At 56.0% G+C, this 56,842-nt stretch carries 56 protein-coding genes, 5 tRNA genes, 2 other RNA genes and 1 pseudogene (2 of these 64 cut by a window edge); 54 read left to right on the top strand and 10 right to left on the bottom strand.

The genetic code is table 11. The features are described from left to right. From kdpC to FCL49_RS08630, 4 genes are all read right to left on the bottom strand, one after another. Window positions 1-219, bottom strand: the 5' portion of a protein-coding gene (kdpC, locus tag FCL49_RS08645; protein WP_174353199.1) for a potassium-transporting ATPase subunit KdpC. The gene continues 351 nt to the left of window position 1, outside the view; 219 of the gene's 570 nt are visible here — the first part of the coding sequence; its start codon is at window positions 217-219; its stop codon lies beyond the left edge, outside the window. Window positions 220-238: 19 nt separating this feature from the next. Next, on the bottom strand, window positions 239-2,308 hold the full coding sequence (kdpB, locus tag FCL49_RS08640) for a potassium-transporting ATPase subunit KdpB (RefSeq protein ID WP_174353198.1): 2,070 nt from the start codon (window positions 2,306-2,308) through the stop codon (window positions 239-241). Window positions 2,309-2,393: 85 nt separating this feature from the next. Then, the gene (gene kdpA / locus FCL49_RS08635) at window positions 2,394-4,082 is read right to left on the bottom strand and encodes a potassium-transporting ATPase subunit KdpA (RefSeq protein WP_174353197.1); all 1,689 of its coding nucleotides are present in this window, start codon (window positions 4,080-4,082) and stop codon (window positions 2,394-2,396) included. After that, window positions 4,082-4,171, bottom strand: coding sequence for a K(+)-transporting ATPase subunit F (locus FCL49_RS08630; RefSeq protein ID WP_004949718.1), 90 nt, complete (start codon window positions 4,169-4,171; stop codon window positions 4,082-4,084). The genes kdpA and FCL49_RS08630 overlap by 1 nt, the downstream gene beginning before the upstream one ends. A gap of 446 nt (window positions 4,172-4,617) precedes the next feature. On the opposite strand from FCL49_RS08630, the gene FCL49_RS08625 reads away from it, so the two are divergent. The 12 genes from FCL49_RS08625 (at window position 4,618) to nei (ending at window position 15,034) form a co-directional block, all read left to right on the top strand. Next, window positions 4,618-4,824 (top strand): YbfA family protein, encoded by a 207-nt coding sequence (locus FCL49_RS08625; RefSeq protein WP_012005686.1) that lies wholly within the window; start codon window positions 4,618-4,620, stop codon window positions 4,822-4,824. Between the two features lie 143 nt (window positions 4,825-4,967). Continuing rightward, the gene (locus FCL49_RS08620) at window positions 4,968-5,921 is read left to right on the top strand and encodes a YbgA family protein (protein ID WP_174353196.1); all 954 of its coding nucleotides are present in this window, start codon (window positions 4,968-4,970) and stop codon (window positions 5,919-5,921) included. 15 nt (window positions 5,922-5,936) lie between these two features. Then, complete coding sequence (gene phrB / locus FCL49_RS08615) at window positions 5,937-7,367, top strand: deoxyribodipyrimidine photo-lyase (RefSeq protein ID WP_174353195.1); 1,431 nt, start codon at window positions 5,937-5,939, stop codon at window positions 7,365-7,367. Window positions 7,368-7,390: 23 nt separating this feature from the next. Beyond that, window positions 7,391-8,371: an MBL fold metallo-hydrolase gene (locus FCL49_RS08610; RefSeq protein WP_174353194.1), complete on the top strand. Its 981-nt coding sequence runs from the start codon at window positions 7,391-7,393 to the stop codon at window positions 8,369-8,371. A gap of 17 nt (window positions 8,372-8,388) precedes the next feature. Further along, window positions 8,389-9,132 carry a type 2 GTP cyclohydrolase I gene (locus FCL49_RS08605; protein WP_174353193.1) on the top strand — a complete coding sequence of 248 codons (744 nt, stop codon included), beginning with the start codon at window positions 8,389-8,391 and terminating at the stop codon, window positions 9,130-9,132. A 152-nt stretch (window positions 9,133-9,284) separates the two neighbouring features. Beyond that, window positions 9,285-9,941 (top strand): 5-oxoprolinase subunit PxpB, encoded by a 657-nt coding sequence (gene pxpB / locus FCL49_RS08600; protein WP_174353192.1) that lies wholly within the window; start codon window positions 9,285-9,287, stop codon window positions 9,939-9,941. Continuing rightward, window positions 9,935-10,867 (top strand): 5-oxoprolinase subunit PxpC, encoded by a 933-nt coding sequence (gene pxpC / locus FCL49_RS08595; protein ID WP_174353191.1) that lies wholly within the window; start codon window positions 9,935-9,937, stop codon window positions 10,865-10,867. Before pxpB ends, pxpC begins: the two co-directional genes overlap by 7 nt. After that, window positions 10,857-11,594: a 5-oxoprolinase subunit PxpA gene (pxpA, locus tag FCL49_RS08590; RefSeq protein ID WP_174353190.1), complete on the top strand. Its 738-nt coding sequence runs from the start codon at window positions 10,857-10,859 to the stop codon at window positions 11,592-11,594. The genes pxpC and pxpA overlap by 11 nt, the downstream gene beginning before the upstream one ends. Window positions 11,595-11,784: 190 nt before the next feature. Next, window positions 11,785-12,516 (top strand): DUF969 domain-containing protein, encoded by a 732-nt coding sequence (locus FCL49_RS08585; protein WP_012005694.1) that lies wholly within the window; start codon window positions 11,785-11,787, stop codon window positions 12,514-12,516. Further along, entirely contained in the window at window positions 12,513-13,532 is a 1,020-nt protein-coding gene (locus tag FCL49_RS08580) for a DUF979 domain-containing protein (protein ID WP_174353189.1), read from the top strand. Before FCL49_RS08585 ends, FCL49_RS08580 begins: the two co-directional genes overlap by 4 nt. 9 nt (window positions 13,533-13,541) lie before the next feature. Continuing rightward, window positions 13,542-14,186 (top strand): pyroglutamyl-peptidase I, encoded by a 645-nt coding sequence (gene pcp / locus FCL49_RS08575; RefSeq protein ID WP_135315545.1) that lies wholly within the window; start codon window positions 13,542-13,544, stop codon window positions 14,184-14,186. Window positions 14,187-14,242: 56 nt separating this feature from the next. Then, window positions 14,243-15,034, top strand: coding sequence for an endonuclease VIII (nei, locus tag FCL49_RS08570; protein WP_174353188.1), 792 nt, complete (start codon window positions 14,243-14,245; stop codon window positions 15,032-15,034). A gap of 102 nt (window positions 15,035-15,136) precedes the next feature. Here the strand turns inward: nei and FCL49_RS08565 are convergent, their stop codons facing one another. Further along, window positions 15,137-16,429 (bottom strand): citrate synthase, encoded by a 1,293-nt coding sequence (locus FCL49_RS08565; protein ID WP_153857678.1) that lies wholly within the window; start codon window positions 16,427-16,429, stop codon window positions 15,137-15,139. A gap of 733 nt (window positions 16,430-17,162) precedes the next feature. Between FCL49_RS08565 and sdhC the strand changes: the two genes are divergently transcribed. The 40 genes from sdhC to pnuC all read left to right on the top strand — a co-directional run bounded on the left by sdhC (window position 17,163) and on the right by pnuC (window position 49,953). After that, complete coding sequence (gene sdhC, locus FCL49_RS08560) at window positions 17,163-17,552, top strand: succinate dehydrogenase cytochrome b556 subunit (protein ID WP_004949747.1); 390 nt, start codon at window positions 17,163-17,165, stop codon at window positions 17,550-17,552. After that, the gene (gene sdhD, locus FCL49_RS08555; protein WP_012005699.1) at window positions 17,546-17,893 is read left to right on the top strand and encodes a succinate dehydrogenase membrane anchor subunit; all 348 of its coding nucleotides are present in this window, start codon (window positions 17,546-17,548) and stop codon (window positions 17,891-17,893) included. Before sdhC ends, sdhD begins: the two co-directional genes overlap by 7 nt. A gap of 1 nt (window position 17,894) precedes the next feature. Beyond that, a complete protein-coding gene (sdhA, locus tag FCL49_RS08550; protein WP_135315548.1) occupies window positions 17,895-19,661 on the top strand; it encodes a succinate dehydrogenase flavoprotein subunit in 1,767 nt (588 codons plus the stop codon). Between the two features lie 16 nt (window positions 19,662-19,677). Beyond that, entirely contained in the window at window positions 19,678-20,394 is a 717-nt protein-coding gene (locus FCL49_RS08545) for a succinate dehydrogenase iron-sulfur subunit (RefSeq protein WP_012005701.1), read from the top strand. 267 nt (window positions 20,395-20,661) lie between these two features. Then, window positions 20,662-23,475 carry a 2-oxoglutarate dehydrogenase E1 component gene (gene sucA, locus FCL49_RS08540; protein ID WP_174353500.1) on the top strand — a complete coding sequence of 938 codons (2,814 nt, stop codon included), beginning with the start codon at window positions 20,662-20,664 and terminating at the stop codon, window positions 23,473-23,475. 11 nt (window positions 23,476-23,486) lie between these two features. After that, on the top strand, window positions 23,487-24,701 hold the full coding sequence (gene odhB / locus FCL49_RS08535; RefSeq protein ID WP_012005703.1) for a 2-oxoglutarate dehydrogenase complex dihydrolipoyllysine-residue succinyltransferase: 1,215 nt from the start codon (window positions 23,487-23,489) through the stop codon (window positions 24,699-24,701). Window positions 24,702-24,821: 120 nt separating this feature from the next. Next, window positions 24,822-25,988 (top strand): ADP-forming succinate--CoA ligase subunit beta, encoded by a 1,167-nt coding sequence (gene sucC, locus FCL49_RS08530; RefSeq protein WP_012005704.1) that lies wholly within the window; start codon window positions 24,822-24,824, stop codon window positions 25,986-25,988. Beyond that, a complete protein-coding gene (gene sucD, locus FCL49_RS08525; protein ID WP_012005705.1) occupies window positions 25,988-26,860 on the top strand; it encodes a succinate--CoA ligase subunit alpha in 873 nt (290 codons plus the stop codon). Before sucC ends, sucD begins: the two co-directional genes overlap by 1 nt. A 681-nt stretch (window positions 26,861-27,541) precedes the next feature. Beyond that, complete coding sequence (locus FCL49_RS08520) at window positions 27,542-28,090, top strand: fimbrial protein (RefSeq protein WP_174353187.1); 549 nt, start codon at window positions 27,542-27,544, stop codon at window positions 28,088-28,090. Window positions 28,091-28,179: 89 nt separating this feature from the next. Then, entirely contained in the window at window positions 28,180-28,719 is a 540-nt protein-coding gene (locus FCL49_RS08515; protein ID WP_174353186.1) for a fimbrial protein, read from the top strand. 94 nt (window positions 28,720-28,813) lie between these two features. Further along, entirely contained in the window at window positions 28,814-31,351 is a 2,538-nt protein-coding gene (locus FCL49_RS08510; RefSeq protein ID WP_254611001.1) for an outer membrane usher protein, read from the top strand. Between the two features lie 13 nt (window positions 31,352-31,364). Continuing rightward, window positions 31,365-32,123, top strand: a complete 759-nt coding sequence (locus FCL49_RS08505) for a fimbria/pilus periplasmic chaperone (protein WP_174353185.1) — start codon at window positions 31,365-31,367, stop codon at window positions 32,121-32,123. Between the two features lie 25 nt (window positions 32,124-32,148). After that, window positions 32,149-32,745, top strand: a complete 597-nt coding sequence (locus tag FCL49_RS08500) for a fimbrial protein (RefSeq protein ID WP_174353184.1) — start codon at window positions 32,149-32,151, stop codon at window positions 32,743-32,745. Between the two features lie 8 nt (window positions 32,746-32,753). Beyond that, window positions 32,754-33,227 (top strand): fimbrial protein, encoded by a 474-nt coding sequence (locus FCL49_RS08495; protein ID WP_174353183.1) that lies wholly within the window; start codon window positions 32,754-32,756, stop codon window positions 33,225-33,227. A gap of 12 nt (window positions 33,228-33,239) precedes the next feature. Further along, window positions 33,240-33,725, top strand: coding sequence for a fimbrial protein (locus FCL49_RS08490; RefSeq protein ID WP_254611002.1), 486 nt, complete (start codon window positions 33,240-33,242; stop codon window positions 33,723-33,725). 10 nt (window positions 33,726-33,735) lie between these two features. Then, window positions 33,736-34,263, top strand: coding sequence for a fimbrial protein (locus FCL49_RS08485; RefSeq protein ID WP_174353182.1), 528 nt, complete (start codon window positions 33,736-33,738; stop codon window positions 34,261-34,263). Between the two features lie 39 nt (window positions 34,264-34,302). Then, window positions 34,303-35,127, top strand: coding sequence for an MrpH family fimbial adhesin (locus FCL49_RS08480; protein ID WP_174353181.1), 825 nt, complete (start codon window positions 34,303-34,305; stop codon window positions 35,125-35,127). 19 nt (window positions 35,128-35,146) lie between these two features. Next, a complete protein-coding gene (locus FCL49_RS08475) occupies window positions 35,147-35,680 on the top strand; it encodes a helix-turn-helix transcriptional regulator (protein ID WP_174353180.1) in 534 nt (177 codons plus the stop codon). Next, window positions 35,680-36,117 carry a hypothetical protein gene (locus tag FCL49_RS08470; RefSeq protein ID WP_254611003.1) on the top strand — a complete coding sequence of 146 codons (438 nt, stop codon included), beginning with the start codon at window positions 35,680-35,682 and terminating at the stop codon, window positions 36,115-36,117. The genes FCL49_RS08475 and FCL49_RS08470 overlap by 1 nt, the downstream gene beginning before the upstream one ends. Beyond that, the gene (locus FCL49_RS08465; RefSeq protein ID WP_174353179.1) at window positions 36,114-37,271 is read left to right on the top strand and encodes an FKBP-type peptidyl-prolyl cis-trans isomerase N-terminal domain-containing protein; all 1,158 of its coding nucleotides are present in this window, start codon (window positions 36,114-36,116) and stop codon (window positions 37,269-37,271) included. Before FCL49_RS08470 ends, FCL49_RS08465 begins: the two co-directional genes overlap by 4 nt. 668 nt (window positions 37,272-37,939) lie before the next feature. Then, on the top strand, window positions 37,940-39,508 hold the full coding sequence (cydA, locus tag FCL49_RS08460) for a cytochrome ubiquinol oxidase subunit I (RefSeq protein WP_174353178.1): 1,569 nt from the start codon (window positions 37,940-37,942) through the stop codon (window positions 39,506-39,508). Between the two features lie 14 nt (window positions 39,509-39,522). Next, entirely contained in the window at window positions 39,523-40,662 is a 1,140-nt protein-coding gene (gene cydB, locus FCL49_RS08455) for a cytochrome d ubiquinol oxidase subunit II (RefSeq protein ID WP_174353177.1), read from the top strand. A 17-nt stretch (window positions 40,663-40,679) separates the two neighbouring features. Continuing rightward, on the top strand, window positions 40,680-40,793 hold the full coding sequence (gene cydX, locus FCL49_RS08450) for a cytochrome bd-I oxidase subunit CydX (protein ID WP_012005708.1): 114 nt from the start codon (window positions 40,680-40,682) through the stop codon (window positions 40,791-40,793). Beyond that, window positions 40,793-41,089 carry a cyd operon protein YbgE gene (gene ybgE / locus FCL49_RS08445; protein ID WP_012005709.1) on the top strand — a complete coding sequence of 99 codons (297 nt, stop codon included), beginning with the start codon at window positions 40,793-40,795 and terminating at the stop codon, window positions 41,087-41,089. Before cydX ends, ybgE begins: the two co-directional genes overlap by 1 nt. A gap of 130 nt (window positions 41,090-41,219) precedes the next feature. Next, window positions 41,220-41,624 carry a tol-pal system-associated acyl-CoA thioesterase gene (gene ybgC / locus FCL49_RS08440; protein ID WP_012005710.1) on the top strand — a complete coding sequence of 135 codons (405 nt, stop codon included), beginning with the start codon at window positions 41,220-41,222 and terminating at the stop codon, window positions 41,622-41,624. Then, window positions 41,621-42,304 (top strand): Tol-Pal system protein TolQ, encoded by a 684-nt coding sequence (gene tolQ, locus FCL49_RS08435; RefSeq protein WP_135315564.1) that lies wholly within the window; start codon window positions 41,621-41,623, stop codon window positions 42,302-42,304. The genes ybgC and tolQ overlap by 4 nt, the downstream gene beginning before the upstream one ends. Before the next feature lie 12 nt (window positions 42,305-42,316). Further along, window positions 42,317-42,745 (top strand): colicin uptake protein TolR, encoded by a 429-nt coding sequence (tolR, locus tag FCL49_RS08430; RefSeq protein ID WP_012005711.1) that lies wholly within the window; start codon window positions 42,317-42,319, stop codon window positions 42,743-42,745. A gap of 81 nt (window positions 42,746-42,826) precedes the next feature. Further along, window positions 42,827-44,086 carry a cell envelope integrity protein TolA gene (gene tolA / locus FCL49_RS08425; protein ID WP_174353176.1) on the top strand — a complete coding sequence of 420 codons (1,260 nt, stop codon included), beginning with the start codon at window positions 42,827-42,829 and terminating at the stop codon, window positions 44,084-44,086. A gap of 133 nt (window positions 44,087-44,219) precedes the next feature. After that, window positions 44,220-45,512: a Tol-Pal system beta propeller repeat protein TolB gene (gene tolB / locus FCL49_RS08420; RefSeq protein WP_174353175.1), complete on the top strand. Its 1,293-nt coding sequence runs from the start codon at window positions 44,220-44,222 to the stop codon at window positions 45,510-45,512. Between the two features lie 44 nt (window positions 45,513-45,556). Beyond that, the gene (gene pal, locus FCL49_RS08415) at window positions 45,557-46,072 is read left to right on the top strand and encodes a peptidoglycan-associated lipoprotein Pal (RefSeq protein ID WP_012005714.1); all 516 of its coding nucleotides are present in this window, start codon (window positions 45,557-45,559) and stop codon (window positions 46,070-46,072) included. Window positions 46,073-46,081: 9 nt separating this feature from the next. Further along, window positions 46,082-46,882: a cell division protein CpoB gene (gene cpoB / locus FCL49_RS08410; protein ID WP_174353174.1), complete on the top strand. Its 801-nt coding sequence runs from the start codon at window positions 46,082-46,084 to the stop codon at window positions 46,880-46,882. A gap of 178 nt (window positions 46,883-47,060) precedes the next feature. Then, window positions 47,061-47,136, top strand: a tRNA-Lys gene (locus FCL49_RS08405). A 15-nt stretch (window positions 47,137-47,151) separates the two neighbouring features. After that, a non-coding RNA gene (locus FCL49_RS08400) (RtT sRNA) lies at window positions 47,152-47,272 on the top strand. Window positions 47,273-47,304: 32 nt separating this feature from the next. After that, window positions 47,305-47,380: transfer RNA gene (locus tag FCL49_RS08395), tRNA-Val, on the top strand. Between the two features lie 7 nt (window positions 47,381-47,387). Next, window positions 47,388-47,463, top strand: a tRNA-Lys gene (locus tag FCL49_RS08390). Window positions 47,464-47,533: 70 nt separating this feature from the next. Then, window positions 47,534-47,609: transfer RNA gene (locus FCL49_RS08385), tRNA-Lys, on the top strand. A gap of 53 nt (window positions 47,610-47,662) precedes the next feature. Beyond that, window positions 47,663-47,738: transfer RNA gene (locus FCL49_RS08380), tRNA-Lys, on the top strand. A 44-nt stretch (window positions 47,739-47,782) separates the two neighbouring features. Continuing rightward, window positions 47,783-47,907: non-coding RNA, RtT sRNA (locus FCL49_RS08375), on the top strand. Window positions 47,908-48,144: 237 nt separating this feature from the next. Continuing rightward, on the top strand, window positions 48,145-49,206 hold the full coding sequence (gene nadA / locus FCL49_RS08370; protein WP_174353173.1) for a quinolinate synthase NadA: 1,062 nt from the start codon (window positions 48,145-48,147) through the stop codon (window positions 49,204-49,206). Window positions 49,207-49,227: 21 nt separating this feature from the next. Further along, window positions 49,228-49,953, top strand: a complete 726-nt coding sequence (pnuC, locus tag FCL49_RS08365) for a nicotinamide riboside transporter PnuC (protein ID WP_174353172.1) — start codon at window positions 49,228-49,230, stop codon at window positions 49,951-49,953. A 37-nt stretch (window positions 49,954-49,990) separates the two neighbouring features. Here the strand turns inward: pnuC and zitB are convergent, their stop codons facing one another. Next, window positions 49,991-50,941, bottom strand: coding sequence for a CDF family zinc transporter ZitB (gene zitB, locus FCL49_RS08360; RefSeq protein WP_174353171.1), 951 nt, complete (start codon window positions 50,939-50,941; stop codon window positions 49,991-49,993). Continuing rightward, window positions 50,941-52,548 (bottom strand): annotated as a pseudogene (locus FCL49_RS08355) (ATP-binding protein); the annotation flags it as partial. The pseudogene FCL49_RS08355 and the gene zitB, both read right to left, overlap by 1 nt. Window positions 52,549-52,621: 73 nt before the next feature. Between FCL49_RS08355 and FCL49_RS08350 the strand changes: the two are divergent. Beyond that, entirely contained in the window at window positions 52,622-53,782 is a 1,161-nt protein-coding gene (locus FCL49_RS08350; protein ID WP_174353170.1) for an RNA-guided endonuclease InsQ/TnpB family protein, read from the top strand. A 212-nt stretch (window positions 53,783-53,994) separates the two neighbouring features. Then, the gene (aroG, locus tag FCL49_RS08345; protein WP_135315574.1) at window positions 53,995-55,050 is read left to right on the top strand and encodes a 3-deoxy-7-phosphoheptulonate synthase AroG; all 1,056 of its coding nucleotides are present in this window, start codon (window positions 53,995-53,997) and stop codon (window positions 55,048-55,050) included. A 71-nt stretch (window positions 55,051-55,121) separates the two neighbouring features. Here aroG and gpmA read toward each other — a convergent pair whose 3' ends face one another. The 3 genes from gpmA to galM form a co-directional block, all read right to left on the bottom strand. Beyond that, window positions 55,122-55,874: a 2,3-diphosphoglycerate-dependent phosphoglycerate mutase gene (gene gpmA / locus FCL49_RS08340; RefSeq protein ID WP_012005722.1), complete on the bottom strand. Its 753-nt coding sequence runs from the start codon at window positions 55,872-55,874 to the stop codon at window positions 55,122-55,124. A gap of 214 nt (window positions 55,875-56,088) precedes the next feature. Continuing rightward, the gene (locus FCL49_RS08335; protein ID WP_174353169.1) at window positions 56,089-56,427 is read right to left on the bottom strand and encodes a PsiF family protein; all 339 of its coding nucleotides are present in this window, start codon (window positions 56,425-56,427) and stop codon (window positions 56,089-56,091) included. Window positions 56,428-56,629: 202 nt separating this feature from the next. Continuing rightward, a protein-coding gene (gene galM / locus FCL49_RS08330) for a galactose-1-epimerase (RefSeq protein WP_174353168.1) crosses the window boundary here: on the bottom strand, window positions 56,630-56,842 show its 3' end. It continues 831 nt past the right edge of the window; the window shows 213 of its 1,044 coding nt (coding positions 832-1,044); its start codon lies beyond the right edge, outside the window; its stop codon occupies window positions 56,630-56,632.

Genomic DNA, 56,842 nt, shown 5'->3' with positions numbered 1-56,842 from the left:
CGCGGTGGCAGAAGGGCGGCCCCAGAAATACTCGGGTTTGGTAAAGTTTTGGCCGATTAACGCCGAGCCCACCACTTTGTCGCCCTGATACAGCAGCGAACCCTTGGCCGCGCCGGAGAACAACAGCTGCGACAGCCCGGTGGTCAACAGCGGGTAGGCGATACCGGTAATCAACGTCAGCAGGATCAACAGCACCAGCGAAGGTCGTAAATAAGACATTTTCATTTCCTCTTAATCATTAACCGGCGATATGCAGCGCGACCAGGATCAGGTCGATCAGCTTGATACCGACAAAGGGCACCAGCAGACCGCCCACGCCATACAGCCACAGGTTACGACGCAGCAGCGCAGCGGCGCTCATTGGCTTGTAACTCACCCCTTTCAGCGCCAGTGGGATCAGGAACACGATCACCAGGGCGTTGAAAATAACCGCCGACATAATGGCGGAAGCGGGGGAGTGCAGATGCATCACGTTCAGCGCGTTCAACTGCGGATAGGTTGCCGCGAACGCCGCCGGGATGATGGCGAAATACTTGGCTACGTCGTTGGCAATACTGAAGGTGGTCAGCGAACCGCGGGTCATCAGCATCTGTTTACCGATATGCACCACTTCAATCAGCTTGGTTGGGTTGGAGTCCAGATCGACCATGTTGCCCGCCTCTTTGGCGGCCTGAGTCCCCGAGTTCATCGCCACCGCCACGTCGGCCTGTGCCAGCGCCGGGGCGTCGTTGGTGCCGTCGCCGGTCATTGCCACCAGGCGGCCTTCTGCCTGATATTGACGAATCAACGCCAGCTTGGCTTCCGGCGTCGCTTCCGACAGGAAGTCGTCCACCCCCGCTTCGGCGGCGATGGCGGCAGCGGTCAGTGGGTTATCGCCGGTGATCATCACCGTTTTGATGCCCATTTTGCGCAGTTCGACAAAGCGTTCCTTGATACCGCCCTTGACGATATCCTTCAGCGCTACCACCCCCAGCACGCGTGGCCCTTCGGCCACCACCAACGGCGTACCGCCGGTGCGTGCCACGCTGGCCACCAAATCGTCCACCGCCTGTGGGAAGTGGCCCTGATTGGACTCCACGTGACGGCGAATGGCATCCACTGCGCCCTTACGGATCATGCGATCCTGCACGTTGACGCCGCTCATGCGCGTCTGGGCAGAGAAGGGCACGAAAGTAGCGTTCAGCGCCTGCAGGTCACGCTCACGCAGGTTAAAGCGCTGTTTGGCCAGCACCACAATGCTGCGGCCTTCCGGCGTTTCATCCGCCAGTGAAGACAGCTGCGCGGCGTCAGCCAGTTCCTGTTCTTTCACTCCCGGCGCCGGCAGAAATTCGGAGGCCTGACGGTTACCCAGCGTGATGGTGCCGGTTTTATCCAGCAGCAGCACATCCACGTCGCCGGCGGCTTCCACCGCACGGCCACTGGTGGCGATGACGTTGGCACCCAGCATCCGGCTCATCCCGGCCACGCCGATGGCAGACAGCAGACCGCCGATGGTGGTAGGGATCAGACAGACCAGCAGGGCAACCAATACGGTGATACTGACCACCGAACCGCCGTTGGCGGCGTCGACGCTGTATTGCGAGAACGGAAACAGCGTGGCGGTCGCCAGCACGAATACCAGGGTCAGTGCCACTAACAAAATGGTCAGCGCCACCTCGTTCGGGGTCTTGCGGCGTTTTGCGCCTTCGACCATGGCAATCATCCGATCAAGGAAGGTTTCGCCCGGGTTAACGCTACACTGTACTACCAGCCAGTCTGACAGCACGCGGGTACCACCGGTGACGGATGAAAAGTCGCCGCCGGACTCACGGATCACCGGTGCGGATTCGCCGGTAATGGCGCTTTCATCCACTGATGCGCCGCCTTCCAGCACTTCGCCGTCGCAGGGAATGGTGTCACCGGCCTCGACCAGCACCACGTCACCCTTGCGCAGGCTTTCGGCGGAGACTTTCTCGGTGGCACCTTCACGGCGCGGTCCGGCCAGTTTCTTCGCCCAACTGGTTTTCTTGGTGCCTCTCAGGCTTTCCGCCTGAGCTTTGCTGCGCCCTTCGGCCAGCGCTTCGGCAAAGTTGGCGAACAGCACGGTAAACCACAGCCACATAGCGATGCTGCCGGTAAAGGCGGCGCTACCGTCGGTCTGTTTGGTGAGGATCGCCAGCCAGATGGCCGTGGTCAGAATGCTGCCGATATACACCACGAACATCACCGGGTTACGCCACTGGGTGCGCGGATCCAGCTTTTTCAGCGCATCGATCAGCGCGGTACGGACCAGTGCCGGTTCAAACAGCGCGCGTTGTTTGCGAGTCATCTTTTATTCTCTCTTCCTATTTCATTCCCTATGGATTTCGAACTGGCCGTCTGGCTGCGGCTCGAAAGGCGACGGGAATGCGCGGTTATTTGGTCAGCCAAAGTTGCAAATGCTCAGCCACCGGTCCCAGCGCCAGCGCCGGTACGAAGGTCAATGCGCCCACCAGTAGTACGGTGCCGACCAGCAGACCGATAAACAACGGCCCGTAGGTTGGCAGGGTGCCGTTGCCCGCCGGCTGGCGTTTCTTGGCGCACAGTGAACCGGCGATCGCCAGTACCGGCAGGATCACCCCGAAACGGCCGACGAACATGGCAAAGGCCAGCAGCAGGTTGTAGAACGGCGTGTTGACGCTCAGCCCCCCAAAGGCGCTGCCGTTGTTATTGGCGGCAGAGGACAGGGCATACAGCACTTCGCTGAAACCGTGCGCGCCCGGGTTAAGAATGCCGGCACGGCCTACGTCAGTAGAGATGGCCAGTGCGCTGCCCAGCAGCACCAGGGTCGGTGTGACCAGGATCGCCAGCGCGGTCATTTTCATGTCATAGACGTCGATTTTTTTGCCCAGATATTCCGGGGTACGCCCAATCATCAACCCGGCGATAAACACCGTCAGCAGTACGAACAGCAGCATGCCGTACAGGCCGGAACCGACGCCGCCGAACACCACTTCACCAATCTGCATCAGCCACATCGGCACCATGCCGCCCAGCGCGGTGAAGGAGTCATGCATGGCGTTGACGGCACCACAGGACGCTGCGGTGGTGACCACCGAGAACATGCTGGTGGCGAGAATGCCAAAGCGCGATTCCTTGCCTTCCATATTGATGTTGCTGGCACTGCCCAACTCGCTCAGATGCGGGTTACCCGCCAGCTCGGCGAACATCACCACTACGACGGCCACGATGAAGATCAGCGACATCGCCCAGATCAGCGCATGGCCCTGACGGTTCTCACCGGCTACCCGGCCGAAGGAAAAGCACAGCGCACAAGGGATCAGGAAGATCGCCAACATCTGCACAAAGTTGGTCAGCACGGTCGGGTTTTCGAACGGATGAGCCGAGTTGACGCCGAAGAAGCCGCCGCCGTTGGTGCCGAGCATCTTGATCGCTTCCTGCGAGGCCACCGGCCCCATTGGCAGCGTCTGCTGCGCGCCTTCCAGCGTAGTGATATGCAGGTAAGGCAGGAAGTTTTGCAGCGTGCCCTGGCTGACGAAGAACAGCGCGATCAGCAGCGAGATCGGCAGCAACACGTACAGCGTTATGCGGAACATGTCGATCCAGGCATTACCAATGGTGGCGCTGGAACGGCGGGTGAAGGCACGGATCAACGCAAAGGCCACGGCGATACCGGTCGCGGCAGACAGGAAGTTCTGCACTGCCAGCCCGGCCATCTGGCTAAGGTAGCTGAGGGTGCTTTCACCGCTGTAGGCTTGCCAGTTGGTGTTGGTGACAAAGCTGACGGCAGTATTGAACGCCAGATCCCACGACAGACCAGGGAAACCCTGTGGGTTAAGCGGCAGTGAGCCTTGCGCCATCAGCAACGCGAACAGCAGCACCAGCCCGAGCAGGTTGAACCACAAGATCGCCAGCGCATACTGCCACCAGTTCATTTCAGCGGTGGTAATGCCACAGCCGCGCCAGACGGCGGCCTCCACCCGACGCAGAGCGGGTAAAGGCTCACCTTCGATCAGGCGTGCCAGGAAACTGCCTAACGGCCGGGCCAGCAGCAAAAGCACCAGCATAAAGCTGGCAATCAATAAAAAGGCTGAAGCTGCCATCAGAAATCCTCCGCATTGAACAGGGCATAAACCAGATAGCCCAACAGCAGCAGGACCAACAGCGCACCACCAATAACGCTGATACTCACAGGACACCTCCAGAGGTGTAGTTTTTGATATGGCGAGTGTAGGGAGGGCGGTAGAAAGAAGATGAAAAAATAGCGACGGCCGGTGTAAAAAAAGTATAAAAATGGCTGAAATTACAGCAGAAAATGACTTTTTAATGAGGGCGTGGTGAGCGGGAGGCGCATTTGGGGCAGGATTTGGTCATCGGCAAAGACGCTATGGGTATAAACAGGTGATAAATATCCACAATGTAACCAATGGTTAGTTAATTATTAACCTTGGTGTAACAAAATTACGTGATGGCGCATTTATTTGCGATTTTTTGACCGGTTTAGTGGTCGGATGAGTAGTAAACTTTCATCAATTGCGCTAAAATTTTGTCCAGTTACCAAATCATCCCGTTTTAATGGTTTACGCCAGTGCTGTTTCCAAGACAAATCAACGGCCGGGCGTTTTTAAGGAGGTTCGCATGTCTATCTACCCAGCTTATTCATTGCATCGGATTCTCCTGCGTCGCAGCGCAGTGATCCTGGCAGGTGTGTTGGCTTTACCGGTAATGCTTTTCCGCAGTGACCGTGCTCGTTTTTACAGCTATTTGCACCGCGTCTGGTCAAAAACCAGCGATAAACCGGTCTGGCTGCAGCAGGCGGAACTGGCGGCCTGCGATTTCTACTGATCGCCGCCGCTGTCCCCTGAAACCCTCGCTTCGCAGCGGGGGTTTTTTTATGCGTGTCGTTCAGTCATTGTGGCGGTAAGGTTCGTCTCCAGAGGGAAATTCCTCTACACTTTTAACATCATCCAACGCTGCGGGAGCCCAATATGAGTGACAAAATTCCGGTCGGGATCAGTGCCTGCCTGTTAGGTGAAAAGGTGCGTTTTGACGGCGGCCATAAACGGCTGGCCTTCGCGGTGGAACAACTGGCGCCCTATGTGCGGTTTGAGGCGATTTGCCCGGAAATGGCGATTGGCCTGTCGACCCCGCGCCCGGCGCTGCGGTTGATCAAAAAACAACATCATATCGCGCTGCGTTACAGCAATGACGACAGCATCGATGTGACCGACCAGATGCAGCAGTTTTCTACCCAGCGGATTGCCGCTTTGCAGCATCTGTGTGGCTACATTGTCTGCGCCAATTCGCCAAGCTGCGGTATGGAACGGGTGCGGTTGTATGATGAGAGCGGTGCAGGCGCACGTAAAAGCGGCGTCGGGTTGTTCACTGCAGAGCTGCAGCGCCAAATGCCCTGGCTGCCGGTGGAAGAAGACGGACGGTTGAATGACGCCACGCTGCGGGAAAACTTTGTTGAACGCGTTTATGCCTTGTATGAGTTGAACATGTTGTGGCGCAAAGGGCTGACTCGTGGTGGGCTGATCGCCTTCCACAGCCGTTATAAGCTGTCGCTGCTGGCGCACTCACAGCCGGAATACCGCGAGCTGGGGCGCTTTGTGGCAGACGTGGATAAATGGGAGTCGCTGGAGGCGTTCGCCATTGAATACCGCAGCCGCCTGATGAAACTGTTGGCGCACAAGGCGACGCGCCGCAACCACACCAACGTGCTGATGCACGTTCAGGGGTATTTTCGCAGTCATCTGAGTTCCGCGCAGCGTCAGGAGCTGGCGCAGTTGATCGACCGCTATCGGCAGGGCGTGCAACCGCTACTGGCGCCGATTACTTTGCTCAAACATTACATGGCCGAATACCCCGATCGTTATCTGGCCGATCAGCGTTATTTCGAACCCTATCCCGAGGCGTTGCGCCTGCGTTATGGCCACTGATTGACAAGGAGTTTTATGACCACGCATCTGGTCTGGTTGCGTAACGATCTGCGCATTACCGACAATAAAGCGTTGCATGCCGCTTGCAGCGATCCCGACGCCCACGTGCTGGCGGTGTTTATCGCCACCCCGCAACAATGGCGACAGCATGAAATGGCCCCCCGTCAGGCTGCCTTTATCCATGCCAACCTGCTGCAGGTGCAGCAGGCCCTTGCCGAACGGGGCATTCCGCTTGACTACCACCAGTGTGATGATTTTGCTGCCTCGGTTGACTGGCTGACGGCGTATTGCGCGCAACAGCAGGTGGACAGGCTGTTTTACAATCGCCAGTACGAAATCAATGAGCGCCAGCGCGACCAACGGCTGGAACAGCGTTTGTCCGGGCAGGTGATTTGCCAGAGCTTTGATGACAGTCTGCTGTTACCTCCGGGGAGCGTGCAAACCGGCGGTGGCGAAATGTACAAAATCTACACGCCGTTTCGTAAAGCCTTTATCCAGCGCCTGACTGAATCCGACGTTCAATCTTTGCCTGCGCCTAAACCACGGGCAGGCGGCGCGATGCCGGTAACCGCTACCCCAGAGGCATTTGATTATCCGCCGGCAGAGTTGAACGAGGATTTTCCCGCCGGGGAAGAAGCGGCGCTACAGCGGCTACGCAGCTTTTGCCGTGAGCAGGTGCAGGATTACCTTCAACAGCGGGATCTGCCCGCCATTGCCGGGACCAGCAGCCTGTCGCCCTATCTGGCGATTGGCGTGTTGTCGCCGCGCCAATGTTTTAACCGCTTGCGGGCTGAATGTCCGCAACTGCTGGAAAACCATGACAGCGGAGCCTTCGGCTGGCTCAATGAGCTGATCTGGCGCGAGTTTTATCGGCATCTTATGGTGGCCTATCCCGCGTTATGCAAGCACCGTCCCTTTATCGAATGGACGGATAGGGTACGCTGGCAAAATAACCGAGAACGGTTGCAGGCCTGGCAGCAGGGCGCGACCGGTTATCCAATTGTCGATGCTGCCATGCGCCAGTTGAATTCCACCGGCTGGATGCACAACCGATTACGCATGATCAGCGCCAGTTTTCTGGTGAAAGACTTGTTAATCGACTGGCGTACCGGTGAAAGCTATTTCATGTCACAGCTATTGGACGGCGATCTGGCAGCCAATAATGGCGGTTGGCAGTGGGCGGCCTCAACCGGCACCGACGCCGCGCCGTACTTCCGCATCTTTAACCCGACCACTCAAGGCGAACGTTTTGATCCGCAAGGCACTTTTATCCGTAAATGGTTGCCCGAGCTGGCGGATGTACCGGACAATGCTATTCATCAACCCCATCGCTGGGCGGAACAACAGCAGCGCGTGCTGGATTATCCGCTGCCGATTGTCGACCACAAGCAGACGCGGCTGGAGACACTGGCCGCTTTTGAAGCGGCGAAGCGCGGGGAATATTAAGGCAACAGCAAGGAGCGAAAATAATGATGAAAAAGGTGCTGGCCCTGTGCCTGAGCGGCTATTGCGCCCTGGCGCAGGCCGGCTTTGACGTGGTGGCGCTGGGTGTGGACGGCGGCGTCAGTGACGGCAATCTGACCTCCTACCTGATCCGCAGCGACAATCAGACGCAGTATCTGGCGCTGGATGCCGGCTCACTGCTACCGGGCATCGCCAAAGGGCTGGAGAAGGGCAGTTTCCCGCAGGTCACCCCTGAACTGGCTGCGCCTTATACCCCACAGGGCTATATATTCCGCCAGTTAATTGGCGCTTACTTTATCAGCCATGGTCATCTGGACCACGTGGCCGGGCTGATTATCGGTTCGCCGGAAGACGGTAAAAAGAATATCTATGCTCAGGTCGATACCATTCTCACCCTGCGTAATCATTATTTTAACTGGAAGGCCTGGCCCAACTTCACTGATTCCGGCAACGGTTCGCGACTGGGGACTTACCGGCTGCAAACGGTGCGGCCACAGCAGCGTGTGACTCTGGGCATGACCGGTTTGAGTGGCGTGATGTATCCGCTCAGCCATGACCGTTACCCTTCTTCGATGTTGCTGGTGTCCGATCGCAGCGGCTCTTTCGCTTATTTCGGTGATACCGGAGCGGACGCACTTGAGCAGTCGCGCAATCTCGATAGCGCCTGGCGTGCTCTGGGGCCATTGATTGAGCAGAAAAAGTTGAAAGGGATGATTATCGAAACCTCCTATCCCAATGAGGTGGAAGATAAAAACCTTTATGGCCACCTGACGCCGGCGTGGCTGCAAAAAGAGTTGAAAAATCTGACTCAGTACAGCGGCGGCGAAGGCTCGCTGAAAGATTTTCCGGTGGTGATCAGCCATATCAAACCCAGCCTGAAGCAGGGCGAAGACGTGCGTGGGACCATCAAACAGCAGTTGGAACAGGGTAACAGCCTGGGCGTAAAATATATCCTGATGGAACAGGGCGACCGGCAGACATTTTGAATTGAAGAGAGAACTCTATGCGTAACCTCGATCTGGAACAGTTGATCAACACAGAACTGAACACCGCCGCGTTTCAGGATTACGGGCCGAATGGCCTGCAGGTGGAAGGGCGAGCTCATGTGCAGCGTATCGTTACCGGCGTGACCGCCTGTCAGGCGCTGTTGGATGCGGCAGTGGCACATCAGGCGGATGCCATTGTAGTGCACCACGGCTATTTCTGGAAAAACGAAGCGCCCTCGGTTCGCGGCATGAAGCGCAACCGACTGAAAACGCTGCTGAGTAATGATATCAACCTGTACGCTTATCATCTGCCGCTGGACGCGCATCCGGTGCTGGGTAACAACGCGCAGTTGGCACATCTGCTCGGGATCCGGGTGATTGGCGAAGTGGAGCCGCTGGTGCCGCACGGCGAATTTGAGCAGCCATTGACCGGTATTGAACTGCAACAGCGCCTCGAGAGCCGTCTGGGCCGAGCCGTGCTGCACTGCGGCGATAACGCACCGGCGCATATCCGCCGTGTAGCCTGGTGTACCGGCGGCGGTCAGGGCTTTATCGACAGTGCCGCACGCTTTGGCGTTGATGCCTTTATCAGCGGTGAAGTTTCTGAGCAAACCATCCACAGCGCGCGCGAAATGGGTATTCACTTCTTTGCCGCCGGTCACCATGCCACTGAGCGCGGTGGCGTTAAGGCGCTCGGTGAATGGCTGGCCCAGCAACATGGCTTTGACGTGACCTTTATTGATATACCCAATCCCGCCTGATTATCCCCCCAGGATCCAGCCCGGTTTTTACCGTGGCTGAATCCTTTTAATAGCCTAATCCCTTATTTTCTCAAAGGTTGTTCTATTGACAGCCAGAGCGCTGTCGCGCATAACTGTTGTGTTTTCATCGCGATAATAATAAGGAGAAAAGGGTGCAACGAGCACGATGTTACCTGTTAGGTGAAAGAGCGGTAGTGCTTGAACTGTCGCCGCCGGTGACGCTGCCGAGCCAGCAGCGGATCTGGGCGCTGGCCGAAAAACTGAATCATCATCCCGATGTGCGTGAAGTGATACCGGGTATGAACAATCTGACCTTGCTGCTGCATACGCCGCAGGCCGACGCAGAAAAAATGCTGACGCTGTTGCAACAGGGCTGGGACAGCAAGGAAATCCTGGTGCCTGAATCACGCCAGGTGGATATTCCGGTGATCTATGGCGGTCAGGAGGGGCCGGATCTGGATGAAGTGGCCCGTCACACCGGCATGACGCCGCAGCAGGTGGTGGAATGCCACTCCTCAGCGGCCTATGTGGTCTATTTCCTCGGTTTTCAGCCTGGCTTTTCTTACCTGGGCGGGATGCCGGAAAAGTTGGCGACGCCGCGCCGCGCCGAACCGCGCTTGTCGGTGGCGGCAGGTTCCGTCGGTATCGGCGGCAGCCAGACCGGGATTTATCCGTTGGTCACCCCCGGTGGCTGGCAGTTGATCGGCCGGACTCCTTTGGCGCTGTTTAATCCTTATGAAATGCCGCCAACCTTGCTGCGCCCCGGCGATAGCGTGCGGTTTGTGCCACAGAAGGAGGGCGTATGCTGAAGATCTTGCGTGCGGGCATTTACACCACGGTGCAGGATCTGGGCCGTAACGGTTTCCGTCGTTTGGGCGTCAGCCAGGGCGGGGCGCTCGACGAACCTGCGCTGAGGATCGCCAACCTGCTGGTGGGCAATGCTGCCAATGCCGCCGGGCTGGAAATCACTCTTGGGCAATTTAGCGCCGAATTTACTCAGTCAGGTTGGATCGCTCTGACCGGTGCCGGTTGCGATGCGCAACTCGATGGCAAACCGCTGTGGACCGGCTGGCGCTATCCGGTCAATGCGGGCCAACAGCTGATACTGAAAACGCCAAAACGCGGTATGCGCACCTATCTGGCGATCAGCGGAGGCATTGCGGTAGCGGAAATACTCGGTTCGCGCAGCACCGATAACAAAGCCGCTTTTGGCGGGCTGGAAGGGCGCAACCTGCGGGATGGCGACAGCCTGCCGCTGGGGCAAAGCTATTCATTGCCAAAGCAGAGTTTTGGTGTGAAGCAACCGCTGTTCAACAACCGCATCCGTGCGTTGCCGGGGCCGGAATATGATGAATTCAGCGCAGAGGCGAAAGAGGCTTTCTGGCGCACCGCCTGGCAACTGAGTCCGCAGAGCAACCGTATGGGCTATCGTCTACACGGCAGCCATGCGTTGAGCCGCACCACTGACCGGGAAATGCTATCGCATGGTCTGTTACCGGGAGTCGTACAGGTACCGCATAACGGCCAGCCGATCGTGTTGATGGCCGATGCGCAGACTACCGGTGGTTACCCGCGTATTGCCTGCGTGATCGAGGCCGATCTCTACCATTTGGCGCAGATCCGTCTGGGTGAGGCCATCCACTTTGTTCCCTGTACTTTGGCCGAGGCACAACGCGCCAGGGTTGAGCAGGAGCACTTTATCCAACAGATTGCCTGGGGGTTAGATGATCGTTGATTTGAATGCCGATCTCGGCGAGGGCTGCGCCAACGATCAGGCGCTGCTGCAACTGGTCAGCTCGGCCAATATTGCCTGCGGTTTCCACGCCGGGGATGCGCAAACCATGCGTCAATCGGTGCGTTGGGCACTGCAGTACGGCGTAGCTATTGGTGCGCACCCGAGTTTTCCCGATCGCGAGAACTTTGGCCGTACCCGGATGCAGCTACCCGCGGAAACGGTCTATGCCCAGGTGGTCTATCAACTGGGCGCGCTGGCCGCGATCGCCCGTGCCGAAGGCGGAGTGATGGTTCACGTCAAGCCACACGGCATGCTTTACAACCAGGCGGCTGTGGAGCCGGAACTGGCGCAGGCCATCGCCCGGGCGGTGAAAGCGGTCGATCCGACGCTGCGGCTGGTGGGATTGGCTGGCAGTGAGCTGATCCGCGCCGGTGAAGAACAAGGACTGGTAACACGGCAGGAAGTGTTTGCCGATCGCGGCTATCAGGCCGACGGTACTTTGGTACCGCGTGGCCAGCCGGGGGCGCTGATTACCAGCGACGAACTGGCACTGGCGCAAACGCTGGAAATGGTGCGTCATCATCGGGTTCGCACCCTGAACGGCACATGGGCCGCCGTTCAGGCCGAAACCGTCTGCCTGCACGGCGACGGTGAGCACGCGCTGGAATATGCGCGCACGCTGCGCGAACGTTTTGCCCTGGAAGGCATCAGCGTCAGCGCAGAATAAAAATAATTAAATACATGCAACACAAACACACAACACAAACACACAACACAATATTACCCAATGAATTTCGAGTTGCAGCTAGGCGCCCAGCTCGCTCATCCCCAGGCGCTTACTTTAGTAAGTAACTGGGGTGGGCTAGTGCAGGTAACAACGCTGCGGCTTGAAAGGCGAAGGGTAAAAGGGAGATATAATGGAACAGGCCGTTAACCTTTGGCCACTGATTGGTATAGCTGCCATCGTGGTTGGATTTGTTTTACGCTTTAACCCGGTGCTGGTGGTGATTGCCGCCGGCATTATCACCGGGCTGGCAGCACTGATGCCGCTGGATACGATCCTGGAAAAACTGGGTGAAGGCTTCCTCAATACCCGTAACCTGCCGCTGATTTTGCTGCTGCCACTGGCGGTGATCGGCCTGCTGGAACGTCACGGGCTAAAAGAACGTGCGCAGGCGTGGATCGCCAAGATCAAAAGTGCCACCGCCGGACGTTTGCTGATCGTCTATCTGTTTGTGCGTGAAATTACCGCTGCCATGGGGCTGACCAGCCTGGGCGGTCACCCGCAAATGGTGCGTCCACTGCTGGCACCGATGGCCGAAGGGGCAGCGGAAAACCGTTATGGTGAGCTGCCGGAGCGTACGCGCCACCGCCTGAGGGCGATGTCTGCCGCCACGGATAACGTCGGGTTGTTCTTTGGCGAAGATATTTTTGTCGCCTTCGGTGCGATCATCTTCATGCACAACTTTATGCTGGAATCTGGCGGCATCCAGACCGAGCCGTTGCATATCGCCTTATGGGGTATTCCTACCGCCATCTTTGCCTTCCTGATCCATGCGTTCCGGCTTTACCGGATGGATAAACAGCTCAGCGCTGAACTGTCGCAGCTCAACCAGGCGGCGCTGCAGGCCAAAGGAGATGCCCAATGACTTTCCAACAACAATATCTCTACTGGCTGGCGGGCGTTGTACTGTTGATCGTGGCGGTGATGTCTTTCCGCGATCGTGCCAACCCGCGCCGCGTCACCACGGGTCTGTTCTGGGCGTTGTACGGCCTGATTTTCCTGGTCGGTGACTGGACCTATAGCCTGTTGGGTGACGTGCTGGGTGAGGGCAGCAATGAGAAACGCATGCTGCATATCATCGTCGGCGTGGTGGTGGTGATCATGGCGTTAATCGCCGGTTTCGGCGGCGTGCGTCTGGGCAGTTATCACCAACGTACCCCGCAGCAGCGTGAGGAGAGCGCCAAGCGTTTGGGCAACCGGCTGTTTATTCCGGCGCTGGCGATCCCGGTGGTAACGGTGATTGGCGTGCTGTTGTTCAACAATATTCCGGCGCTGCAAACCGCGGTCTTCGGCAGTGGCAACCACGCCACCCTGATTACTTTGTTCTCGATGACCGCCGGCTGTTTGCTTGGCCTGGTTATCGCAGTGAAAATGACCCATGAAAAAGCGCTGCAACCGATCCAGGAAGCGCGTCGCCTGCTGGACTCCATCGGCTGGGCATTTATTTTGCCGCAAATCCTCGCCACGCTGGGCCTGCTGTTTACCGCTGCCGGCGTTGGCACGGCCATTTCTCATCTGACCCAGGAGTATCTGGCGGTAGATAACCGCTTTATCGCAGTGGCGGTTTACGCCATCGGTATGGCGCTGTTGACCATGATTATGGGCAACGCCTTTGCGGCTTTCCCGATAGTCACCGCGGGTATCGGTATCCCGATCCTGGTGCTGCAGCACGGTGGTAACCCGGCGGTGATGGCGGCCATCGGCATGTTTTCCGGCTATTGCGGCACGCTGATGACGCCAATGGCTGCTAACTTTAATATTGTACCGGCGGCGTTGCTGGAACTGCCGGACAAGAATGCGGTGATCAAGGCACAGATCCCGACCGGGGTGCTGCTGCTGTTAGTCAACGTATTCCTGCTTTATTTCCTGATGTTCCTGTAAGGAGAACGCATGCAAAAGGTATTGATCACGGGCTTTGAGCCCTTTGGCGGCGAACGCGTTAATCCTTCGTGGGAAGTGGTAAAGCAACTCAATGATATGGAACTGGCCGGTGCGCGCATTATTGCCCGCCAACTGCCTTGTGTGTTTGGCACGGCGCTGGAAGCGCTGAATGCGGCGATTGATGAAGTGCAGCCGGTGATGGTGTTGGCTATCGGCCAGGCCGGTGGGCGTACCGACATCACTATCGAACGGGTGGCGATCAACGTTGATGATGCCCGTATCCCTGATAATCAGGGGCAGCAACCGATCGACGAGCCTATCGTTGAAAGCGGACCGGCGGCCTATTTCAGCACGCTGCCGATCAAGGCCATTGTCGACTCGATGCGCGAAGCGGGGATTCCTGCCTCGGTATCGCAGACAGCAGGTACCTATGTCTGCAACCATGTGATGTACGGTCTGTTGCACCGTTTAAACGGTCAGCAGGCCATCAAGGGCGGGTTTATTCATATTCCTTATCTGCCGGAACAGGCTGCCGCACACCCTGGTGCACCGAGTATGGCGGCGACCACGGTATTGTTTGCCCTGGAACTGGCCATTTCTATTGCGTTACAGGTTGAACACGACCTGAAAGTGGTCGGCGGCGCGACGCATTAATCGCAGTTATTCCCCGGCGCGGCCTGTTGCGCCGGGGTCCATTCAGGAGTTTTCATATGCCGGAAGGACCGGAAATTCGCCGGGCGGCGGATGCACTGGCGGCGGCGGTACTCGACCAGCCACTGACCGAAGTCGGTTTTGCCTTTCCCCAGCTTAAACACTACCGCGACCGGTTAATCGGTGAGCGCATTATCGCTATTGAACCACGGGGTAAGGCGCTGCTGACCCATTTTTCCAATGGTCTGACGCTGTATAGCCATAACCAATTGTATGGCGTGTGGAAAGTGGTGAACGCGGGGGAGACGCCGGAAACCAAACGGGATCTGCGCGTGCGGCTGGAAACGGCGGATCGGGCGATTTTGCTGTACAGCGCCTCGGAGATTACCGTCGGGCCGCGTGAGGAAATCGAACAGCATCCGTTCTTGCAACGTATTGGCCCCGACGTACTGGATATGACGTTAACGGTGGCCACGGTGGAGCAACGCTTGCTGTCACCGGCGTTTCGCCGCAGACAACTGGGCGGCATGTTGCTCGATCAGGCGTTTCTCGCCGGGCTGGGCAACTACCTGCGCGCTGAAATCCTCTGGCAGGCCGAACTGGCACCCCAGCATAAGCCACAGGATCTGCAACCTGAGGTTTTACAGCGGCTGGCGGAGGCGTTACTGGCAGTCCCACGTTTGTCTTATCAGACGCGTGGGCAGGTGGATGAGAACCGCCATCATGGTGCGTTGTTCAGTTTTAAGGTGTTCCACCGCAGTGGCGAACCTTGCGAGCGTTGTGGTGCGATGATCGAGCGCACGACGCTGTCTTCGAGGCCCTTTTATTGGTGCCCGGGTTGTCAGAAATAGGTTATTCAATGTTTCCCCTCACCCCGACCCTCTCCCCAGGGAGAGGGCAAAAAAAACCGCCCATCGGGCGGCTTTTGCTGCAATACGTAGGGTAAAGCGGCGTTATTTGTTTTTCACCTGAGACTTGAAGTCACGCTCGGCATAGCCGGTGTACAACTGGCGCGGACGGGCAATTTTGATGCCTTCGTCATGCATTTCGTTCCAGTGCGCAATCCAGCCGATGGTACGGGCGATGGCAAAGATAACGGTGAACATGGAAGAAGGGATCCCCATCGCCTTCAGGATGATGCCTGAGTAGAAGTCGACGTTCGGGTACAGTTTCTTCTCGATGAAGTACGGGTCGTTCAGCGCGATGTGTTCCAGCTCCATCGCCACTTGCAACAGATTGTCGTCTTTCTTGTTCAGTTCTTTCAGCACTTCGTGACAGGTTTCGCGCATTACGGTGGCGCGTGGGTCGTAGTTCTTGTACACGCGGTGGCCGAAGCCCATCAGACGGAACGAATCGTTCTTGTCTTTGGCGCGCTTGATGAACTCAGGAATGTGATCGACGGTTTTGATCTCTTCCAGCATCTTCAGTGCGGCTTCGTTGGCGCCGCCGTGTGCCGGGCCCCACAGTGAAGCGATACCGGCAGCGATACAGGCAAACGGGTTAGCGCCTGAAGAACCTGCGGTACGTACGGTTGAGGTGGAAGCATTTTGCTCGTGGTCTGCGTGCAGGATCAGGATGCGATCCATGGCGCGTTCCAGCACCGGGTTCACCACGTATTCTTCGCACGGGGTGGCGAACATCATATGCAGGAAGTTACCGGCATAGGACAGATCGTTGCGTGGGTAAACGAACGGCTGACCCAGCGAATATTTGTAACACATGGCCGCCACGGTAGGCATTTTGGACAGCAGGCGGAACGCGGTGATCTCGCGGTGGCGCTCGTTGTTGACGTCCAGTGCATCGTGGTAGAACGCCGCCAGGGCGCCGGTCACGCCGCACAGTACGGCCATTGGGTGTGAGTCACGACGGAAGCCACGGAACAGATGGGTGATCTGGTCGTGGATCATGGTGTGACGGGTCACGGTAGTTTTGAAGGTCTCGAACTCTTCTGCGGTCGGCGTTTCGCCGTACAGCAGGATGTAGCACACTTCCAGATAGGAAGACTCTTTCGCCAGCTGTTCGATCGGGAAGCCGCGGTGCAGCAGTACGCCTTTGTCACCGTCGATAAAAGTGATTTTGGATTCGCAGGAAGCGGTAGAGGTAAAGCCGGGATCAAACGTGAAATAACCTTTGGAGCCCAGGGCGCGGACATCAAGGACATCGGGGCCCAGTGTCGGGGTTAATACGCCCAGTTCGATTGGAGCTTCACCATCGTTAATGGTTAGCGTCGCTTTCTTATCAGTCATTTACAGTCTCCTTTGCGCCTTATTTTAAAAACCTCTAACAACTGAAATACCTTAATTCTCCTCAGGTTGCCCGCAAAAAATGGAGCGGACGCTAACTCTGTGAGCGACTGCGCAAATGCGCGGGTAGGGTACAGAGTGCTAACCAGGCGAACGAGGTGGGTGACCAGTTGTTAACGATTCATCGGAATTCGTTATGTTCTGTTAATCTTACCTACGACGTGTTCGGGGGTGGTTGAACCTATCCCAATAAACTGTTTTATATGCCTTATTTGTTCTCGTCTGCGGTAATGTGCTGCAAACGTGACCGGCAAAAACCGCCATTGGGATAGGTTCTTTCAAATACACTGTTGCATATCCTGAACATCGGGGGAAGTGTATCTGCTGACCTATAGCGCATCATAGGGCCGTTTGTGCCCCTATATGTAATGGAATTGTTGATCTCTTGTCAAATCAGATAATTAATTTTATGCCAATTGTGAAATCCGTGATCTAAATCACTGTTCGGGGGAAATGTTACCAAAGGGATTGTATGGGAATTGTAATCAGAATGTGATCCTCCTATACTGCCGCCAGGTCTCCGGGATACCCTGAAGTAGGAGCACCCAGCGTTATAACTACGCGCCGTTTAAGCACAGAGGATGTTGTTGTTTGAGCGCGTGACGTGTGAGGGTTTTGGCTCTTAACGCTGTCTGATCCCCGCCCAGGCCGGAGGAAGGAAAATAATAAGAGCTGTGTGGGCAAAAACGTGAAAAAACAAAGACCTGTCAACCTGGATCTGCAAACGATTCAGTTTCCCGTAACTGCGATAGCGTCCATCTTACACCGAGTCTCTGGCGTAATTACCTTCGTTGCCGTGGGTATCCTCCTCTGGCTGCTGGGCCTGTCACTCTCTTCCCAAGAGGGTTTCATGCAGGCTGCTGCCATCATGAATAGCTTCGTTGTCAAATTCATATTCTGGGGCATCCTCACTGCGCTGGCCTATCACATTTGCGGTGGCATTCGCCATTTGTTAATGGATTTTGGCTATATCGAAGAGAGTTTAGCCGCCGGTACCCGTTCTGCCCAGGTGGCAATCGGTCTGACCGTCGTGCTGTCAGTTCTGGCTGGAGTCCTCGTATGGTAAACAATGTTTCTGCATTAGGACGCAACGGCGTACACGATTGGTTGTTACTGCGTGCTTCCGCTATCGTCATCACCCTGTATGTTCTGTATATCCTGGGCTTTTTTGTCACGGCTCCGGATCTCACCTACGAAATCTGGCGCGGCTTCTTCGCCACTTCTATTACGAAAGTGTTCACGCTGCTGACGCTGCTGTCGATTCTGGCTCACGCCTGGATCGGGTTGTGGCAGGTGCTGACGGATTACGTCAAGCCGGTAGCGGTACGTCTGGTGTTGCAACTGGCGATCGTTGTCGTGTTGCTGGTCTATTTACTGTACGGAACAATCGTAGTGTGGGGTGCGTAAGATGAAACTGCCGGTCAGAGAGTTTGATGCTGTAGTTATCGGTGCAGGCGGCGCAGGTATGCGCGCGGCACTGCAAATTTCTCAAGCGGGTTCTTCTTGTGCCCTGCTGTCCAAAGTATTCCCGACCCGTTCCCATACCGTGTCTGCACAGGGCGGCATTACCGTAGCCCTGGGTAACAACCACGAAGATAACTGGGAATGGCATATGTATGACACGGTGAAAGGTTCCGATTATATCGGTGACCAGGACGCCATTGAGTATATGTGTAAAACCGGCCCGGAAGCGGTTCTGGAGCTGGAGCATATGGGTCTGCCGTTTTCCCGTACCGATGATGGCCGCATCTATCAGCGCCCATTCGGCGGCCAGTCACTGAATTTCGGTGGCGAGCAGGCAGCACGTACCGCTGCGGCGGCTGACCGTACCGGTCACGCCCTGCTGCACACCCTGTATCAACAGAACCTGAAAAATCACACCACTATCTTCTCCGAGTGGTATGCGCTGGATCTGGTGAAAAACCAGGATGGCGCGGTGGTCGGTACCACGGCTATCTGCATTGAAACCGGTGAAGTGGTCTACTTCAAAGCCAAAGCCACCGTGCTGGCGACCGGCGGCGCAGGCCGTATTTACCAGTCCACCACCAACGCCCATATCAACACCGGTGACGGTGTCGGCATGGCGCTGCGCGCCGGCGTGCCGGTGCAGGACATGGAAATGTGGCAGTTCCACCCGACCGGTATCGCCGGTGCCGGGGTTCTGGTGACCGAAGGTTGTCGTGGTGAAGGCGGTTATCTGCTGAACAAACACGGCGAGCGTTTCATGGAGCGTTATGCGCCGAACGCCAAAGACCTGGCGGGCCGTGATGTCGTCGCCCGTTCGATCATGATTGAAATCCGCGAAGGCCGTGGTTGTGACGGTCCGTGGGGCCCACACGTTAAGCTGAAACTCGATCACCTGGGTAAAGAAGTGCTGGAATCCCGCCTGCCGGGCATTCTGGAACTGTCGCGCACCTTCGCGCACGTCGATCCAGTGAAAGAGCCTATCCCGGTTATTCCAACCTGCCACTACATGATGGGCGGTATTCCGACCAAAGTGACCGGCCAGGCATTGACCGTGAACGAGAAAGGCGAAGACGTGGTGATCCCGGGGCTGTTCGCCGTGGGCGAAATTGCCTGCGTATCGGTGCACGGCGCCAACCGTCTGGGCGGCAACTCGCTGCTGGATCTGGTGGTGTTCGGTCGTGCTGCCGGCATGCATCTGCAGGAGTCGATCCTGGAGCAGGGCGCCAGCCGTGAAGCCAGCGAGTCCGATGTAGAAGCGTCGCTGGATCGTCTGAACCGCTGGAACAACACCCGTTCAGGTGAAGATCCGGTTGAAATCCGCAAGGCGCTGCAAGCCTGTATGCAACACAACTTCTCGGTATTCCGTGAAGGTGATGCGATGGCGAAAGGGCTGGAAGAACTCAAAGAGATCCGTGAACGACTGAAGAACGCACGTCTGGATGATACCTCCAGCGAATTCAACACCCAGCGTATCGAATGCCTGGAGTTGGATAACCTGATGGAGACCGCGTTTTCCACCGCCGTGTCGGCAAACTACCGTACCGAGAGCCGTGGCGCACACAGCCGCTTCGACTTCCCGGAACGTGATGATGCCAACTGGCTGTGTCACTCGCTGTATCAGCCGCAATCGGAAAGCATGACGCGTCGTGAAGTGAACATGCAACCGAAGCTGCGCCCGGCATTCCCGCCGAAAGTGCGTTCTTACTAATTGCGGAGATCGATTGATGAAACTCGAATTTTCAATTTATCGCTACAATCCGGATGTTGATGACGCTCCGCACATGCAGGACTACAGCCTGGAAGCGGAAGAAGGTCGCGACATGATGTTGCTGGATGCGTTGATCCAGCTGAAAGAAAAAGATCCAAGCCTGTCGTTCCGTCGTTCCTGCCGTGAAGGCGTGTGTGGTTCCGATGGGATCAACATGAACGGTAAAAACGGCCTGGCCTGTATCACACCGGTGTCGTCGCTGACCAAAGGCAACAAAAAGATAGTGATCCGTCCGTTGCCGGGCTTGCCGGTAGTGCGCGATCTGGTGGTCGATATGGGTCAGTTCTACACCCAGTATGAAAAGATCAAGCCTTTCCTGCAGAACGACGGCAAGAACCCGCCGGCGCGTGAGCACCTGCAATCACCGGAAGAGCGTGCCAAGCTCGATGGTCTGTACGAGTGCATTTTATGCGCTTGTTGTTCGACCTCTTGCCCGTCATTCTGGTGGAATCCTGACAAGTTTATCGGCCCGGCTGGCCTGTTGGCGGCATACCGCTTCCTGATTGACAGCCGTGACACGGAAACGGAAGAACGTTTAGACGATCTGGACGACGCTTTCAGTGTTTTCCGCTGCCATAGCATTATGAATTGTGTCAGTGTATGTCCTAAGGGCTTGAATCCGACCCGTGCAATCGGTCATATCAAGTCTATGCTGCTGCAACGCGGCGCATAAGTGGAATGAGATGCTGCGCCGGGCAGTTTCCGGCGCACATCACAAAGGAGGGAACCTCTAAAAACTGACCCGCGGCTGCGGCACTAAGCAGCCTGGTTCGCCCGCCGGTTTTTAGAGGTTCCTTGTAAGGGACCGCAAGGTCCATAGCAGAACGTACCGAGCCTGTATGGCTATAAGGTACGTCGCGTTTCTACGGCAAACCGTATCCAACACGGTAATTATGTTAACCACGGCGAAAACTAAAGCTTCAAAGCTTAAGGGATCATGATGCAGAACGGCGCAATGAAGGCCTGGCTGGATTCCTCCTATCTGGCGGGCGCGAACCAGTCTTACATAGAACAGCTCTATGAAGACTTCTTAACCGATCCGGGCTCCGTTGAAGATAGCTGGCGTTCCATTTTTCAACAGCTACCAACCGCGGGTGTAAAACCCGATCAGCTTCACTCTCAAACGCGTGACTACTTCCGCCGCCTGGCGAAAGACTCCGCGCGTTACAACACCACCATCAACGATCCAGACACCGACGCCAAACAGGTCAAGGTACTGCAGCTGATTAACGCCTTCCGTTTCCGCGGACATCAGCATGCCAACCTCGATCCGCTCGGTCTGTGGCAGCGTGAGCAAGTTCCTGACCTTGAACCCGCCTACCACAACCTGACCGAAGCCGACTTCCAGGAAACCTTCAACGTGGGTTCTTTCGCCATCGGCAAAGAAACCATGAAGCTGGGCGACCTGTACGCGGCGCTGAAGCAGACCTACTGTGGCTCGATCGGTGCGGAATACATGCACATCACCAATACCGAAGAGAAACGCTGGATCCAACAGCGTATTGAATCGGTAGTGGGGCACGCCAGCTTTACCCATGACGAGAAACGCCGTTTCCTGAACGAGCTGACCGCCGCGGAAGGGCTGGAACGCTACCTCGGCGCCAAATTCCCAGGGGCAAAACGCTTCTCGCTGGAAGGTGGCGATGCGCTGGTGCCAATGCTCAAAGAGATGGTGCGCCACGCCGGTAAGAACGGCACGCGCGAAGTGGTGTTGGGCATGGCCCACCGCGGTCGTCTGAACGTGTTGATCAACGTGCTGGGTAAAAAACCTGCCGACCTGTTCGACGAGTTTGCCGGCAAGCATAAAGAACACCTCGGCACCGGTGACGTGAAATATCACCAGGGCTTCTCCTCCGACGTGGAAACCGAAGGCGGCATGGTTCACCTGGCGCTGGCGTTTAACCCGTCGCACCTGGAGATCGTCAGCCCGGTAGTTATGGGGTCTGTACGTGCCCGTCGTGACCGTCTGGACGAAGCGCGCAGCAACATGGTACTGCCAATCACCATCCACGGTGACGCCGCCATTACCGGCCAGGGCGTGGTTCAGGAAACCCTGAACATGTCGCAGGCTCGCGGTTACGAAGTGGGCGGCACGGTACGTATCGTGATCAACAACCAGGTTGGTTTCACCACCTCCAACCCGTTGGATGCGCGTTCTACCGAATACTGTACTGACATCGCCAAGATGGTTCAGTCGCCGATCTTCCACGTCAATGCTGACGATCCGGAAGCGGTGGCCTTTGTTACCCGTCTGGCGTTGGATTTCCGTAACACCTTCAAACGTGACGTGATGATCGATCTGGTCTGCTACCGTCGCCACGGGCATAACGAGGCCGATGAGCCAAGTGCCACCCAGCCGGTGATGTACCAGAAGATCAAGAAACACCCAACGCCGCGCAAGATTTATGCTGACGTGCTGACCGAACAAAAAGTCGCCAGCCTGGAAGATGCCACGGAAATGGTCAACCTGTACCGTGATGCACTCGACCGCGGTGATTGCGTGGTTGAAGAATGGCGTCCGATGAACCTGCACTCCTTTACCTGGTCGCCGTACCTCAACCACGAGTGGGACGAAGAGTACCCAAGCAAGGTTGAAATGAAGCGCCTGCAGGAACTGGCCCGTCGCATCAGCACCGCGCCGGAAGCTATTGAAATGCAGTCACGCGTAGCGAAAATCTACGGTGACCGAGCAGAGATGGCTGCAGGCAACAAGGCGTTCGACTGGGGCGCAGCGGAAACGCTGGCTTACGCCACTTTGGTTGACGAAGGCATTCCAATCCGCCTTTCCGGTGAAGACGCCGGTCGCGGCACCTTCTTCCATCGTCATGCGGTAGTGCACAACCAGAAAAACGGTTCGGTCTACGTGCCACTGGCCAATGTCCACAGCGGGCAGGGCGAGTTCAAGGTTTGGGACTCCGTACTGTCTGAAGAGGCCGTTCTGGCGTTCGAATATGGCTACGCCACCGCAGAACCTCGCACCCTGACCATCTGGGAAGCGCAGTTCGGTGACTTCGCCAACGGCGCTCAGGTGGTGATCGACCAGTTCATCAGCTCCGGCGAGCAGAAATGGGGCCGTATGTGTGGCCTGGTGATGCTGCTGCCGCACGGTTACGAAGGCCAGGGCCCAGAGCACTCCTCTGCGCGTCTGGAACGTTACCTGCAGCTGTGTGCCGAGCAGAATATGCAGGTGTGCATCCCGTCTACCCCGGCACAGGTTTACCACATGCTGCGTCGTCAGGCGCTGCGCGGTATGCGCCGTCCGTTGGTGGTGATGTCACCGAAATCTCTGCTGCGTCATCCGCTGGCAACGTCTTCTCTGGAAGAGCTGGCTAACGGCACCTTCCTGCCGGCGATTGGCGAAATTGACGATTTGGATCCGAAAGCGGTCAAACGCGTGGTGCTGTGCTCCGGTAAGGTCTATTACGATCTGCTGGAACAGCGTCGCAAGAACGACCAGAAAGACGTGGCCATCGTACGTATCGAGCAGCTGTATCCGTTCCCGCATCAGGCCCTTCAGGCGGTGCTGGAGAAGTATGCTCACGTGCATGATTTCGTTTGGTGTCAGGAAGAGCCGCTGAACCAGGGTGCCTGGTACTGCAGCCAACACAACTTCCGTGAAGTGGTGCCGTTCGGTGCTTCTTTACGTTACGCAGGACGTCCAGCCTCTGCCTCTCCGGCAGTGGGTTATATGTCCGTACACCAGAAGCAGCAACAGGCTCTGGTTAATGACGCGCTGAATATTGTTAAAGATTAAGGGAAAGCTAAATGAGTAGCGTAGATATTCTGGTTCCTGACCTTCCTGAATCGGTTGCCGATGCGACCGTCGCCACCTGGCACAAGAAACCAGGTGACAGCGTCCAGCGTGACGAAGTTCTGGTTGAAATCGAAACTGACAAAGTGGTGCTGGAAGTTCCGGCCAGCGAAGCGGGCATTCTGGATGCGATCGTGGAAGAAGAGGGCGCAACCGTGCTTTCTCGCCAGATCCTTGGCCGTATTCGTCCGGGCGACAGCTCTGGCAAGCCGACCGAAGAAAAAAGCCAGGCTAAAGAAGCCACTCCAGCCCAGCGCGCAACCGCCAGCCTGGAAGAAGAGAGCAACGACGCACTCAGCCCGGCTATCCGCCGCCTGATTGCCGAACACGACCTCGATGCAGCTGCCATTAAAGGCAGCGGCGTGGGTGGCCGTATCACCCGTGAAGACGTGGAAGCGCACCTGGCCAACGGCAAGAAAGCCGACAAGCCGGCCGCCGTTGAAGCCGCTCCGCAGCCTGCTCTGAGCGGTCGCAGCGAGAAGCGTGTCCCTATGACCCGTCTGCGCAAGCGCGTGGCCGAGCGCCTGTTGGAAGCGAAGAACAGCACTGCGATGCTGACAACCTTCAACGAAATCAACATGCAGCCGATCATGGACATGCGCAAGCAGTACGGTGAAGCCTTCGAAAAACGCCACGGTGTCCGTCTGGGCTTCATGTCCTTCTACATCAAGGCAGTGGTTGAAGCGCTAAAACGCTTCCCGGAAGTGAACGCTTCTATCGACGGCACCGACGTGGTGTACCACAACTACTTCGATATCAGCATTGCGGTATCTACTCCTCGTGGCCTGGTGACCCCGGTGCTGCGCGATGTAGACAGCATGAGCATGGCGGACATCGAGAAGAAAATCAAAGAGCTGGCAGTTAAAGGCCGTGATGGCAAATTGACTGTGGAAGAGCTGACCGGCGGTAACTTCACCATTACCAACGGCGGCGTATTCGGTTCACTGATGTCTACCCCGATCATCAACCCACCGCAGAGCGCCATCCTGGGCATGCACGCCATTAAAGATCGCCCAATGGCGGTGAAAGGCCAGGTTGTGATCTTGCCGATGATGTATCTGGCACTGTCTTACGACCACCGCCTGATCGACGGTAAAGAATCCGTCGGTTACCTGGTGACGGTTAAAGAGATGCTGGAAGATCCGGCTCGTCTGCTGCTGGACGTTTAGTAACCCTGATGGGCGCGGTACGCCGCGCCCACACTCTGTGCTATGTGGCCGACTAAAGTCATGCGGTTTTCCGCCAAAATGGCTCGGCTAAAACCTTCAGAACTGAATGGATAGAACATCATGAATTTACACGAATATCAGGCAAAACAGCTGTTTGCTCGGTATGGTATGCCGGCACCAACCGGTTATGCCTGTACCACACCGCGTGAAGCGGAAGAAGCCGCATCCAAAATCGGCTCCGGCCCGTGGGTGGTTAAATGTCAGGTTCATGCTGGCGGTCGCGGTAAAGCTGGCGGCGTTAAAGTGGTTAACAGCAAGGAAGACATCCGTGCTTTCGCTGAAGCCTGGCTGGGCAAGCGTCTGGTGACCTACCAGACTGACGCGCTGGGCCAACCGGTTCACCAGATCCTGGTAGAAGCGGCGACCGACATTGATAAAGAACTGTACCTGGGTGCGGTGGTTGACCGTGCCAGCCGTCGCGTGGTGTTCATGGCATCCACCGAGGGTGGCGTTGAAATCGAGAAAGTTGCGGAAGAAACTCCGGAACTGATCCACAAAATGACCATCGATCCACTGGCAGGCCCACAGCCTTACCAGGGCCGTGAACTGGCTTTCAAACTGGGTCTGACCGGTAAGCAGGTTGGTCAGTTCGCCAAAATCTTTATGGGTCTGGCGACCTTGTTCCTGGAACGTGACCTGGCCATGGTTGAGATCAACCCGCTGGTGGTGACCAAGCAGGGCGATCTGATCTGTCTGGACGGCAAGCTGGGCGCTGACGGCAACGCCCTGTTCCGTCAGCCTGAGCTGCGTGAAATGCGTGACCTTTCTCAGGAAGATGAGCGTGAATCCCGTGCGGCACAGTGGGAGCTGAACTACGTTGCTCTCGACGGCAACATCGGTTGCATGGTGAACGGCGCGGGTCTGGCGATGGGTACCATGGACATCGTTAAACTGCACGGCGGCGAACCGGCCAACTTCCTCGATGTGGGCGGCGGCGCAACCAAAGAGCGCGTGACCGAAGCCTTCAAAATCATCCTGTCTGACGACAAGGTGAAAGCGGTACTGGTTAACATTTTCGGTGGTATCGTGCGTTGCGACCTGATCGCTGACGGTATCATTGGCGCAGTAGCCGAAGTGGGCGTTAACGTCCCGGTGGTGGTGCGTCTGGAAGGGAATAACGCCGAGCTGGGCGCCAAGAAACTGGCGGACAGCGGTCTGAATATCATTGCTGCGACCAGCCTGACTGATGCGGCTCAGCAAGTTGTTGCGGCAGTGGGGAGCAAATAATGTCCATTTTAATCGATAAAAACACCAAAGTAATTTGCCAGGGCTTCACCGGTAGCCAGGGGACTTTCCACTCCGAACAGGCTATCGCTTACGGAACCAAAATGGTCGGTGGCGTAACGCCGGGCAAAGGCGGCACCGAGCACCTGGGCCTGCCGGTGTTCAACACCGTGCGTGAAGCCGTAGAAGCGACCGGTGCTACCGCGTCCGTTATCTATGTACCGGCTCCGTTCTGCAAAGACTCCATTCTGGAAGCTATCGATGCAGGCATCAAACTGATCATCACCATCACCGAAGGCATCCCAACGCTGGATATGCTGACCGTGAAAGTGAAGCTGGATGAAGCTGGCGTGCGTATGATTGGCCCGAACTGCCCAGGTGTTATTACCCCGGGCGAGTGCAAAATCGGCATCATGCCTGGCCACATCCACCTGCCGGGTAAAGTGGGCATCGTTTCCCGCTCTGGCACCCTGACCTACGAAGCGGTAAAACAAACTACCGATACCGGTCTGGGCCAGTCTACCTGTGTGGGCATCGGCGGTGACCCGATCCCAGGTTCCAACTTCATCGATATCCTGAAGCTGTTCCAGGAAGATCCGCAGACCGAAGCGATCGTCATGATCGGTGAGATCGGCGGTAGCGCGGAAGAAGAAGCGGCAGCCTACATCAAAGAGCACGTGACCAAGCCAGTAGTTGGCTACATCGCGGGTGTTACCGCGCCTAAAGGCAAACGTATGGGCCATGCCGGTGCCATTATTGCCGGCGGCAAAGGCACTGCAGACGAGAAGTTTGCGGCGCTGGAAGCGGCAGGGGTTAAAACCGTACGCAGCCTGGCTGACATCGGTGAGGCAGTAAAAGCGGTTCTGAACCGCTAATTTTCTGCTGGCAGTAAGCCCTATTTGAGCAGGGCCAGACTTTTTGTCTGGCCCTGTTTTTTTTGTCTGCTAAATACCACTTCTTATAATTATTCATTTATTGAATGAATTCGCCGGATTATTCCTGAAAATAAGCCAAACCTATTCACGCGGCACCCTATTTGGCCGTGAATATTATCAATAAATAAGGCTATTTCGTGGGGTAATAATAAAGGGAGGATTAAGGGTAAAAATGTAACACTTTGGGCCAAACTGGAACATATCCTAAATTACGCTGTGAAAAGGTGTCAATACGAGAAAGAGAATATTCCTAAATATTATTTTTATATTTTTAATTCAATTGTTTACTAAAATATTAAGTACGGCTTGCCAGTTTTTCAACTCATACTTTTCTTATATTCATCAGCCTCCCTTCTTATTCATGAAATTCACCTGTCGGTTTTTATCCAGTGATAAGTTCTTAAATTGAGTTTTCTTCCTAAATTCTTAGGTTGATACCGTTGTCATATTTATTTACTCAGCATAAATCACTAAATGCAACAGTTTGGCCCAAAATGTTGCGTTTTTACCCTGTTCTGTGGGCAGGTGCAGCCGGCGACCAAACGTAAATGGATGAACGTAAATCAATGTGTGATTGGAACCTATGCGACGGTGTTGCATAACCATAAAAGGAAAATTTAAATGAAAATGAAGCAGTTGGTCACTTTGATGATGGGCCTGGGATTGGCCATGGGTACAGTATCTGTTGCACAGGCGGGCACCGTAACCTTTAAAGGTTCGATTATCGACGCGCCTTGTTCCATCACCCCGGAAACCGTGGACCAAACGGTCAACCTGGGCCAGATCTCCAATGTAGCATTGAAGAAACAGGGTAAATCCACCGCGCAAAGTTTCAATATCAAACTGGACAAATGTGATGTCACCACGCTGAAAAACGTCACCGCCACCTTTACCGGTGCCGCTTCCGCCGGTAACGCTGATTTGCTCGGTATCACCGGCACGGCCAAAGGCGCCAGCATCGCCATTACCGATGGTGCCAGCCGGGTGATCAAACTGGGTGAGGCTACCAAGGCGCAAAAAATTCAGAAGGGTGACAACACGCTGGCGTTCTCCGCCTACCTACAGGGGGACCCTGATGTCACTCCTACAGGTGGTGGTACTGCTACGCCAGTGGACATTGTCCCGGGCGAATTTAGCTCCATCGTCGACTTCACCCTGGCCTATCAATAAGCCCATGCCGCATTAGCGGCTACTTCACATGCGGGGTTCGCCCCGCATATTTCCTGACAACGGATTGTCATGGCTTAAGGAGCTGGGAGATGGCTCGTCCTCTTTTATATCTGACGCTACTGGCCCTGAGTGCCGGGTTGCCTGCCACTCAGGCCACACCAACGGCTTCTGCCGGGCACGGTAGCGTCAGCATGACCGGCGCGATTATCGATACCGCCTGCGCCATTGATATCGGCAGCCGTACCCAGGCCATTGTATTGCCCACCTTACCGGTTGGCCAATTGATACGAGAAGGGCAGGGGCCAACTCACCCCTTCGCAATTCGTCTGGTGAACTGCACGTTGTCGCGGCCCGATCCCCGCGAACCAAACTGGCAAACCTTCCAGGTCACCTTCGATGGCCCGGCAGACGGAACAAGGTTTCGCATTGCCGGTGCCGCTCATGGCATAGCGCTGCAAATTGCCGATGGCGATGGGCGCATCGCGTTGCCAGGTATTGCGCTACCGATGCAGGCGGTAAAACCCGGCACCCTGGTGTTGCCCTACACCCTGCGGCTGGTAGGTAACACCCAGACTCTGCAGCCGGGGGATTATCGCGCCACGGTACGTTTCAAGCTGGATTACTACTGACGGGTTGCATGCCCCGTATAGGTGAATGAACGCATGAGGCGTTCAGGTTTGCGCCGGTGCTGATTGACCGGCGATGGAAAAAGGATTTTGGGTTATGGCTGGTAAGGATTCAGTTTATCGCATGGCTCCCCTGTCACAGTTGGGAGTCGCTATTGCCCTGGCGCTGGGGGCTTCGGTATCTCCGGCGTTGGCGGCGGACGACATTGTGTTTAACACCGACGTGCTCGACGTCAAAGATCGCGCCAATATCGATCTCAGCCAGTTTGCCCGCGGTGGTTTCATTATGCCGGGCCGCTACACGTTGACAGTGCATGTCAACCAGCAGGAATTGCCGGAGCAGTCGGTAGTATTTTCCGCCCCGCCCGACGATCCCAAAGGCAGCGTAGCCTGCCTGTCACCGGAACTGGTGAAACAGCTCGGACTGAAAGATGGTGTGTTGAGCGGCTTGCGTTGGCGCGATGACTGCCTGAACTTCAGCAGCCTGAAGGGCATGACGGTGCGTGGCGAACTGGGTACCTCATCGCTCTACCTCTCTATCCCGCAGGCTTATCTGGAATACAGTGACGACAGCTGGGACCCGCCGTCACGCTGGGACGAAGGTATTCCCGGCGTACTGCTGGACTACAACCTCAATGGCCAGGTCAACCGCCAGCAGAGCCGCAGTACCGATTCCACCCTGAGCGGCAACGGTACCGCGGGCGGTAACCTGGGGGCCTGGCGGCTGCGCGCCGACTGGCAGGCGCAGGCGAGCAGCTCGACGGCAAACAATCGGCAGAGTGAACGGCGTCTGGACTGGAGTCGTTATTACGCTTACCGGGCATTACCGGCGCTGCGTTCTAAGTTGACCCTGGGCGAGGATTACCTGAACTCGACGATTTTCGACAGCGTGCGCTTTACCGGTGCCAGCCTGGTCTCGGACGATGCGATGCTGCCACCCAACCTGCGGGGTTATGCGCCGGAAGTGGTTGGGGTCGCCAAAACCAACGCCCGGGTGGTGGTCAGCCAATTGGGGCGGGTGCTGTATGAAACCCAGGTGGCTGCCGGCCCGTTCCGCATTCAGGATTTGAATGATGCGGTCAGCGGCGCGCTGGACGTGCGGGTTGAGGAGCAGGACGGCTCGGTACAGCGCTTTAGCCTGAATACTGCCAGCATTCCTTATCTGAGCCGGCCGGGGTCGCTGCGCTATAAGTTTGCGCTGGGGCAACCGTCCGAGGTGGCGCACCGCCGTGACGGGCCGGCGTTTGCCACCGGGGAATTCTCCTGGGGAGTCAGCAACGGCTGGTCATTGTTCGGTGGTGGCATTGGCGGCCGCGAGTACAACGCACTGGCTATGGGCATAGGGCGTGATCTGATGGCCTTTGGCGCACTGTCGTTCGACATTACCGGCTCGCGGGCGGAATTGCCGCAGCAGCAGGGCGGCACCCTGAGCGGAACTTCATACCGGCTGAACTATGCCAAAAGCTTTGAAGAGTACGACAGCCAGGTGACCTTTGCCGCCTATCGCTTTTCCGAACGTGATTACATGAGCATGGCGGACTATCTGGTCAGCCGTTTATACGGCGTACGCCAGTACGGCAGCAAAGAGCTGTACACCGTGATCTTCAACAAACAGTTCCGCGAGTTGGGGCTAAGCGCCTATCTGAATTACAACCACCAGACCTATTGGGAGCGTCCGGCCAACGATCGCTACAGCCTGGCACTGTCACGCTATTTCGACGTCGGCCAGATGAAAAATGTCAGCCTGTCATTGTCGGCTTACCGCAGCCAGTACAACCAGACCAGTGACAACGGCCTGTCGCTGTCGCTGTCGTTGCCCTGGGGGAATAGCGGCACCGTCAGTTACAACGCCGCGGTTAACCGCGACAACAACAGCCAGGATCTGGGCTATTACGATCGCATCGATGAACACAACAGTTACCAGATGCGCCTGGGGGCAGCACGGCGCGGCGCCACCGCCAGCGGCTACTTTACCCACAGCGGTGATAGCGCCGAACTGAGCAGCAATATCAGCTATCAGGCCAATCGCTATAGCTCGCTGGGTATGACGGCGCGCGGCGGCATGACCGCCACACTGCAGGGGGCCGCGCTGCACCGGATGAACATATCAGGCGGCACCCGGCTGATGCTCGACACTCAGGGCGTACCGGATGTGCCAGTGCGCGGCCAGGGGCCAACCACCCGCACCAATGCCTGGGGCAAGGCGGTGGTGCCGGACGTAAACAGCTACTACCGCAACCGCGCCAGTATCGATCTGCAGCAACTGGGCGACAACGTGGAGGCATCGCGCTCGGTGGCGCAGGCCACCCTGACCGAAGGGGCCATCGGTTATCGGCGTTTTGAGGTGGTGGCCGGTGAAAAAGCCATGGCGGTGGTGCGCCTGGCGGACGGCTCGACGCCACCGTTTGGCGCTACCGTGCTCAATGCCCGCCAGCAGGATACCGGCATCATCAGCGATAACGGCAGCGTGTATCTCAGCGGTATTCAGCACGGCGACACCATGACCGTGCATTGGGACGGTGCCGCCCGCTGTGAGATTACGCTGCCGGAGCAACTGCCCGCATTGGGCGAGTCGGCGTTGCTGTTGCCGTGCCGGGTGCTGAGCGTTGCCGACACCTCTTCTTCTTCATCCTAACCATGAGTGAGCTATGAACAAATACGTTAAACGCAGTGCTTTTATGGTCGCCACGCTGCTGGGGGCTTTGGTCAGTACCCAGGCCGGGGCGGCCATTTCACTGGATCGCACCCGGGTGATCGTCAATGGCGGCGACAAATCGGTCAGCCTGAACGTCAAAAACCAAAATACCCAGTTGCCCTATCTGGCGCAGGGCTGGATCGAAGATGCGCAGGGCAACAAAATCAGCAGCCCGCTGACAGTATTGCCGCCGGTACAGCGGGTAGAACCGGGCAAAGAGAGCCAGGTCAAGGTGCAGGTGCTGCCGGCCGCTCAGCTGTTGGCGCAGGATCGCGAGACGCTGTACTACTTTAATTTGCGCGAGATCCCACCGCGCAGCAACAAGCCCAATACGCTGCAAATTGCACTACAAACGCGCATCAAGCTGTTTTATCGCCCGCAGGCGATAGTGCCGGACAAAGCTGCGCTGGCCAATCCATGGCAGCAAAAACTGACCTTAACCCGCCAGGGGGATCGCTATCAGGTCAATAACCCGACGCCTTATTACATCACGCTGGTAGACGCCGGTAGCAGCGTTAAAGGCAGTGGTGTGGCCGGGTTTGAACCCCTGATGGTGCCGCCGAAGGGGCAGGCGATGCTATCGGCCAGCGCCGGTGCGCTGGGGGCCACCCCGGTGCTGACTTATATCAATGATTACGGCGGTCGTCCGCAGTTGGTATTCCGCTGTAACGGCGGCGCGTGCCAGGTGGTCGCTGGCAAATCGGGCAGTTAAACATGCCATCAGGCAGGGAGGCAGGATGAATACCACCCGGATACTCGTGGTGCTGGCGGGGCTGGTGTCAGCACCGCTGTGGGCGGCGGACGACAACTGGCAGGTGCCCAATAACTGGCAGGTGGAAGGGGCCAACGGCACGCTTAATGTCAGCGGCGTGCTGAGCGAAGGGGCTTGCAGGTTGGCGATGGACTCTGCCGATCAGACGGTGACGCTGGGGGTGACCCCGTTGGCGGAGTTGGCAAAGGTCGGGGCACGGAGCGCCGCCACGGCGGTGACACTGCGGCTGCGTGATTGTCTGCGCGGCAGCGGTGCCAGCCGTGATGAACGCAGCGGCAACCTGAGCTGGGGCCGACAGCAGCCGGTAATGACCATGAGGTTTCTGGCACCGGCCGATGCGGACAATCCGCAACTGGTTAAGGTACAGGGGGTTAGCGGCATCGGGCTGCGTCTGCTGGACAGTCGTCAACAGGACGTGCGGCTGGGCAGCCGGGGAACGCCGCAGTTTGTCAGTCCCGGTGACGAGGTGCTGGTGTGGTATGTGGCCGCGGAACGCACCCGCGCACCGTTGCAGGCCGGAGCCTATCGCGCCACGGTGAATTTTCGCCTGAGCTATGAATGAGGGCTGCCATGAAAGGGATAAAAACCGGCGCGTTTTTGCTGCTGTTGGTTGCACCGCTGGGGTGGGCCAATGAGCCGATCACCGTCAAAGGGGTGATCCAGACCATGAGCTGTGTGATCAACGGCGGTAAAGATATCGACGTCGATTTCGGCAGCAGCATGAAGACCACGTTGGTAGACGGTAGTCAGTACAAAACCAAAGTGGTTTTCACCCTCAGTTGCAGTGGCAACAACACCAATGCGCTGAAGATGCAGATCGATGGCTCTGCGGCGGCGTTCGATGCTACGGCGTTGGCCACCGATAAAACCGACCTGGGGCTTGCGTTGATCAAAGGCGGCAAAAAACAGGCGATCAACACCTGGTTCAACTTTACCTATCCGACGCTACCGGTGTTGGAAATGGTGCCGGTGAAAAAGGCCGGGGTCACGCTGAGCGGCGGGGACTTTAACGCTACCGCCACCCTGAAGGTGGACGTGCAATAACGGGAGAGGCGGATGAAAACATGGAATGTGATGTTGGTGCTGGTGCTGATGTGTTGGCTGGTCGCCGGTGTGGCGCTGGCCGCCAATATGAAAATGCACGGCACGCTGGTGGAACCGCCGGCCTGCACGGTTAGCGGCGGTAAAGAGATAGATGTCGACTTCGGCAAGGCTGTGGGGGTTAACAAGGTGGACGGTACTAACTATCTGCAAGCTATCAGCTATCAGGTCACCTGCCTGCCAGGGGCGGGCAGTTGGAGCCTGGGGCTGAGGGTAACCGGCAGCGTCAGCGGGTTCGATACCGCCGCGTTGCAGACCGACGTCACCGATCTGGGCATCAAGCTGCTGCAGGCGGGCAAGGCCTGGCCGATTAACCAGCGGCTGGTGGTGGATGCCAAAGCGCTGCCGCTGTTGCAGGCGGTGCCGGTGAAAAAGCCGGGTATGAAGCTGAAAGAGGGGGCGTTTAACGCCACCGCGACGCTGCTGGCGGACTATCAATAAGGAGAACCGGATGAGCAAGCGAAGGAAACTGCTGGCCGGGCTACTGGCCTGCGGGCTGGTGACCGGGGCGCAGGCGGCGACCGACATGAAGTTCCACGGTGAACTGGTAGCGGATCCCTGCGTGGTGGCCGCCGGCGACGATCAGGTAGCGCTGGATTTCGGCGAACTGACCAATAAAGACCTGTATAGCTACGGCAGAACCAAAGGCAAGGCGTTTCAGCTGCGGCTGACCGGCTGTGACCTGGCGATCGCCAAAAACGTGCGCGTCACCTTTAGCGGTAGTGAGAACAGCAAACTGCCGGGATTACTGGCACTGGACGGCGCCAGCCAGGCAGGCGGGGTGGCTATCGGGCTGGAAACCCCGGCAGGTGTGGCGCTGGCCTTGGACAAGCCCAGTGAAAAATACCCGCTTAAGGTCGGCAGCACGCTGATTGACCTGCAGGCCTATGTGCGTGTAGAGCCGCAGACGGTAACCGATAAAAGCCTGACATTGGGCAGCTTTAGCACCACCGCCACCTTTACGCTGGATTATCCCTAGCCGCGAGGCTTTTTATTAACTTTGGATTGGATATTGACGATGAAATTATCATTATTTTGGATGATAGGATTCATTATGTTGCTGGGTGGATATATGGGCAACGCGTTGGCGAGGCCTTATGTCACAGTAGATAAAGCCACTTTTCAGCCGGGTACACATATTGGTGTCCATGCCTTTGAGGGGCGCTGGGAATGGAAGGAGCAGAGTGGGAATGTGCCAATTTGTCATAGTTCAACGAGGCGGGGATGCACCATAGCCATATGTATTAAGCAATATGATTGGTATTGTAATTCGTATAAAGAACAATATATTAATAAATATATTTATGTTCCTAACGGTACCACTGCAGCTCAAGCTCAGGCTGTATGGGCCGCCAAATATGGTACATCAGGCTCGTGGAGTGTGAACAACTGGGCAACAGCAATATCTATAAGCACCTGTTTTGGAATGGCTATTTGGCCATCAGAGAATTATGCCCTATCTGATTTTATTGTTGGCTCCAGCTGTGCCACACCTCCACCTGTAGACTTGAGCTGTACTACCAGCGGCAAAGTTACCATTGATTACGGCACCCTGGACGGAAGCAAACTCAATGGGGCCACCGCCAGCACCAACCTCTCGTTTACCTGCAATCAGGCGGCCACCGCTACCATAAAACTCAATGACAGCGTGATCGATCTGGGCCGTAAAGGCGATTTAACCGCCGCCATCAGCATAGGTGGCAAGGATCTGGCCAGCGGCAGCGATGTGGCAGTGAAAAACGGAACCGTCACTACCACCATTACCTCCACGCTCAAAGCCAAAGGTACTCCGGCTGCGGGGCCGTTTGAAGGCAGCGGTGTGCTTATCATCGGTTATTACTAACCCAACCCGGACAACAATCATGGAACGATTGATCCTGACCCTAAACTGCCCCGACGGTTTTTATGCCGCCGGGGTGCGGCTGGCGTTGAGCGAACATCTGGCGGCGCAGGGCATTGGTCTGCAAACGGCGGCCGAGGCCGCGAAAAACCCTTATACCCCTCATCTGGTGCTGCTGGCGCCCGGAACTGCGGCGCCCATGGGGCAGCGCCCGGCGCTGCATGATAGCGGGCCGATAAGCCCTCCTGATAGCCGTACCCTGCTGTGGCTGGATCCTTACGAAACGGTGGCGTCACTGCTGGCGCGGGTGGACGCGCTGCTACAGCGGCGCACCCTGACCTGGCGCTGCCCGGTGGCGGGGACGCATCGGCTCAGCCCGCAGGAATATCGGGTTTTGCGCTTGATTGGCCGGGGGCTGAGCTCGGTGGCGATTGCCCGTCAAATGCAGCTAAATGCCAAAACTATCAGCGCCCATAAGCGCAACGCGATGAAAAAATTAAATATAACGCGCAACACGCAGTTGTTGCACTGGTTGTTAAATGGAGGAATCAAGTAATGAATGGGATGTGGAACAGCGCGATCAAACAAGGGTTACGGGCGGGGAAAATCCTGATGCTCGGGGCGCTGTTAAGCGGCTGTGCGGTGCCGCAGGGCAAAACCGGCCACAAGCCGCTGACCCCAATAGCGGTGAAAAGCACCGTGCAGACCCCCGTGGCCGCGCAAAACGCCGGTGAGGCCGAACGTCTGGGCCAGTGCCAGCGCGAGCTGGCAGCACTGCAGGTGGCCAGCCCGGCGCGCTTTCAACAGCGCAAGGCGGAATTTGATCGCTTGATGGCCGGGGCGGCGCAATACGGCGGCATTCGCACCTCGGTCAATAACGAGACGCAGGATACGCTGGATTCGCTCTATCGCTATAAGGTCGGCCGCCTGTGTGCAGAGATTTCTCAGGATGTACTGAGCGGGTTAATGGAAACCGGGGAGCAGGGTAAATGAAGCGGTACCATCCGCTAAGCGCGGCGGTGCTGCTGGCCTTGCTGTGCGGTAGCCTGCCCTGTGCTCTGGGACAAGAAGCCGCCGCAACTCAGAGCGGCGGTATTCCGGCATTACTGCAGTTTGCCGAACGTTATCAGGCCGCACCGCCGCCGGTCAGTCCGCAGCAGCGCGAGCGTGAAAAAAAGAAACAGGCGGATGAAGAGCAGGCCCGGCAGGCGCAGGCGCTCAGCGCCAAACGCCAGCAGCAGCGCCTGCAGGAAAAAGAAACCCAGGCGCAGCAACAGCAGGCACAGCTCAACCAGCTACGCCAACAAAATGCCGCGCTGCAGGCCGAACAACAGCGGGCCGCCCAGGCCGCGCCGGACTTGACCCCGTTGCTGCAACTGACGCAGGGGCTAAGCCGGGCCTGGCATGGCACGCCAGACGAACTGCAGCTCCGGCAACGTCTGGCTCAGCAGCAACAACAGTGGCAACAAAAGTACGACGCCCTGCTGGAACGCGCCGGGCCATTGGCGCAGCCGCTGGTGTTAAACAGCCCGCAGGCCAGTCAATCCTATGCGGCAGGAGTGGCACTGGGAAAAGACATTTTACTGCTGCAGGCGGAGCGCCAGAACTGGGGCGTGACCACCGACAAAAACCAGGTGCTGGCCGGGGTGGTGGATGCCTTCAGCGGCGATTATCAATTGCCGCAACCAGCGCTGGAACAGGCGTTGCAAGTCTCGGAGCAGCAGGTTAATCAGGCGCGCCAGCGCATGGTCAAAACTCAGGCGCAGCGTGGGCAGCAGTTTATGGCCGCGTTCCAGAAGCAAAAGGGCGCGGTTCAGGCGGAGTCTGGTTTTTGGTACCGCATCGAGGCCGCAGGCAATGGTGCTATCCCGCCGGATGCGGTAGTGACGGTGGTGGTGAAAGAGACGCTGACCGACGGCACGGTGATCCAGGACATGGAGGCCAGCGGTGCACGGTTGTCACAACCGCTGGCGGCGTATCCGCCGCTGTTCCGCGAGGCCATCGGTCAACTGAAAAACCACGGTACCATCATGCTGGTGGTGCCACCGGAAATGGCCTATGGCGATAAGGGCTACGCGCCGAAGGTGCCGCCGGGTGCCACTATGGTTTACACACTGCGGGTGGCAGACGTCACGGCTGCTGGTTAACTCAATGGGCGGTGATTAATAATACGTAGCAGACGTATAGGGTCGCCGCCTACATCAATAAATTTTCTTTTTTATCCTCAACAATTATTAGCCTAAAAAAATAAGCTAAGCTTGTCCTGTAGTCAGGTTAATTAAAGCTAACATTAGTCACAGGCTAACTTCGATTTAAATACAAACAACCATTAAATATCACATCTATTTAACACAAAGACTACGTACAGAGACTACGAAACCATTGTGTAACATAACCACAAGATAATTATGAGAAATTGTGAGCTGAATCTGGAAATAAAATCCGGATAGGCTTAAATTGTTTCAGATCAAATTACGCCTGAATACCTCTTTGGGGGAAAATTTGACCTGTAACCCAAAGTCTAACCCACATCACGTAAAAACCTATTTATTGTGTGGGATTGGGCGAGTATCATCCATGCTGAATATGGATGGTTGATCTTGTTGCATTTGTTACCCGTTGTCGGTTTTCAGTGGTGTGTTTTGTGCACTGGCCAGTTCAGGCCCGCGTCGAATGCATGGTTGAAAGCGGAGAAGCTGGATCAAATTTTTGTTGTGTTTAAGGGCATTCACTGCGGGGCGTTACCGGTAGCTTCACCCGAAGTCATATCGATAACCGCATGTCGGAGTCTTCCTGCGAGGAGCAAGGAGTCAAGATGTTTGATATTGTCGAACTGTCGCGCTTACAGTTTGCTTTAACGGCGATGTACCACTTCTTATTTGTCCCATTAACGCTGGGTATGGCGTTCTTGCTGGCAATTATGGAAACGGTATATGTACTGTCAGGCAAGCAAATCTATAAAGATATGACCAAATTCTGGGGCAAGTTATTTGCAATTAACTTTGCCCTGGGTGTGGCCACCGGTTTGACCATGGAGTTCCAGTTCGGGACTAACTGGTCATATTTCTCCCACTACGTCGGTGATATTTTCGGGGCCCCGCTGGCCATCGAAGGTCTGATGGCGTTCTTCCTTGAATCGACGCTGGTCGGCCTGTTCTTCTTCGGCTGGGATCGTCTGGGCAAGGTGCAGCACATGGCCGTTACCTGGCTGGTGGCACTGGGCTCAAACTTCTCTGCGCTGTGGATCCTGGTCGCCAACGGTTGGATGCAAAACCCGATCGCCTCGGACTTCAACTTCGAAACCATGCGTATGGAGATGCTCAGCTTCTCCGAACTGGTGCTCAACCCGGTTGCGCAGGTGAAGTTTGTGCATACCGTGGCAGCCGGCTACACCTGTGGCGCGATGTTCGTTCTGGGTATCAGCTCTTACTACCTGTTGAAAGGCCGCGATCTGGCCTTCGCCAAACGCTCCTTCGCTATTGCCGCCAGCTTCGGTATGGCTGCCGTGCTGTCCGTTATCGTTCTGGGTGATGAATCCGGCTACGAAATGGGCGACGTGCAGAAAACCAAACTGGCCGCCATCGAAGCCGAGTGGGACACGCAACCGGCACCGGCTTCCTTTACCCTGTTCGGTATTCCGAATCAGGATAAAATGGAAAACTCCTACTCAATCCAAATCCCTTACGCGCTTGGCCTGATCGCTACCCGCTCAACAGATACCCAGGTCACCGGCCTGAAAGATCTGATGGCGCAGCATGAAGTGCGCATCCGCAACGGGATGAAAGCCTATGGGCTGCTGGAAGAACTTCGTAGCGGCAATACCGACCCGGCGGTACGCACCGAGTTCAATAAAGCCAAGCAGGACCTGGGCTACGGCTTACTGCTGAAGCGTTATACCCAGAACGTCACCGACGCGACGGAAACGCAGATCCAGCAGGCGACCAAAGACTCAATCCCACGCGTTGCACCGCTGTACTTCGCCTTCCGTATCATGGTGGCCTGTGGCGTGCTGATGCTGTTGATTATCGGCCTGTCGTTCTGGAGCGTGATCCGCAACCGTGTTGGCCAGAGAAAATGGCTGCACCGCGCGGCGCTGTATGGCCTGCCGCTGCCGTGGATCGCGATCGAAGCCGGCTGGTTTGTGGCTGAATACGGCCGTCAACCTTGGGCGATTGGTGAGGTGCTGCCGACGGCGGTCGCCAACTCTTCACTGACTGCGGGCGACATTCTGTTCTCGATGGGGCTGATTTGCGGCTTGTACACCCTGTTCCTGGTGGCTGAAATGTACCTGATGTTCAAATTTGCACGTCTGGGTCCAAGCAGCCTGAAAACTGGCCGCTACCACTTTGAACAACCGACTGCCGCCGTGCAGGAAGCGCGCTAAACAGGAGTCCACGTATGTTTGATTATGAAGTACTGCGATTTATCTGGTGGGTCCTGATTGGCGTACTGCTGATCGGTTTCGCCGTCACCGACGGTTTCGACATGGGGGTCGGCATCCTGGTGCGCATTATCGGTAAAACCGATACCGAGCGCCGGGTGATGATCAACTCCATCGCACCACACTGGGACGGTAACCAGGTGTGGCTGATCACTGCCGGTGGCGCACTGTTCGCCGCCTGGCCGATGGTCTATGCGGCGGCGTTCTCCGGTTTCTATGTTGCCATGATCCTGGTGCTGTCAGCCTTGTTCTTCCGCCCGGTCGGTTTTGACTACCGCTCGAAGCTGGAGAGCAGCCGCTGGCGCAACATGTGGGACTGGGGCATCTTTATCGGTAGCTTCGTGCCTGCGGTGGTATTCGGCGTGGCGTTCGGCAACCTGTTGCAGGGCGTGCCGTTCCACATGGATGAGTACATGCGCCTGTTCTACACCGGCAACTTCTTCCAACTGCTCAATCCGTTTGGACTGTTGGCGGGCGTGGTCAGCTTGACCATGCTGGTGACTCAGGGGGCCACTTACCTGCAGATGCGTACCAGTGGTGAAATTCACCTGCGTGCTCGCGCTGCGGCGCAGATATCCACGTTGGTAATGGCGGTGTTCTTCCTGTTGGGCGGTATCTGGCTGGTGAAAGGCATCGACGGTTATGTGATTACCTCGGCGCTGAACACCATGGCGGAGTCAAACCCGATGCGTAAAGAAGTGGCTCATCAGGCCGGTGCCTGGTTGATCAACTTCAACAAGTATCCGCTGCTGTGGGCACTGCCTGCACTGGGCGTGGTGCTGCCGCTGTTCACCGTGCTGTTCTCGCGCTTGTCGAAAGACGCGCTGGCGTTTGTGACCTCGTCGCTGACCATTGCCTGTGTGATCCTGACCGCCGGGGTGACCATGTTCCCGTTCGTGATGCCGTCAAGCACCGTGCCTAACATCAGCCTGACCATGTGGGATGCCACCTCCAGCCTGTTGACGTTGCAAGTGATGACCGTTGTCGCGGCGATCTTCGTGCCTATCGTTCTGGCGTACACCAGTTGGTCGTACTACAAAATGTTCGGCCGTCTCGATAAGAACTTCATCGAGAACAACAAGCATTCGCTGTATTAAGGATAGGGAGCTAAACCATGTGGTATTTTGCCTGGATTCTCGGAACGCTTCTTGCCTGTGCCTTCGGCATCATCACGGCGCTGGCGCTTGAGCACCACGAAGATTCAAAAGCACAGCAAGACGATAAGTGATGAGTTTGTCACTGACTGACAAGCTGTACGCTATCACTGACAAGGGCCCGGTTCGGGCCCTTTCACTGGTGCTGGCGTTGATTTTGGCGGGCTGTATTTTCTGGGATCCGACCCGCTTTGCGGCGAAGACCAGCTCGCTGGAGATTTGGGAAGGGCTGCTGCTTATTTGGGCAGTCTGTGCCGGGGTGGTTCATGGCGTCGGGTTCCGACCGCAACGCACCCTGTGGCGAGCTTTTTTTGCGCCACTTCCGGCAATTGTGATCCTGGCCGCAGGATTACTTTACGTTTCTTTATAATCTCCGCTATACCCCCAAGTTATGGGCCATCGCGGCCCATAATTATTTTCGTTCCCATCTTGTAACCCATTCCCAACCCGATCCGTCTTGCGTATAGTAGCACCGTTAAATTGCATTGCTGGGAAGTAGAGTGAGTAATACGTTGTTTCGATGGCCGGTTCGCGTTTACTACGAAGATACCGATGCCAGTGGTGTGGTCTATCACGCCCGCTATGTGGCTTTTTTTGAAAGAGCGCGCACCGAGATGCTGCGTCATCATAACTTTCATCAACAGCAGCTGCTCAGTGAAAATGTCGCCTTCGCTGTCCGGCGCATGACGGTTGATTATCTGCTTCCTGCTCGTCTTGACGACCAGCTGGAAGTCCAGAGTGAAATCACCTCAATGCGCGGGGCTTCTCTTACGTTTGCTCAACGCATTGTCAATTCTGACGGAACTCTTTTGAGTCAGGCCGACGTGTTGATTGCATGTATTGATCCACACCAAATGAAGCCGATAGCGCTTCCTAAGTCTATTGTCGCGGAGTTTAAGCAGTGAATGACATGAACATCCTAGATTTATTCTTGAAGGCCAGCCTGCTGGTTAAGCTTATCATGTTGATTTTGATATGCTTCTCAGTGGCCTCCTGGGCGATCATCATCCAGCGCACCCGCATCCTGAATGCGGCCACGCGTGACGCCGAAGCCTTCGAAGACAAATTCTGGTCCGGTATTGAGCTTTCCCGTCTGTATCAGGAAAGCCAGGCACGTCGCGATAGCCTGACCGGCTCAGAGCAAATTTTCCATTCTGGTTTCAAAGAGTTCGCTCGTTTGCACCGCGCTAATAACCATGCGCCAGAATCGGTGATCGAAGGTGCGTCACGCGCCATGCGTATCTCGATGAACCGCGAACTGGAAACGCTGGAAAACCACATTCCTTTCCTCGGCACCGTGGGTTCGATCAGTCCGTATATCGGCCTGTTCGGCACCGTGTGGGGGATTATGCACGCCTTTATCGCACTGGGTGCGGTGAAACAGGCCACGCTGCAAATGGTAGCACCGGGTATCGCCGAAGCACTGATCGCAACCGCCATCGGTCTGTTCGCCGCTATCCCGGCCGTTATGGCCTATAACCGCCTCAACCAGCGCGTTAACAAGCTTGAGCAGAATTACGACAACTTTATGGAAGAGTTCACCGCTATTCTGCATCGTCAGGCCTTCTCCAGCGACAGCAAATAAGTAGGAGGTAGCATGGCGAGAGTTCGTGGACGTAATCGGCGCGAGCTGAAGTCCGAAATTAACATAGTGCCGCTGCTTGACGTGTTGCTGGTGCTGTTGCTGATCTTTATGGCAACCGCGCCGATCATCACCCAGAGCGTTGAGGTTGATCTGCCGGACGCCACCGATTCCAAAGCGGTGTCCAGCAGTGATAACCCGCCGGTGATCCTCGAGGTTTCCGGCGTGGGCCAATACACCATGGTGGTGGATCATGACCGCATGGAACTGTTGCCGCCGGAGCAGGTTGCAGCCGAAGCCAAGTCGCGTTTGGCGGCCAACCCCAAGACGGTCTTTTTGATCGGTGGGGCGAAGGAAGTTCCGTACGATGAGATTATCAAGGCATTGAATATTCTCCATCAGGCGGGCGTCACTTCCGTGGGGCTGATGACCCAGCCAATCTGACCCTAAGGTCAGTGGCAACCCGGTTCCTGCGCTGCGGTGCAGGAACCCCGTATAAGCAACACCAGTTTTTGGGAATCTATTTTGGTAAAGGCAACTGAGCAAAACGATAAGCTGAACCGCGCCGTTATTGTTTCGGTCGTTCTGCACTTTGTATTGATTGCCCTGCTGATTTGGGGCTCGCTGCAAGAAAACGTCGAAATGAGTAGTGCCGGCGGTGGCGGCGACGGTTCGGTCGTTGGTGCAGTGATGGTCGATCCTGGAGCAGTGGTGGAGCAGTACAACCGCCAGCAACAGCAGAGTAACGACGCGCAGCGTGCTGAAAAGCAGCGCCAGAAAAAAGCGGAGCAACAGGCCGAAGAACTTCAGCAGAAGCAGGCGGCGGAACAACAGCGCCTGAAAGAGCTGGAGAAAGAGCGTTTGACCGCGCAGGAAAAAGCGGCTCAGGACGCGAAAGAACAGGCTGAACAGCAAAAGCAGGCCGCAGAGCAGCAAAAGCAAGCGGCGGAGCAACAAAAGCAGGCGGCTGAACAGCAAAAAGTGGCGGAGAACGCCGCGGCGAAAGCCAAAGAACAACAGAAAGTAGCGGAAGCCGCTGCCGCCAAGGCCAAGGCCGAAGCGGATAAAGTCGCCAAGGCACAGGCAGACGCGCAGAAGAAAGCCGAGTCTGAAGCCAAGAAAGAAGCTGCCGCCGCGGCTACCGCCAAGAAACAGGCGGAAGAAGCGAAGAAAGCCGCGGCTGCCGAAGCTGCTGCAGAGAAAAAAGCCGCTGCCGACGCCGAGAAGAAGGCTGCCGCAGAAGCTGAGAAGGCTGAGAAAAAAGCGGCTGCGGATGCCGAGAAGAAAGCGGCCGCAGAGGCAGAGAAAAAAGCCGCTGCTGCTGAAAAGGCCGCGGCCAAGAAAGCCGCAGATGCCAAGAAGAAAGCGGCCGCTGCAGCTGCTGCGCAATCGGCTGACGTTGCAGATCTTATGGGTGGCCTGGCGGACGGCAAAAACGCGCCGAAAGGCGGCGGTAAGCAGAAAGGTGACGGTAAACCTGCCGGTCAGGGCAATGCCAAGACCGCGGGTGCCAGTGGGGCCGATATTGATAGTTATGCGGGACAAATTCGCACAGCGATTCAGAATAAGTTCTATGACCCTAGTTTGTTCATCGGTAAGACCTGTGATCTACGTATCAAGCTGGGGCCCGATGGCTTATTGCTTGATGTGAAAGCGGTGGGGGGGGATCCTGCTCTGTGCCAGGCAGCAGTAACCGCTGCGAATCAGGCAAAGATTCCGAAACCTACAAGCGACGCTATTTATCAGCACTTTAAGAATGCGACCCTTGAATTCAAACCTCAATAAGTGTTGTTCTTACTGAGTCATATCGCAGGGATGTACTAAGGTAACCAACAGGGATTATGTAGTTTTGTTTGAGTTGGTTTGTTAAAATTCTGCTAATTTATCGCAGGCATTCCGCCTGGATAAGGGAGATGAGATGAAGCAGGCATTTCGAGTAGCGCTAGGTTTTTTAATACTGTGGGCATCCGTTCTTCACGCGGAAGTTCGCATTGAAATCACCCAAGGGGTCGACTCCGCTCGTCCGATTGGCGTGGTGCCGTTTAAATGGGCTGGCCCAGGCACGCCTCCGGAAGATATTGGCAAGATTGTCGGCGCAGACTTGCGCAACAGCGGCAAATTCAACCCAATTGATGTGGCGCGTATGCCGCAGCAACCGACCACCGCGTCTGAGGTGACGCCGGCGGCCTGGACTGCATTGGGCATTGACGCGGTCGTGGTCGGCCAGGTGCAACCTGGTGCAGACGGCGGCTACCTGATCTCTTATCAACTGGTGGACACTTCGGGCTCACCAGGCACCGTTCTGGCGCAGAACCAGTATAAAGTGACCAAACAATGGTTGCGTTATTCTGCTCACACCGCCAGTGACGAAGTGTTTGAGAAGCTGACCGGTATCAAGGGCGCATTCCGTACCCGTATTGCTTACGTAGTGCAGACCAACGGCGGGAAATTCCCGTATGAGCTGCGCGTAGCGGATTACGACGGCTATAACCAGTTTACGGTACATCGTTCACCAGAACCTTTGATGTCCCCGGCCTGGTCGCCGGACGGCAGCAAACTGGCGTACGTGACCTTTGAAAGCGGCCGTTCTGCGCTGGTAGTGCAGACCCTGGCTAACGGTGCTATTCGTCAGATCGCTTCGTTCCCGCGTCACAACGGTGCGCCGGCGTTCTCACCGGACGGCAGCCGCCTGGCCTTTGTACTGTCCAAAAGCGGTAGCCTGAACCTGTACGTGATGAATCTTGGCTCTGGCCAGATTACCCAACTCACCGACGGGCGCAGCAACAATACCGAACCGTCTTGGTTCCCGGATGGGCAGTCTCTGGCCTATACCTCCGATCAGGGCGGCAGACCACAGATTTATAAAATCAGTGCCAGTGGCGGCGCGTCACAGCGTCTGACATGGGAAGGCTCTCAGAATCAGGATTCTGAAGTCAGCTCTGATGGTAAATTCCTGGTGATGGTGAGTACCAACGGTGGTGCTCAGCATATCGCCAAACAAGATCTCGGATCGGGTGCAGTTCAAGTTTTGACCAACACCTTCCTGGACGAAACGCCTAGTATTGCGCCAAATGGCACCATGGTGATCTATAGCTCCACGCAAGGTATGGGCTCCGTGCTGCAACTGGTATCGACTGATGGGCGTTTTAAAGCGCGTCTTCCGGCAACTGATGGACAGGTCAAAGCACCTGCCTGGTCGCCGTATCTGTGATGCATGTGTAAATATGTATGGCAAACTATAAAAGGATTAAAGAAATGCAACTGAACAAAGTGCTGAAAGGGCTTCTGCTGGCACTGCCAGTTCTGGCTGTAGCGGCTTGTAGTTCTAACAAAAGCGCAAACAACGACCAATCTGGTATGGGCGCTGGCGCTGGCACTGGTACAGAAAATGGCAGCAGCAACCTGTCTTCTGAAGAACAAGCTCGTCTGCAGATGCAAGAACTGCAGAAGAACAACATTGTTTACTTCGGCCTGGACAAGTATGACGTGAGCTCTGAGTTCGCTCAGATGCTGGACGCGCACGCTGCATTCCTGCGTAACAACCCGTCTTACAAAGTGACCGTAGAAGGCCACGCGGACGAACGCGGTACGCCGGAATACAACATTGCCCTGGGTGAGCGTCGTTCTAACTCAGTCAAAATGTACCTGCAAGGTAAAGGCGTTTCTGCTGACCAGATCTCTATCGTTTCTTACGGTAAAGAAAAACCAGCAGTACTGGGCCACGACGAAGCGGCTTATGCTAAAAACCGTCGTGCAGTTCTGGTTTACTAAGAGAATCGCATGAACAGTAACTTCAGACGTCACTTGTTGAGTCTGTCGTTACTGGTTGGCGTAGCGGTCCCATGGGCCGCTACTGCCCAAGCGCCAATCAGTAATGTCGGCTCCGGCTCGGTCGAAGACCGTGTCACCTCACTTGAGCGCATCAGCAATGCTCAGGGCCAGCTTTTAAACCAACTCCAGCAACAACTCTCTGACAACCAGCGCGATATTGACTCTCTCCGCGGGCAAATCCAGGAAAGCCAATATCAACTGAATCAGGTTGTTGAACGCCAAAAGCAGATCTATCAACAGATGGATAGCATCAGCCAGGGCGGCGCTCAGAGCTCCGCTGCTGCAGCGGGTGCCGCAGGCGGGGCAGCAGCGGCTGCGTCCACTGACGGCGCTGACAGTGCCTCTGCGGGCGCTACAGCAGCAGCGCCGGCCAGCACGGGTGATGAAAACAGCGACTACAACGCCGCTGTTTCATTGGCGCTGGAAAAAAAACAGTATGACCAGGCTATTTCCGCTTTTCAGTCCTTCGTAAAACAGTACCCAAAATCGACTTACCAGCCTAACGCCAACTATTGGCTGGGCCAGTTGTTCTACAACAAGGGTAAGAAAGATGATGCGGCTTACTATTATGCGGTGGTGGTGAAGAATTACGCAAAATCACCTAAGGCGCCGGACGCAATGTACAAGGTGGGTATCATCATGCAGGAAAAAGGGCAGGCCGATAAAGCCAAAGCCGTGTTCCAGCAGGTGATAAAACAATACCCAACCAGTGCTGCGGCCAAGCAGGCGAAAAGTCGCGTAGCAGGTTAGTCAGTAAAAAAATGAGCCCAGAAGTTAGTCGATTTGACCGCTTTCTGGGCTCATTCGTGTGAAGAACAAGCAGTTGAACCTGTTGTTTATAAATTTAGGTTGCGCTGCCAAGATAAATTAGTAATATATGCCGCCGTTGCCAAGACATCTTGCAAGATGTTAAAGCAGCAAGGAAATTGGGTCGTTAGCTCAGTTGGTAGAGCAGTTGACTTTTAATCAATTGGTCGCAGGTTCGAATCCCGCACGACCCACCAATTCCTGAAATAAGAAATGAAGTGAAATCGTAAGGGTGAGAACCGTAAAGGTTCGAGTCTCGCAAAGCGAGACAACATCACGAAGTGATGGCCCGAAGGGTGAGGCGCAAGCCGAATAATCCCGCACGACCCACCAATTTCTGAAGTAGTAGCAGTAACCACACTAGTGGGTGATTAGCTCAGTTGGTAGAGCATCTCCTTTACACGGAGGGGGTCGGCGGTTCGAGCCCGTCATCACCCACCACTGCTGTGGGCCGTTAGCTCAGTTGGTAGAGCAGTTGACTTTTAATCAATTGGTCGCAGGTTCGAATCCCGCACGGCCCACCATTTCAGAATGGTTTTTCCGCAATACGAGCTTCGGTTTTGTATTGGTTGTTCAGCAGTAAACCACGTCAGTGGGCCGTTAGCTCAGTTGGTAGAGCAGTTGACTTTTAATCAATTGGTCGCAGGTTCGAATCCCGCACGGCCCACCATTATTGCAGCGAGTTCCTCTCCTGCTTACGCGGTTCAGCAGTATCCCCTCAGTGGGCCGTTAGCTCAGTTGGTAGAGCAGTTGACTTTTAATCAATTGGTCGCAGGTTCGAATCCCGCACGGCCCACCATTTTACAAAGTACCTCAGCACTTTCCCCCAAACTTGAACATCACATAACGCACGAATCGTGTGGGTGAGAAGCTGCGTTCAGGTTCGAGCATCGCGCAGCGATACGACAACGCGCAGCGTTGCCCGCAGGGTGAGGCCAAAGGCCGAATCAATCCCGCACGGTATCCCCGGTACGTTTTCCACAACACCTTCAATCCGCTTTGCCCTCAAAAATGCGTTTTACTTTCTACAATCTCATCACTTTCATTAAAAATTCAATCCATTAAACGATAAAGACCCAACACTGAAAATATCAGCGGACTTTTCGCACAAATAAGGGTATTTTGTTTAGTATATAAAACGAAGGGGGTTGCGATGGGGTGATACCCGGGCAGCAGACACCCAGCCTAGCACAGAGATTGCAGCGATGAGTGAAATGTTTGATGTTAATGCGGCGGTGTACCCGTTCCCGCCCAAGCCGGTACCGCTGGACGACGCGCAGAAGGCGTTTTACCGCGAGAAGATTAAAATCCTGCTCAAGCAGCGTAATGCGGTGATGGTAGCCCACTACTATACCGATCCGGAGATCCAGGCGCTGGCGGAAGAAACCGGTGGCTGCGTGGCGGATTCGCTTGAGATGGCGCGCTTTGGCAGCAATCATCCGGCTTCAACCCTGCTGGTTGCCGGGGTGCGTTTTATGGGGGAAACCGCCAAGATCCTCAGCCCGGAAAAACGGGTGCTGATGCCGACGCTGAACGCGGAGTGCTCGCTGGATCTCGGTTGCCCGGAAGAAGACTTCAATGCCTTTTGCGACAGCCACCCGGACCGCACCGTGGTGGTCTACGCTAATACCTCAGCGGCGGTAAAAGCGCGAGCGGACTGGGTGGTCACCTCCAGTATCGCCGTTGAACTGATTGAATATCTCGACAGTCTGGGTGAGAAAATCATCTGGGCGCCGGATCGCCACTTGGGCAACTATGTGCAAAAGCAAACCGGTGCCGATATGCTGTGCTGGCAGGGCGCCTGTATCGTCCATGACGAGTTTAAAACCCAGGCCCTGATGCGGATGAAGGCCCTGTACCCGAACGCGGCGATACTGGTGCATCCGGAGTCACCACAGGCGGTGGTCGACCTGGCCGATGCGGTAGGCTCAACCAGCCAATTGATTCAGGCGGCGAAAACCCTGCCTAATTCGCAGCTGATTGTTGCCACCGATCGCGGTATTTTTTATAAGATGCAACAGGCTTGCCCGGACAAAGAGCTGTTCGAAGCGCCAACCGCCGGGGAAGGTGCCACCTGTCGTAGCTGCGCGCACTGCCCGTGGATGGCGATGAATGGCCTGAAGGCTATCGCGGATGGGCTGGAGCACGGCGGTGCACTGCATGAGATCCACGTCGATGCCGCGCTGCGCCAGAAGGCGCTGATCCCGCTGAACCGGATGTTGGATTTCGCCGCTGAGTTAAGGGTGCAGGTTAAAGGGAACGCTTAACCGTTTAATAAGGATGATAAAATGAGCTTTTTCAGTACCAGCAATATCCTGGTGCATATCCCGCTGGGAGCGGGGGGCTACGATCTGTCATGGATTGAGGCTATCGGCACCCTGTTTGGTCTGCTGTGCATCTGGTATGCCAGCAAAGAGAAAATTATCAATTACCTGTTCGGCCTGATTAACGTCACGCTGTTTGCGGTGATTTTCTTTCAAATCCAGCTGTACGCCAGCCTGCTGCTGCAGCTGTTCTTTTTTGTCGCCAATATCTACGGCTGGTACGCCTGGAGCCGTCAGACTCAGGATAACCAGGCCGAGCTGAAGATACGTTGGCTGCCACTGCCGAAGGCGCTGAGCTGGGCGGCAGTATGCGTTATCGGCATCGCCTTGATGACGTTCAACATTGACCGCGTGTTTGCCTGGTTGACGCAGGCAGCGGTGACGGTAATGCAGGGGCTTGGCCTGAGCGTGCAAATGCCGCAGCTGCAGCCGGATGCTTTCCCATTCTGGGATTCGACCATGATGGTGTTGTCGATCGTGGCGATGATCCTGATGACGCGCAAGTACGTGGAAAACTGGTTGTTGTGGGTGGTGATTGACGTGATCAGCGTGGCGATATTCGCCTACCAGGGCGTCTATGCCATGGCGCTGGAATACTTGCTCCTGACGCTGATTGCGCTGAACGGCTCCTGGCTGTGGATCAAAAGCGCCGGCAACAATCAATCGCGGCCATTATCTTCTGCACCATAACAACGCTGGGGCGCCTTATTTGGCGCCCCAGTGGATTCTAGTGATGATGTCCCACATGTGAATGTGAGTGGTCACTCGGCTCGGGGGCCCGGTTAATCCCACAGTCGGGGGTATCACAGTGCTGATATTCCATCTGAATGGTCACGTGACCAATCCGATAGTGCTCCAGCAGATAGGCCTGAATACGGCGCAGCAGGCCATCATGGTCGTGCGGCGGTATCACCTGCGCATGCAGCGTCATCAACTTCTGTTCACCAATCTGCCACACATGGACGTGATGAATATTGCGTACTTCCGGAATATTCAGGCACAGGTCTTTTTGCAGCTTGTTGATGTCCACTTCCTGCGGCGTGCCTTCCAGCAGTTCGTGGAAGCTCTCTTTCAGCAGTCGCCAGGCGCTGCGTATCACCAGACAGGACACCAGCACCGACAATATCGGGTCAATCGGCGTCCAGCCAGTGGTCAGGATCACAATGGCGGCGGCGATGGCCCCCACCGACCCCAGCAAATCCCCCAGCACATGCAATGCGGCAGCGCGCACATTGATATTCTTCTCTTCGCTGCCCCGGTGTAGCAGCCAGAAGGCGAACAGGTTAGCCAGCAGCCCCGCTATGGCGATAATCAGCATTGGCGTACCCATCACCGGCTGTGGCTCGAAGAAACGCCGTATTGCCTCCCACAGGATGAATACCACGATCACCAACAGCGCCGCGGCGTTGAGGAAGGCCGCCAGGGTGGTCAGGCGCAGATAACCGAAGGTATGGCGGGCGTTGGGCTTACGCTGTGAGAAGTGAACCGCCATCAAGGCCACCAGCAGTGCGGCGGCGTCGGTGAGCATATGGCCGGCATCCGCCAGCAGCGCCAGTGAACCTGAAATTAACCCGCCGGCCACTTCGGCGACCATAAAGACCGCAGTGACTAAAAAAGCGGTCAGTAGGCGTTTACTATTACTGTTTTTTGGCAGGTGTACGTGTGGGGCGTCCGACATTATTCTTCCTTATCCATAGCAAAATACGACTCGTCAGTGCTGACCAGATTATCCAGTTCTATCAGTATTTGTTCTACTAACGTACTCAATTCAGTATAGGTGGCCTGAATGAATATTCCTTCACGTCCGCTGTCCGCCAGTTGTTGGCACAGGTTGGCTGCTGTTGGCAGTTGCAACATCAGCAGGCTGCCCTTGATGCGATGTGCGGTTTGCGCCAGGGTTGGCCAGTCCTGGTTCTGTGCCGCCTGCTCAAGCCGTTGCTGGTCTTGCCGCAGCGTCGTCAGCAGTGTTGTTGCCAGACGCTGGACCATCGCTCGGTTATTACCGGCCATATCGACCAGGGTGCGCTGCAGGTCAGTAAGGACTAACTGCTGCTCCATCGCCTGGGGTTGCTGCGGTAGCGCCTGAGCTATTGCGGCCAGAGCAATGGGCTTGGTTAAAAAGCGATCTATCGCCACCAGCCCTGGTGGGATGCGGGTAAATTCCTGCACGTCGGCCGAGCAGAGAATGATCTGGCAGGCCGGGCGATGATGGCGTTGCTCGTCGCGGCGTATCAGTCTCGCCAGCGTCAGGCCGTCCGGACGCGGCATATTGTAATCGATAAACAGCAAGTCAAACGGCTGCCGACGGTGGGCCTGTAACAGCTTATAACCCTGCTCGAATAACGTCGGCTGCAGGCCGAAGTGGCGCAGTTGCCGCTCCATCAACAGCAGGTTGGTGGGGTGATCGTCGATCAGCGCTACACGTAGGGTGGGCGGCGGCAAATTGACTGGTGTGTCGGCCTGTTGAGTCGAGGGATCGACAGCGACCTGGCTGACCGGCACGGACAGTGTCACCTGAGTGCCGCTGCCGGGTTGCGATTGCAACGCAATTCGACCGCCCATTTGTTCGATAATCTCTTTACAGATAGACAGCCCCAACCCGGTCCCCTGAACCGATACGCGCTGCGCGCCGCGTGCCCGATAGAACGGCTGGAACAGTTTATCTATCTCATCGGCGGCGATACCACAGCCGCTGTCGGCCACCCTCAGCCACAGTTCCCCCTGCGGTGGAGCCTGTTCATACCAGCCGATACTCACCTCAATAGTGCCCTGAGAGGTGAACTTAATTGCATTGTTTATCAGATTGTTAGCCACCTGAAGTAAACGCTCACCATCAATGAGAACAGCGGTGGGCAGGTTGTCGGATGCACTGACGTTTAGCGTCACTGGACGTTCGCCGATCAGCGGTTGATACAGGGCGTTGATGTGGGCTATCCAGGGTTGCAGCGCCACGCTCCTGGGCACCAGCGTCAAGGAACCGGTTTCCAGCCGTGCGTGATCTTGCAGGTCATTGAGCAGGTTAAGCAAAGACGACGCCGAACTGTAAATCACCGGCAAGCCCTCCGGCGTCGGCTGGCGTTTGAGCTCCAGTTCCAGCAGGCCGAGAATAGCGTGCATTGGCGTGCGTAGCTCATGGCTGACGGTAGCCAGAAACTTGCTCTTCATCCGGTTTTCGGCTTCGGCATGCTGACGAGCCTGTTCGATGACCTCACGCTCACGCTTTTCCCGACGCTGCAGGATGAAGCGCGGCAGGGTGAGCCCCAGCAGCCAGGTGGTTTGCGGCTGTTAATGCACATTTTCTGGTCAAATTCTTTTTAAGGTACATAAAGTACAGGCCTATGATACATGAGCCGCCAGGATGAAAAGAGCCACTAAAGTACGCCTGTACCCGACTCCCGAACAGGAGGCATTCTTGAATGCCCAGTTCGGCGCGGTGCGTTTTGCGTACAATAAAGCGCTCCATATCAGCCGCCACAGGTACCAGCGACACGGCGTGTCGGTCAGTATTAAGCATGACCTGAAACCGTTACTGGCGGTAGGGAAAAGGTCCCGCCGTTACCACTGGCTGAAAGACTATGACTCACTGGCGCTACAGCAGGCGGTGATTAATCTTGATACCGCTTTTGGACACTTTTTCAAGCGACGTGCTCGTTTCCCCACCTTTAAGCGCAAGCAGGGCAAGCAATCCAGCTATCACCCCAGCGGAAAAGTGTTAATCGATGCGATCCAGTTGCCAAAAATGGCACCGATGAAAGCGGTCATTCATCGCGATATTATCGGGAAGGTGTCCAGTATCACCCTCAGTCGTGGTGCGACAGGAAAATATTACGCCTCAATACTCTGTGACGATGGACTGGCCGCGCCAGCCAAACCCGCACTGATAACCCGCATAACCGGTTGTGATTTGGGCCTGTCCCATTTCTTGATCCAGTTGAACGGCAAGAAAATAGCCAACCCACGACATCTGGTACGCGCCAGCCGAAATCTGCGGCGTAAACAAAAAGCGCTGTCACGAAAGACAAAAGGCAGTGCAAACCGGGCAAAAGTGCGTTTACGGGTGGCGAAATGTCACGAGCATGTGGCGAATGCCCGCGCTGACTTCCAGCATAAATTGTCTCGTACACTGATTGACGAAAACCAAGCGGTCATTGTTGAGACACTAAAAGCGACAAACATGCTGAAGAATCACCGGCTGGCGCGGCACATTGCGGATGCGTCGTGGTTTGGGTTCGTGATGAAACTGGAATACAAAGCGGAGCAGGCTGGCAAACATCTGGTGAAAATTGATCAATGGTTTGCCAGCACTAAAACCTGCCATTGCTGCGGTTATAAAATGGCAGAAATGCCGCTGAGTAAACGTATTTGGCCATGCCCGGCCTGTGGTGTTGAACATGACCGCGATATCAATGCGGCCATCAACATCCAGCGCAAGGGCATAACGGATTTACAGGCGGCGGGACTCGTCGTTTCTGCCCACGGAGGCCAGCGTAAATCTGTCATATCGACAGTAGCGGCCTGAGAAGTGGGAAGCCTCGCCATTTACGGCAGGGAGCAGTCACCATAACTAAAAAGGAGCCACTGTGCTCTCCCGATGAAACAGCACAATCTACTGTTAATCCGGACGTTCATTCTGCAGGCGGCAAAGGTGATTTACAGCGTTATCCTCACAGGCTAAATTGGTCAGATCTACGCTCTGCGAAATAACGCCTCTCGATACCGAATGGAAAAGTGATGAACTACCTAAATGACGATTTACGCATTAAAGAAATTAAGGAACTCCTGCCACCGGTGGCCCTGTTAGAAAAGTTTCCGGCCACTGAACGTGCAGCAGAGACGGTGTCACAGGCACGCAATGCCATTCATCAGATCCTTCGCGGCAGTGACGATCGCCTGCTGGTGGTTATCGGCCCTTGCTCGATCCACGACACCAAAGCCGCCAAAGAGTACGCTGGTCGTTTGTTGGCGTTGCGTCAGGAACTGAGCGGTGAGCTGGAAGTGGTAATGCGCGTTTATTTTGAAAAACCTCGCACTACCGTTGGCTGGAAAGGCTTGATTAACGATCCGCAGATGGATAACAGCTTCCAGATCAACGACGGTCTGCGTTTGGCGCGTAAGCTGCTGCTGGATATCAATGATTCTGGCCTGCCGGCTGCCGGCGAATTCCTCGACATGATCACCCCGCAGTATCTGGCGGATCTGATGAGCTGGGGCGCGATCGGCGCACGTACCACTGAATCCCAGGTGCACCGTGAGCTGTCTTCCGGCCTGTCTTGCCCGGTTGGCTTCAAAAACGGCACCGACGGCACCATCAAGGTGGCAATTGACGCCATCAACGCCGCCAGCGCGCCGCACTGCTTCCTGTCGGTAACCAAATGGGGCCACTCGGCCATTGTTAACACCAGCGGTAACGGCGACTGCCACATCATTCTGCGCGGCGGCAAAGAGCCGAACTACAGCGCGGCACACGTGAAAGAAGTCAAAGAAGGCCTGGTCAAAGCGGGTCTGCCTGCACAGGTGATGATCGACTTCAGCCACGCCAACAGCAGCAAGCAGTTCAAAAAGCAGCTGGAAGTGAACGCAGACGTCTGCCAACAGATTGCCGGCGGTGAGAAGGCGATTATGGGCGTGATGATTGAAAGCCATCTGGTGGAAGGCAACCAGAACCTGGAAAGCGGCGATCCGCTGGTTTACGGCAAGAGCGTCACCGACGCCTGCATCGGCTGGTCAGACACCGAAACTGTTCTGCGCGAACTGGCGGAAGCTGTGAAAGTGCGTCGCAACAAGTAAAACCCCGCTTTACGCCATAAAAAAAGCCCCCGGCCAAAAAACCGGGGGCTTTTTAGATCAACGGGCGAAAATTACTTCGCTTTACCCTGGTTTGCCACGGCGGCCGCTTTAGCAGCGATCTCGTCGGCATTGCCCAGATAGTAACGTTTGATTGGCTTGAAGTTCTCGTCGAACTCATACACCAACGGCACGCCGGTTGGGATGTTCAGTTCGAGGATCTCGTCTTCGCTCAGGTTATCCAGGTATTTCACCAGCGCACGCAGGGAGTTGCCGTGAGCAGCAACGATAACGCGCTCGCCGCTTTTGATACGTGGCAGGATTTCTTCATCCCAGTAAGGGATCACGCGATCGATGGTCAGTGCCAGGCTTTCGGTCAGTGGCAGCTCTTGCTCGGTCAGCGCGGAGTAACGTGGGTCGTGGCCCGGGTAGCGCTCGTCATCTTTGGTCAGCTCTGGTGGGGTAACGGCGAAGCCGCGACGCCATTGCTTAACCTGCTCGTCACCGTATTTTTCTGCGGTTTCAGCCTTGTTCAGACCCTGCAACGCGCCGTAGTGACGTTCGTTCAGTTTCCAGGATTTTTCAGTCGGCAGCCAGGCTTGATCCAATTCGTCCAGAATATTCCACAGAGTGTGGATAGCACGCTTGAGTACGGAAGTGTAAGCAAAGTCAAAAGCGAAGCCTTCGTTTTTCAACAGTTCGCCTGCAGCTTTCGCTTCGGTGCGGCCTTTCTCTGACAAATCAACATCATACCAACCGGTGAAGCGGTTTTCGTTGTTCCACTGGCTTTCGCCGTGACGCACCAGAACCAGCTTAGTTACAGCCATAGCTTAACTCCTTAATAATCTGACATTTCAATGATAACGAAAATCATTATATTGCCGCGGCCGGTGGCTCGGCAATCGATAGTGTTTAACCATAGCCAATTTCTTGCCGCAAAGTAAGTGCTGTGCCGAGGAAAAGCTGAATCGATCAGGCGGGCGCCGGTTGGGAGTACAGCACGGCTAAAGGGAATTCAGCCGTGCCGTAGGAGCAGGGGGATCAGGCCGATTTTTTCAGGCAATTGCTCATAAAGGTTTTACGCGCATCGCCCGTCAGGCTTTTGGTCTTGGCGTCGGCGTTACAGGTTTTCATTTTCTGCTGTTGCGGAGTCAGGGTTTTGGTCGCAGTGGTGCCTTCGGATTTCAGGCAGGTGCTCATAAAGGTGGAGCGGTCCGCGCCTTTCAGCGTTTTGCTGGAAGCCTGTTGATTACAATCGGTCATGCGTTTCTGTTGTGCAGCCTGCGCCGGTGATGGCGTTTTTGTCGCAGTTTCGGCAGCCATCAGGTTTGAGCTCAGCAGTAAACCTGCCAGTAATGGAAGTGCAGTAATCAGACGCATAGGTGTTCCTTCAGCTATTGACCGGCCGGGGTGGCCGAAAATTGTGACCTTGCACAAGGTGTTGTGCTTATCACCGTAGCCTGATTCTAGTGCGCGCCCTGGAATAAGGAAAGGCGACCCCCTGTGGGGGCGAAGGGTAAAAAGGTAAGCATTTATAACAAACGGCCCCCTGCCGCGTGGCAAGGGGCGTAGCGGGTCAAAGTCAAATAGGATAAAACTGATAATGGGTGGCACTGAGATATTGCTGCCCCGGCTGCAACCAACAGCTGGGCTGCGGCCACTCCGGATGGTTTGGGCTGTCTGGCAAAAACTCGCTTTCCAGCGCCACACCGGCGTAATTGGCATAGCTGCCGCCGTCACGCGCCGGGGTACCGCCCAGATAATTACCGCTGTAGAGCTGCAACGCCGGTGCGCT

It is taken from the genome of Serratia proteamaculans, from assembly GCF_013337185.1.
GTDB classification, from domain to species: Bacteria; Pseudomonadota; Gammaproteobacteria; order Enterobacterales; family Enterobacteriaceae; genus Serratia; species Serratia proteamaculans_D.
This window is presented reverse-complemented; position numbering and strand designations above follow the sequence as displayed.

Excerpts from the sequence above, each read along its gene's own strand:
- FCL49_RS08465 (WP_174353179.1), top strand. The coding sequence starts at position 36,114 with ATGAAGCGGTACCATCCGCTAAGCGCGGCGGTGCTGCTGGCCTTGCTG.
- pxpA (WP_174353190.1), top strand. The coding sequence starts at position 10,857 with ATGATCGTTGATTTGAATGCCGATCTCGGCGAGGGCTGCGCCAACGAT.
- zitB (WP_174353171.1), bottom strand. The coding sequence starts at position 50,941 with ATGTCGGACGCCCCACACGTACACCTGCCAAAAAACAGTAATAGTAAA.
- FCL49_RS08490 (WP_254611002.1), top strand. The coding sequence starts at position 33,240 with ATGAAAACATGGAATGTGATGTTGGTGCTGGTGCTGATGTGTTGGCTG.
- FCL49_RS08480 (WP_174353181.1), top strand. The coding sequence starts at position 34,303 with ATGAAATTATCATTATTTTGGATGATAGGATTCATTATGTTGCTGGGT.
- pxpC (WP_174353191.1), top strand. The coding sequence starts at position 9,935 with ATGCTGAAGATCTTGCGTGCGGGCATTTACACCACGGTGCAGGATCTG.
- sdhA (WP_135315548.1), top strand. The coding sequence starts at position 17,895 with ATGAAACTGCCGGTCAGAGAGTTTGATGCTGTAGTTATCGGTGCAGGC.
- pcp (WP_135315545.1), top strand. The coding sequence starts at position 13,542 with ATGCAAAAGGTATTGATCACGGGCTTTGAGCCCTTTGGCGGCGAACGC.
- FCL49_RS08350 (WP_174353170.1), top strand. The coding sequence starts at position 52,622 with ATGAAAAGAGCCACTAAAGTACGCCTGTACCCGACTCCCGAACAGGAG.
- cydX (WP_012005708.1), top strand. The coding sequence starts at position 40,680 with ATGTGGTATTTTGCCTGGATTCTCGGAACGCTTCTTGCCTGTGCCTTC.
- nei (WP_174353188.1), top strand. The coding sequence starts at position 14,243 with ATGCCGGAAGGACCGGAAATTCGCCGGGCGGCGGATGCACTGGCGGCG.
- nadA (WP_174353173.1), top strand. The coding sequence starts at position 48,145 with ATGAGTGAAATGTTTGATGTTAATGCGGCGGTGTACCCGTTCCCGCCC.
- odhB (WP_012005703.1), top strand. The coding sequence starts at position 23,487 with ATGAGTAGCGTAGATATTCTGGTTCCTGACCTTCCTGAATCGGTTGCC.
- sucC (WP_012005704.1), top strand. The coding sequence starts at position 24,822 with ATGAATTTACACGAATATCAGGCAAAACAGCTGTTTGCTCGGTATGGT.
- FCL49_RS08485 (WP_174353182.1), top strand. The coding sequence starts at position 33,736 with ATGAGCAAGCGAAGGAAACTGCTGGCCGGGCTACTGGCCTGCGGGCTG.
- FCL49_RS08500 (WP_174353184.1), top strand. The coding sequence starts at position 32,149 with ATGAATACCACCCGGATACTCGTGGTGCTGGCGGGGCTGGTGTCAGCA.
- aroG (WP_135315574.1), top strand. The coding sequence starts at position 53,995 with ATGAACTACCTAAATGACGATTTACGCATTAAAGAAATTAAGGAACTC.
- kdpA (WP_174353197.1), bottom strand. The coding sequence starts at position 4,082 with ATGGCAGCTTCAGCCTTTTTATTGATTGCCAGCTTTATGCTGGTGCTT.
- sucA (WP_174353500.1), top strand. The coding sequence starts at position 20,662 with ATGCAGAACGGCGCAATGAAGGCCTGGCTGGATTCCTCCTATCTGGCG.
- FCL49_RS08510 (WP_254611001.1), top strand. The coding sequence starts at position 28,814 with ATGGCTGGTAAGGATTCAGTTTATCGCATGGCTCCCCTGTCACAGTTG.
- sdhD (WP_012005699.1), top strand. The coding sequence starts at position 17,546 with ATGGTAAACAATGTTTCTGCATTAGGACGCAACGGCGTACACGATTGG.
- FCL49_RS08620 (WP_174353196.1), top strand. The coding sequence starts at position 4,968 with ATGAGTGACAAAATTCCGGTCGGGATCAGTGCCTGCCTGTTAGGTGAA.
- FCL49_RS08565 (WP_153857678.1), bottom strand. The coding sequence starts at position 16,429 with ATGACTGATAAGAAAGCGACGCTAACCATTAACGATGGTGAAGCTCCA.
- FCL49_RS08520 (WP_174353187.1), top strand. The coding sequence starts at position 27,542 with ATGAAAATGAAGCAGTTGGTCACTTTGATGATGGGCCTGGGATTGGCC.
- kdpB (WP_174353198.1), bottom strand. The coding sequence starts at position 2,308 with ATGACTCGCAAACAACGCGCGCTGTTTGAACCGGCACTGGTCCGTACC.
- tolR (WP_012005711.1), top strand. The coding sequence starts at position 42,317 with ATGGCGAGAGTTCGTGGACGTAATCGGCGCGAGCTGAAGTCCGAAATT.
- FCL49_RS08610 (WP_174353194.1), top strand. The coding sequence starts at position 7,391 with ATGATGAAAAAGGTGCTGGCCCTGTGCCTGAGCGGCTATTGCGCCCTG.
- FCL49_RS08545 (WP_012005701.1), top strand. The coding sequence starts at position 19,678 with ATGAAACTCGAATTTTCAATTTATCGCTACAATCCGGATGTTGATGAC.
- FCL49_RS08580 (WP_174353189.1), top strand. The coding sequence starts at position 12,513 with ATGACTTTCCAACAACAATATCTCTACTGGCTGGCGGGCGTTGTACTG.
- FCL49_RS08495 (WP_174353183.1), top strand. The coding sequence starts at position 32,754 with ATGAAAGGGATAAAAACCGGCGCGTTTTTGCTGCTGTTGGTTGCACCG.
- FCL49_RS08585 (WP_012005694.1), top strand. The coding sequence starts at position 11,785 with ATGGAACAGGCCGTTAACCTTTGGCCACTGATTGGTATAGCTGCCATC.
- pnuC (WP_174353172.1), top strand. The coding sequence starts at position 49,228 with ATGAGCTTTTTCAGTACCAGCAATATCCTGGTGCATATCCCGCTGGGA.
- FCL49_RS08475 (WP_174353180.1), top strand. The coding sequence starts at position 35,147 with ATGGAACGATTGATCCTGACCCTAAACTGCCCCGACGGTTTTTATGCC.
- phrB (WP_174353195.1), top strand. The coding sequence starts at position 5,937 with ATGACCACGCATCTGGTCTGGTTGCGTAACGATCTGCGCATTACCGAC.
- FCL49_RS08505 (WP_174353185.1), top strand. The coding sequence starts at position 31,365 with ATGAACAAATACGTTAAACGCAGTGCTTTTATGGTCGCCACGCTGCTG.
- gpmA (WP_012005722.1), bottom strand. The coding sequence starts at position 55,874 with ATGGCTGTAACTAAGCTGGTTCTGGTGCGTCACGGCGAAAGCCAGTGG.
- cpoB (WP_174353174.1), top strand. The coding sequence starts at position 46,082 with ATGAACAGTAACTTCAGACGTCACTTGTTGAGTCTGTCGTTACTGGTT.
- sucD (WP_012005705.1), top strand. The coding sequence starts at position 25,988 with ATGTCCATTTTAATCGATAAAAACACCAAAGTAATTTGCCAGGGCTTC.
- FCL49_RS08335 (WP_174353169.1), bottom strand. The coding sequence starts at position 56,427 with ATGCGTCTGATTACTGCACTTCCATTACTGGCAGGTTTACTGCTGAGC.
- FCL49_RS08625 (WP_012005686.1), top strand. The coding sequence starts at position 4,618 with ATGTCTATCTACCCAGCTTATTCATTGCATCGGATTCTCCTGCGTCGC.
- tolB (WP_174353175.1), top strand. The coding sequence starts at position 44,220 with ATGAAGCAGGCATTTCGAGTAGCGCTAGGTTTTTTAATACTGTGGGCA.
- ybgE (WP_012005709.1), top strand. The coding sequence starts at position 40,793 with ATGAGTTTGTCACTGACTGACAAGCTGTACGCTATCACTGACAAGGGC.
- cydB (WP_174353177.1), top strand. The coding sequence starts at position 39,523 with ATGTTTGATTATGAAGTACTGCGATTTATCTGGTGGGTCCTGATTGGC.
- FCL49_RS08605 (WP_174353193.1), top strand. The coding sequence starts at position 8,389 with ATGCGTAACCTCGATCTGGAACAGTTGATCAACACAGAACTGAACACC.
- cydA (WP_174353178.1), top strand. The coding sequence starts at position 37,940 with ATGTTTGATATTGTCGAACTGTCGCGCTTACAGTTTGCTTTAACGGCG.
- FCL49_RS08515 (WP_174353186.1), top strand. The coding sequence starts at position 28,180 with ATGGCTCGTCCTCTTTTATATCTGACGCTACTGGCCCTGAGTGCCGGG.
- pal (WP_012005714.1), top strand. The coding sequence starts at position 45,557 with ATGCAACTGAACAAAGTGCTGAAAGGGCTTCTGCTGGCACTGCCAGTT.
- FCL49_RS08470 (WP_254611003.1), top strand. The coding sequence starts at position 35,680 with ATGAATGGGATGTGGAACAGCGCGATCAAACAAGGGTTACGGGCGGGG.